Annotated in this window: 46 protein-coding genes and 2 pseudogenes (1 of these 48 running past the window's edge); 26 read left to right on the top strand and 22 right to left on the bottom strand. The window is 74.6% G+C overall.

Translation table 11 applies throughout. The annotated features are described in order from the left end of the window. The 5 genes and pseudogenes from AC067J_RS38445 to AC067J_RS38425 form a co-directional block, all read left to right on the top strand. A pseudogene (locus tag AC067J_RS38445) lies at positions 1-24 on the top strand (FHA domain-containing protein); its annotated part reaches 711 nt to the left of the window's first position; the annotation flags it as partial. A 221-nt stretch (positions 25-245) separates the two neighbouring features. After that, on the top strand, positions 246-1604 hold the full coding sequence (locus tag AC067J_RS38440; protein WP_478307396.1) for a serine/threonine-protein kinase: 1359 nt from the start codon (positions 246-248) through the stop codon (positions 1602-1604). Positions 1605-2098: 494 nt separating this feature from the next. Further along, entirely contained in the window at positions 2099-5710 is a 3612-nt protein-coding gene (locus AC067J_RS38435; protein WP_478307394.1) for a CHAT domain-containing protein, read from the top strand. Beyond that, entirely contained in the window at positions 5707-6474 is a 768-nt protein-coding gene (locus AC067J_RS38430) for a hypothetical protein (protein WP_478307392.1), read from the top strand. The genes AC067J_RS38435 and AC067J_RS38430 overlap by 4 nt, the downstream gene beginning before the upstream one ends. After that, entirely contained in the window at positions 6471-7169 is a 699-nt protein-coding gene (locus tag AC067J_RS38425; RefSeq protein WP_478307390.1) for an RES family NAD+ phosphorylase, read from the top strand. Before AC067J_RS38430 ends, AC067J_RS38425 begins: the two co-directional genes overlap by 4 nt. Before the next feature lie 81 nt (positions 7170-7250). Here the strand turns inward: AC067J_RS38425 and AC067J_RS38420 are convergent, their stop codons facing one another. Continuing rightward, positions 7251-8771 carry a DEAD/DEAH box helicase gene (locus tag AC067J_RS38420; RefSeq protein WP_478307388.1) on the bottom strand — a complete coding sequence of 507 codons (1521 nt, stop codon included), beginning with the start codon at positions 8769-8771 and terminating at the stop codon, positions 7251-7253. Between the two features lie 364 nt (positions 8772-9135). Further along, complete coding sequence (locus tag AC067J_RS38415) at positions 9136-9339, bottom strand: cold-shock protein (protein ID WP_030918248.1); 204 nt, start codon at positions 9337-9339, stop codon at positions 9136-9138. A gap of 536 nt (positions 9340-9875) precedes the next feature. Between AC067J_RS38415 and AC067J_RS38410 the strand changes: the two genes are divergently transcribed. Then, a complete protein-coding gene (locus AC067J_RS38410; RefSeq protein WP_478307386.1) occupies positions 9876-10103 on the top strand; it encodes a hypothetical protein in 228 nt (75 codons plus the stop codon). 354 nt (positions 10104-10457) lie between these two features. On the opposite strand, the gene AC067J_RS38405 is transcribed toward AC067J_RS38410, so the two are convergent. Continuing rightward, positions 10458-11594 (bottom strand): methyltransferase, encoded by a 1137-nt coding sequence (locus AC067J_RS38405; protein ID WP_478307384.1) that lies wholly within the window; start codon positions 11592-11594, stop codon positions 10458-10460. 192 nt (positions 11595-11786) lie between these two features. Here AC067J_RS38405 and AC067J_RS38400 point away from each other — a divergent pair, with 192 nt between their 5' ends. Together AC067J_RS38400 and AC067J_RS38395 are read left to right on the top strand one after the other, a co-directional pair. Continuing rightward, positions 11787-12203: a YciI family protein gene (locus AC067J_RS38400; RefSeq protein WP_478307382.1), complete on the top strand. Its 417-nt coding sequence runs from the start codon at positions 11787-11789 to the stop codon at positions 12201-12203. Further along, on the top strand, positions 12200-13465 hold the full coding sequence (locus AC067J_RS38395; RefSeq protein WP_478307380.1) for an RNA polymerase sigma factor: 1266 nt from the start codon (positions 12200-12202) through the stop codon (positions 13463-13465). The genes AC067J_RS38400 and AC067J_RS38395 overlap by 4 nt, the downstream gene beginning before the upstream one ends. A gap of 40 nt (positions 13466-13505) precedes the next feature. Here AC067J_RS38395 and AC067J_RS38390 read toward each other — a convergent pair whose 3' ends face one another. The 4 genes from AC067J_RS38390 to AC067J_RS38375 all read right to left on the bottom strand — a co-directional run bounded on the left by AC067J_RS38390 (position 13506) and on the right by AC067J_RS38375 (position 19710). After that, the gene (locus tag AC067J_RS38390; protein WP_478307378.1) at positions 13506-14390 is read right to left on the bottom strand and encodes a DUF6585 family protein; all 885 of its coding nucleotides are present in this window, start codon (positions 14388-14390) and stop codon (positions 13506-13508) included. A 169-nt stretch (positions 14391-14559) separates the two neighbouring features. After that, entirely contained in the window at positions 14560-15639 is a 1080-nt protein-coding gene (locus tag AC067J_RS38385; protein WP_478307376.1) for an alpha/beta hydrolase, read from the bottom strand. Positions 15640-15749: 110 nt separating this feature from the next. Continuing rightward, complete coding sequence (locus AC067J_RS38380; protein ID WP_478307374.1) at positions 15750-16892, bottom strand: serine hydrolase domain-containing protein; 1143 nt, start codon at positions 16890-16892, stop codon at positions 15750-15752. A 199-nt stretch (positions 16893-17091) separates the two neighbouring features. Continuing rightward, positions 17092-19710, bottom strand: coding sequence for a helix-turn-helix transcriptional regulator (locus tag AC067J_RS38375; protein ID WP_478307372.1), 2619 nt, complete (start codon positions 19708-19710; stop codon positions 17092-17094). Positions 19711-19870: 160 nt separating this feature from the next. Here AC067J_RS38375 and AC067J_RS38370 point away from each other — a divergent pair, with 160 nt between their 5' ends. Next, the gene (locus AC067J_RS38370; RefSeq protein WP_478307371.1) at positions 19871-20095 is read left to right on the top strand and encodes a hypothetical protein; all 225 of its coding nucleotides are present in this window, start codon (positions 19871-19873) and stop codon (positions 20093-20095) included. A gap of 71 nt (positions 20096-20166) precedes the next feature. Here AC067J_RS38370 and AC067J_RS38365 read toward each other — a convergent pair whose 3' ends face one another. The 6 genes from AC067J_RS38365 to AC067J_RS38340 all read right to left on the bottom strand — a co-directional run bounded on the left by AC067J_RS38365 (position 20167) and on the right by AC067J_RS38340 (position 28204). Beyond that, positions 20167-20955 (bottom strand): ricin-type beta-trefoil lectin domain protein, encoded by a 789-nt coding sequence (locus AC067J_RS38365; protein WP_478307369.1) that lies wholly within the window; start codon positions 20953-20955, stop codon positions 20167-20169. 277 nt (positions 20956-21232) lie between these two features. After that, positions 21233-22810: a phytoene desaturase family protein gene (locus AC067J_RS38360; protein ID WP_478307367.1), complete on the bottom strand. Its 1578-nt coding sequence runs from the start codon at positions 22808-22810 to the stop codon at positions 21233-21235. A gap of 45 nt (positions 22811-22855) precedes the next feature. After that, complete coding sequence (locus tag AC067J_RS38355) at positions 22856-23971, bottom strand: CorA family divalent cation transporter (protein WP_478307365.1); 1116 nt, start codon at positions 23969-23971, stop codon at positions 22856-22858. Positions 23972-24163: 192 nt separating this feature from the next. Next, a complete protein-coding gene (locus AC067J_RS38350; RefSeq protein ID WP_478307363.1) occupies positions 24164-25291 on the bottom strand; it encodes a hypothetical protein in 1128 nt (375 codons plus the stop codon). Positions 25292-25504: 213 nt separating this feature from the next. Further along, a complete protein-coding gene (locus AC067J_RS38345; protein WP_478307361.1) occupies positions 25505-26353 on the bottom strand; it encodes a glutaminyl-peptide cyclotransferase in 849 nt (282 codons plus the stop codon). Between the two features lie 123 nt (positions 26354-26476). Then, positions 26477-28204 carry a serine/threonine-protein kinase gene (locus AC067J_RS38340; RefSeq protein ID WP_478307359.1) on the bottom strand — a complete coding sequence of 576 codons (1728 nt, stop codon included), beginning with the start codon at positions 28202-28204 and terminating at the stop codon, positions 26477-26479. A gap of 193 nt (positions 28205-28397) precedes the next feature. Here AC067J_RS38340 and AC067J_RS38335 point away from each other — a divergent pair, with 193 nt between their 5' ends. The 3 genes from AC067J_RS38335 (at position 28398) to AC067J_RS38325 (ending at position 31816) form a co-directional block, all read left to right on the top strand. After that, complete coding sequence (locus AC067J_RS38335; protein WP_478307436.1) at positions 28398-28952, top strand: TetR/AcrR family transcriptional regulator; 555 nt, start codon at positions 28398-28400, stop codon at positions 28950-28952. Positions 28953-29280: 328 nt separating this feature from the next. Further along, a complete protein-coding gene (locus tag AC067J_RS38330) occupies positions 29281-30402 on the top strand; it encodes an agmatine deiminase family protein (RefSeq protein WP_478307357.1) in 1122 nt (373 codons plus the stop codon). A gap of 157 nt (positions 30403-30559) precedes the next feature. After that, positions 30560-31816 (top strand): agmatine deiminase family protein, encoded by a 1257-nt coding sequence (locus AC067J_RS38325; protein WP_478307355.1) that lies wholly within the window; start codon positions 30560-30562, stop codon positions 31814-31816. A gap of 111 nt (positions 31817-31927) precedes the next feature. On the opposite strand, the gene AC067J_RS38320 is transcribed toward AC067J_RS38325, so the two are convergent. After that, positions 31928-32527, bottom strand: a complete 600-nt coding sequence (locus AC067J_RS38320; protein ID WP_478307353.1) for a TetR/AcrR family transcriptional regulator — start codon at positions 32525-32527, stop codon at positions 31928-31930. Between the two features lie 267 nt (positions 32528-32794). On the opposite strand from AC067J_RS38320, the gene AC067J_RS38315 reads away from it, so the two are divergent. The 8 genes from AC067J_RS38315 to AC067J_RS38280 all read left to right on the top strand — a co-directional run bounded on the left by AC067J_RS38315 (position 32795) and on the right by AC067J_RS38280 (position 42047). Next, on the top strand, positions 32795-33982 hold the full coding sequence (locus tag AC067J_RS38315; RefSeq protein WP_478307351.1) for an agmatine deiminase family protein: 1188 nt from the start codon (positions 32795-32797) through the stop codon (positions 33980-33982). A 156-nt stretch (positions 33983-34138) separates the two neighbouring features. After that, positions 34139-35152: an agmatine deiminase family protein gene (locus AC067J_RS38310; RefSeq protein ID WP_478307349.1), complete on the top strand. Its 1014-nt coding sequence runs from the start codon at positions 34139-34141 to the stop codon at positions 35150-35152. A 203-nt stretch (positions 35153-35355) separates the two neighbouring features. Next, complete coding sequence (locus tag AC067J_RS38305) at positions 35356-37029, top strand: ABC transporter substrate-binding protein (protein ID WP_478307347.1); 1674 nt, start codon at positions 35356-35358, stop codon at positions 37027-37029. After that, a complete protein-coding gene (locus AC067J_RS38300) occupies positions 37026-37982 on the top strand; it encodes an ABC transporter permease (RefSeq protein WP_478307345.1) in 957 nt (318 codons plus the stop codon). The genes AC067J_RS38305 and AC067J_RS38300 overlap by 4 nt, the downstream gene beginning before the upstream one ends. Continuing rightward, a complete protein-coding gene (locus tag AC067J_RS38295; RefSeq protein WP_478307343.1) occupies positions 37982-38836 on the top strand; it encodes an ABC transporter permease in 855 nt (284 codons plus the stop codon). The genes AC067J_RS38300 and AC067J_RS38295 overlap by 1 nt, the downstream gene beginning before the upstream one ends. Beyond that, the gene (locus tag AC067J_RS38290; protein WP_478307341.1) at positions 38833-39810 is read left to right on the top strand and encodes an ABC transporter ATP-binding protein; all 978 of its coding nucleotides are present in this window, start codon (positions 38833-38835) and stop codon (positions 39808-39810) included. Before AC067J_RS38295 ends, AC067J_RS38290 begins: the two co-directional genes overlap by 4 nt. Before the next feature lie 43 nt (positions 39811-39853). After that, entirely contained in the window at positions 39854-40663 is an 810-nt protein-coding gene (locus AC067J_RS38285) for an ABC transporter ATP-binding protein (RefSeq protein WP_478307339.1), read from the top strand. A gap of 187 nt (positions 40664-40850) precedes the next feature. Then, the gene (locus AC067J_RS38280) at positions 40851-42047 is read left to right on the top strand and encodes an agmatine deiminase family protein (RefSeq protein WP_478307337.1); all 1197 of its coding nucleotides are present in this window, start codon (positions 40851-40853) and stop codon (positions 42045-42047) included. Positions 42048-42107: 60 nt separating this feature from the next. On the opposite strand, the gene AC067J_RS38275 is transcribed toward AC067J_RS38280, so the two are convergent. Beyond that, the gene (locus AC067J_RS38275; RefSeq protein WP_478307335.1) at positions 42108-42305 is read right to left on the bottom strand and encodes a hypothetical protein; all 198 of its coding nucleotides are present in this window, start codon (positions 42303-42305) and stop codon (positions 42108-42110) included. On the opposite strand from AC067J_RS38275, the gene AC067J_RS38270 reads away from it, so the two are divergent. Then, positions 42283-43083, top strand: a complete 801-nt coding sequence (locus AC067J_RS38270; protein WP_478307333.1) for an agmatine deiminase family protein — start codon at positions 42283-42285, stop codon at positions 43081-43083. The two genes, AC067J_RS38275 and AC067J_RS38270, sit on opposite strands and share 23 nt — an antisense overlap. Before the next feature lie 102 nt (positions 43084-43185). Here the strand turns inward: AC067J_RS38270 and AC067J_RS38265 are convergent, their stop codons facing one another. Together AC067J_RS38265 and AC067J_RS38260 are read right to left on the bottom strand one after the other, a co-directional pair. Then, complete coding sequence (locus AC067J_RS38265; protein ID WP_478307331.1) at positions 43186-44724, bottom strand: ricin-type beta-trefoil lectin domain protein; 1539 nt, start codon at positions 44722-44724, stop codon at positions 43186-43188. Positions 44725-44893: 169 nt separating this feature from the next. After that, positions 44894-45391, bottom strand: coding sequence for a gluconokinase (locus AC067J_RS38260; protein ID WP_478307434.1), 498 nt, complete (start codon positions 45389-45391; stop codon positions 44894-44896). A 219-nt stretch (positions 45392-45610) separates the two neighbouring features. On the opposite strand from AC067J_RS38260, the gene AC067J_RS38255 reads away from it, so the two are divergent. The 5 genes from AC067J_RS38255 to AC067J_RS38235 all read left to right on the top strand — a co-directional run bounded on the left by AC067J_RS38255 (position 45611) and on the right by AC067J_RS38235 (position 52087). Beyond that, positions 45611-46612: a 2-hydroxyacid dehydrogenase gene (locus AC067J_RS38255; RefSeq protein WP_478307329.1), complete on the top strand. Its 1002-nt coding sequence runs from the start codon at positions 45611-45613 to the stop codon at positions 46610-46612. Between the two features lie 158 nt (positions 46613-46770). Next, on the top strand, positions 46771-47610 hold the full coding sequence (locus tag AC067J_RS38250) for an SDR family oxidoreductase (protein ID WP_478307327.1): 840 nt from the start codon (positions 46771-46773) through the stop codon (positions 47608-47610). A 70-nt stretch (positions 47611-47680) separates the two neighbouring features. Beyond that, a complete protein-coding gene (locus tag AC067J_RS38245; protein WP_478307432.1) occupies positions 47681-49114 on the top strand; it encodes a cytochrome ubiquinol oxidase subunit I in 1434 nt (477 codons plus the stop codon). After that, entirely contained in the window at positions 49111-50130 is a 1020-nt protein-coding gene (locus AC067J_RS38240) for a cytochrome d ubiquinol oxidase subunit II (protein WP_478307325.1), read from the top strand. Before AC067J_RS38245 ends, AC067J_RS38240 begins: the two co-directional genes overlap by 4 nt. Positions 50131-50314: 184 nt before the next feature. Next, complete coding sequence (locus AC067J_RS38235) at positions 50315-52087, top strand: cation:proton antiporter domain-containing protein (RefSeq protein ID WP_478307323.1); 1773 nt, start codon at positions 50315-50317, stop codon at positions 52085-52087. Between the two features lie 92 nt (positions 52088-52179). On the opposite strand, the gene AC067J_RS38230 is transcribed toward AC067J_RS38235, so the two are convergent. From AC067J_RS38230 to AC067J_RS38210, 5 genes and pseudogenes are all read right to left on the bottom strand, one after another. Then, the gene (locus AC067J_RS38230) at positions 52180-53760 is read right to left on the bottom strand and encodes a GMC oxidoreductase (protein ID WP_478307321.1); all 1581 of its coding nucleotides are present in this window, start codon (positions 53758-53760) and stop codon (positions 52180-52182) included. A 28-nt stretch (positions 53761-53788) separates the two neighbouring features. Next, entirely contained in the window at positions 53789-54733 is a 945-nt protein-coding gene (locus AC067J_RS38225) for a cyclase family protein (protein ID WP_478307319.1), read from the bottom strand. Between the two features lie 21 nt (positions 54734-54754). Beyond that, positions 54755-56587, bottom strand: coding sequence for a glycoside hydrolase family 15 protein (locus AC067J_RS38220; protein WP_478307317.1), 1833 nt, complete (start codon positions 56585-56587; stop codon positions 54755-54757). Positions 56588-56668: 81 nt separating this feature from the next. Beyond that, complete coding sequence (locus AC067J_RS38215; RefSeq protein ID WP_478307315.1) at positions 56669-57085, bottom strand: SHOCT domain-containing protein; 417 nt, start codon at positions 57083-57085, stop codon at positions 56669-56671. A gap of 493 nt (positions 57086-57578) precedes the next feature. Then, positions 57579-57671 (bottom strand): annotated as a pseudogene (locus tag AC067J_RS38210) (transglycosylase family protein); the annotation flags it as partial.

The following is a 57671-nucleotide window of genomic DNA, read 5'->3' as shown; positions in this document are numbered from 1 at the left end:
CTGGACGCCGACCCGCCCGGACGGGCACCCGCGGGCACGGTGGCCGGCCTCGTCGGCGCGGTGCCCGTGCTCGGATCCGGTGCCGTCCCGGCCCCCAGGTCGGGCTCCGCACCCGTCCCCGCCGCCCCCGTGCCCGTCCCCGTCGTGCCCGTCCCCGTCGTGCCCGCACCCGTCCCCACCGTGCCCGGCGACCACCGGACCGGGTTCGCGCCCGTCGGCGGCACCGCCGTGCCGGACCGGGTACGGTGACCGCCCGCCGCGGCGACCCGCCGGACGGCCTCGCCGTCCCGCCCGGCTACCGGATCGGCCCCTGGACGGTCGACCGCCTGCTCGGCTCGGGCGCCTTCGGCCGCGTCTACGCCGCCCACCGGGCCGTCCCCGAGGCCGGGGTCCCCACCCGGGCCGCGCTCAAGGTCCTGCCGACCGGCACCCGCACCCCGCGCCAGCTGAACCACCTGCGCGAACTCGCCGACCGGGAGACGGCGCTGCTGCGCAGAGTGCGTGCTCCCCGACTGATCCGGCTGTACGAGGTGCGCACCGTCGACGACCCCGCCCGCCCGGAACTCGACGGCGCCACCGTCCTCGTGCTGGAGGCCGCCGAAGGCTCGCTGGACGACCTGCTCGCCGCCGACCGCGTCCCGCGCGGCGGACCCGCCCTCCTCGCCCACGTCTGCGAGGGCCTGGCCCAGTTGCACCGCGCGGGCTGGGTGCACGGTGACCTCAAGCCCGGCAACGTGCTGCTGATGCCCGACGGCACCGCCCGCCTCGCCGACTTCAACATGGCCGCCGAACTGGAGGGCACCCACGCGTACGCCCCCGCCTTCGGCACCGCCGACTACACCCCGCCGGACCTGCTCTGGTGCGAGATCGGCGAACGCGGGCGCAAGATCCGTCCGAGCGCCGACATCTGGGCCTTCGGCGTCCTGGCCCACCTGGTCCTCACGGGCACCCTCCCGCTGCCGGGTGGCACCCCGGCCGCCCGCCGAGACGCCGCGATGCGCTACGCCCGCGGCGAGGAGGAGCTCCGGCTGTCGCCCGACCTCCCCGAGGCCTGGCGGTCCGTGCTCACCGACTGCCTGGCCCGCCGGCACGAGGACCGCGCCCCGCACACCGCGGCCTCCCTGCAGCGCCGGGTGGAGGCGGCCGCCGCCGGCCGGCGCGCGTCCTGGCGGCCGGGCCCCTTCCTGCGCCGCCGCAGCCGCTCCCTGCTGGTCGCGGCGGCCCTCGCGGCCGGCATGCTCGTCGGCCTCCTGGCGGCGCTGCCGAGCACCGCGGAGGCGAGCGGCTACGACCGCTGCCGGCGCGGCACGGTGTGCTTCTTCACCGAGGCGGACGGCCAGGGCGACATCTGCGCCTGGGTCGACGCGGACGACGACTGGTCCGAGGGCGAGACCGGCTGCCCCTGGGCCGCGCAGCGGTCCCCCCGCTCGGTCTTCAACAACGGTCAGGACCTCTCCGAGGGCGCCACCCAGATCGACGTCCTGTACTTCGCCGATCGCGACCGCCGGACCGTGCTCGGCTGCGTCAAGAACGGCCGGCGCCGCGACCTCTCCGGCCAGGAGGTCCCGCGCTCCCACCTGTGGCTCAGGAACTGCACCCCGTAGGCCGGCCCGGGCCGACCGGGCCCGACGACCGTCCCCGACGACCGCCCCGGCAGTCACCCTCGGAGTTCCGAGGTACTGCCCGCGCGGGCCACGGGCCACCCTGGAGTCACTTCACCGACCACAGGGGTCTGGTCGCTGCAGAACTGCTGAGCCGCCGTTCGGGCGGTCCGGCCCCGGTACCCCACGACCGGGACCGGACCGCCCGGCGGTGACGGGCCGCCGGGACGGCCCGTCGCGGGCCGCCGTGCCACGGGGGAGCACGGCGGCCACCACGCCGTCACGGATCTGGGGTCGGGACGCGACCGGCGCCCCGCCGTCCGGGCGGCGCGTCCCGCCCTGCGAACGGGGGAGGGCGGGACGCACCGGTTGATTCCCGGGCGGATTCCGGGCGTCGACCGGCTGAAGCACGGGATTCCGCCGCCTTCGGGCCGACGGCTCGGCATAGTGGCCGTAGTCACGGGGCTGGCCCCGGAATCCGGAGAGGCGGGGTGCTGGTGGGCGACGCGGACGACGGCGGTGTGCGGGGGCTGCGTGCTTGGGCTGCGGATGCGCAGGAGCGGGCCGGGAGGCTGTTCCCCGCCCTCGGCGGCGGCGAGCCCACGCTGCCGGAGTGCGAAGCATCCGTCGGTGAACTCGAACAGCTGGCAAGGCTGTTGGACCACGACCCGGCGCTGCGCAGCCGGGTGAGCGTGTGGCTGGCCGCAGCGCTGGTCATGCGGTACCACGCCGGCGGCGGGGTGCCGGCCGACCGGGCGCGTGCGGAGTCGCTGCTGCGCGAGGTGCGGGACCCGGCGACGGAGCTGGGGGCGGCGGCCGGTGAGGAGGACCGGAAGTGGGCGGCGCTGGCCCTGGTGGCGGCCCTCTCGCCGCTGACGCCGCAGGCCGGGTTCGGGGCGGCGCCCGACTTCTCGTCCTTCGTCGAGCGGATCGCCCGGGAGGGGGCGGGCGCCTTCCTGGACGCCTCCAGGGAGATCCAGAGCCTGTACGGGGAGTTGGCGGACCTTCCGCTGGCACCGGAGTACCAGGAGATGATGCGCCGGGCGGGGGCGCTGGAGGCGGCTCCGTCGGGCACGGCGCTCGCCGACCTGATCGCGAGCGCGAGCCCGGACGGTGACCCCTTGGCGGCCCGGATGCGGCAGACGCTGGAGCAGCTGCTCGGCACGGCGGCCGGGGTCCCGGAGCCCGGACGACCGGACACCGCGCCTCCCGCCGGTCCCCCGACCCCGGCGCCGAACCCGGCCCCGCCGACGACTCCGCCCCCGACCGAGACCCCGCCGCCGCCCCCGCCGCCGATCCCCGACCCGCCCCTTGACCCGCCGCTCGACCCGCCGCTCGACCCGCCGCTCGACCCGAAGGACCTCTTCACCCCCGACGCCGTCCGCCGCCTCGCCGCCGCCCTGGACGCCGTGAACGCCGCCACCGACGGCCTGGAGTCGGCGCTGAACGGCCCGGACCCCCACCGGGCCCTCGACGGACTGCTCGGCCGGCTGCGTGCCGTCCAGGACGATCCGCCGCCCGGCCCCGACCAGACCGCCATGCTGGAGGGGCTCCGGGCGATGCTGCTCGGCATCAGCGCCGCGGCCGGCGGCACCCACCAGGACCAGGCGGCGGGCCGCCGCCACCGGGAGGCGACCTTCGGCCGGCTCGGAGAGCTCGCGGACCTGTTCCCGGGATTCGGGGACCCGGCCGTCCTGGACCGCGTGAGGGAGCTGTACGGCCGGATCATGGACGCCGGGCAGACGGGGGATGCCGAGGCCGACGCCCGGGTGGCGCTCGGCCTGGTGGCCGAGGCCGAGGCCCTGGAGCGGGAGGTCCGGGACGGCGCGGTCCGCGGGATGGTCCTGATGACGCTGGGCGCCGCCCACGGCAAGCTGGGCGTCGTCACGCGGGACACCGACCGGCTCCTGCGCTTCGCCTCGTACGCGGAGGAGGGGTTCGCCGCGCTCCTGGGGAGCGGACTGCCGTTCGGCGCCGGCATCCCGATGCCCCGCCTCCCGGACTTCGACCTCCTGCGCGCCGGCCTGGCCGGCGACCCGGAGGCCCCGCTGCCCGAGCACGTCACCCCGCCGCCGCGCGCCACGACGGAGCAGGTGTACACCTCCGCGCGCTCACTGGGCCTCAGGTACGGCCTGAAGCCGGACCGGGCGCTCCTCGACCGCGTGATCGGGGAGCTGGAGCGGGTCCGCGACGGCGTCCGGGAGGGCAGGGCCCCGCGCATCGCCGCCGAGGCCCTGTGGAGTCTGGCCGAGGCGTACCGGGAGCGGGGGGTCGTCGACGAGGACGTGTCGGACCTCAGGGCCCTGGAGGCCGCCGAGGAGGCGCTGACCGCCCTCGCCGCGGACGTCCTCCTGCAGGCCGGCGCGGAGCACGGACTGCTGACGGCCCGGGACGGCGCCAGCCGCGGCCTCCAGGCCGCCCTGTGGGCGGCCTCCCAGGGGCGGCTGCACGAGGCGGTGGCCGCGCTGGAGCTGGGCCGGGCCCTGGTCCTGCAGGCGGCGTCGACCTCCCTCGCCGTCCCCGAACTCCTCGACCGGCGCGGCCACCACGAGCTCGCCCGGGCCTGGCGGGCCGCCACCACCGCCGCCACCACGGCCGCGGACGGCGGGCCCGGCGGCGACGGCGGGGCCGGCGGCCCGGTGCCCGGCGAACTGCCCAGCACGCTGCGCCGCCGGGCCCTGGAAGCCCTCGGCTACCGGCACCGGCACCGGCAGGAGGGCGGCCTCCTCGGGACGCCCACCCTGGCCGAACTCGCCGACGGGCTGGCGGACAGCGGCGCGGACGCCCTGATCTACCTGGTCCCCGGTGACGCCATCAGCCCCGGGGTCGTGATCGCCGTGGGCCCGGAGCCGCTCGGGGCCGGGATGGCCGTCTGCGAGCCGCTGTCCCGGGCGGGGAGCGGCCCGCTCGAACGCTACCTCGACGCCACGGCCGCGCACGACGCCGCCGTGGGTGACGCCGTGCGCGGCGGCGCGGGGCCGGAGCCGGCCGTGCGACAGGCCTGGGAGGAGGCGCTCGCCGAGCTCTGCGACTGGGCAGCCGAGGTGCTCGGCCCGATCCTCGGCGGCATCGCCGAACGGCTGGCGGCGGGGGAGCGGCCGCTGCGGATCGTCCTCGTGCCGTGCGGGCGCCTGGGCATCGTCCCCTGGCACGCCGCCCGGTTCCCCGGCGAGCCGCCCCGCGAGTACCTCTGCCAGTCGGCGGTCGTCAGCTACGCGGCCTCGGGCGGCCAGTTCCTGCGCACCGCGCGACGCGCGCCCCGGCCCCCGGAGGCCGGACCGGTGCTGCTCGCCGACCCGGGGCAGACCCTGATGTTCGCCGAGATCGAGGTCCTGGCCCTGCGGGACTCCTTCTACCCGTCCGCCCGGATCTGCGGGGCGGTCTCGATGCCGGGCGGGGAGGAACCGGCGGCGTGCACGCCCGAGGCCGTCCTCTCGTACCTCGCCGACGGGGCCTCGCTGCTCCACGTGGCCTCGCACGGTTCGGCGGGGACGAGCCCCACGGCCTCGGCCCTCGACCTGACCGTCCCCGGTGGCCCGGGGTCCCACCCCGCCGGGGACCCGCGGTCCTCCGCTCCGGACCCCGGCGCCGCCCTGCTCACCGTCACCCGGCTCCTCGACCGTCCGGACACCGCCCGGCCGGCGGACACCGAGGGTCCGCTGGTCGTGCTGAGCGCCTGCCAGACCGACCTCTCGATGCGCGACCACGACGAGGCGCTCACCCTCACCACGGGCTTCGTCACGGCCGGCGCGCGGGACGTCGTCGGCTCGCGCTGGGCCGCGTCGGACGGCACGTCGGCGCTGCTCATGGCGGTGTTCCACCACTACCTGAACGTCGACCGGCTCAGTCCCGTCGACGCGCTCAGGGCCGCGCAGCTGTGGATGCTCGACCCGGACCGGCGGAACCCGGGCTCGCTCCACGACGAACTGCTCTGGGAGGCGGACCGCCCGGACCTCGACCGGATCGCGTACTGGGCGGCCTTCATCCACCAGGGCCACCCGGGTCCGGCCGGCGGCGGACCCCCCGCCGCCGGCGTCCCCCACAGCGGCGGACCTCGCGAGGACGACCGATCCACCGGAAGCACCGACCCGGAAGGGAGGGAGGCGTGAGCGACGACGGTACGGGTGCGAGCGGCGGCCGGTCGGCGGATCACCTCCTCGGCCTCATCCGCGAACACCTGGACACCATCCGGGAGCGGCTCGGGGAGGAGCGCTACGCCCTGCTGCTCACCCGCCTGCAGGCGCTCGCCGACGTGGCGGCGGACGACGAGCGGGGGCTGCGCGCGGCACTCGTCGGCGTCCGGCGGGCCCTGCTGCCACTGCCGTTCGACCATCCGGTCCGGGCCGTGGTGGACTCCCCGCGGCTGCTCGCCGCGCCGCCCGGGCCGGCGAGCGCCGCCGAGGCGCGCGAACTGCTGGCCTGGCTGTCGGCACCCACCCCGGAACCGGCACCGACCCCGGCCCCCGGGCCCGCACCGGCACCCGGGCCCGCACCGGAGCCGGAGCCCGAGCCCGCACCGGCGCACGCCGACGACGCCCGGCGGGACCACCCGCTGCGCGGCGCGCCGACGCTCTCCGCGGCGGAGGCACGGGACCGCTGCGGCGGGCCCCCGCCGCCCGAGCTGATCCGGGTGCCGGACCCCCGGGACGGCGACCGCTACCCGCGGTTCCAGTTCGGGGCGGACGGCGGCCTCCCGCACGGGGTCGTCCTGGCGGTCAACCGGCTGCTGCTCGCGGACGTCGACCCCTGGGGCGCCGGAGCGTGGTGGCTCGGCGAGAACACCTGGCTGGGCGGGGTGCCCGCATCGCTGCTCGGCCGACTGCCCGACCACCGGCTGGTCGGGGCGGCCACCGAACTCGTGGAGGGTGAATGACGGACGACGGCCCGCTCCCCGCGAAGGACAGCCTGTTCCCGCTGATCGACTTCGCCCTGTGCCCCAACTTCACCACCGTCCCGGCGGGCACCGAGCTGTGGCGGGTGCACAAGTCCCAGTACGCGCCGGGCGGGTTCAACCCGAGGCTCGCGGACATCCACTTCGACGGGGGGCGCTTCGAGGGCACCGTGCTCGACCCCTACCACTACCTGTACCTGGCGCACACGCCCGTCGCGGCCCTCGCCGAGAGCCTGCTGCGCTCCCTGCCGTACGGCTCCCCGCTCGGCACGCGGGAGGTCCCCTACGCCGCGGCCCACGGCCGCTCGCTGAGCTGCCTGCGCGCCCGGTCCGACCTCACGCTCGTGTCCCTGGTCACCGGAGCGGACCTGGCCGCCGTGCGGCAGGAGCCCACGCTCCTGGAGGACGAGCGGAACTACGCCGCGGCACGGCGCTGGTCGAGCGAGATCCGCGCCCAGGCACCGCACGCGCAGGGCCTGGTCTGGGACTCCCGGCGCAACCGGGGCGAACGCGCGCTGGTGCTCTACCGCGACCGCTTCGAGCACGGCGACGGGGGCCCGCTGGAGGCGGTGCCGGACCGGGGCATCCCGGACCTCGGCTCCCCGGAGGGCAGGGAACGGGCCAACGAACTGCTCAAGCCCCTGTGGGCGGAGGTCTCGAAACCCGTCGGTTGGTGAGGCCACCGCCGAAACCCGGCAGCCGTGCCGTCCCGGTTCGACGGGACGGCACGGCTGCCGGGTGTGTACGACGAGTGGGCCTCAGACGGCGACGGCGCCGCGCCGCGGACCCCTCCGGCGGGAGCCGTTGGCGGTCTGCGGGCTGCGCTCGGCGGGGGCGGGCCGGCTGCGGCGGTTGCGGTTCGCGGAGGCGCTGCGGCGGGGCCGCTCGACCACGGGGTCGGGGATCACCACGGGCACGCCGCTGGGCACGCGGGCGCCGGTGATCCGGGCGAGTTCCTCGTCGCCGGAGTGGACCCGGGTGGAGGTGGGGGTGATGCCGGCGGCGGCCATCATGCGGTCCGTCCCGCGGCGCTGGTTGGGCAGGACGAGGGTGACGACGGTGCCGGACTCGCCGGCCCGGGCGGTGCGTCCGCCGCGGTGCAGGTAGTCCTTGTGGTCGCCCGGCGGGTCCAGGTTGACGACCAGGTCGAGTCCGTCGACGTGGATGCCCCGGGCGGCGACGTTGGTGGCGATCAGCGCGGTGACGTGGCCGGTGCGGAACTGCTCCAGGGTGCGGGTGCGCTGCGGCTGGGACTTGCCCCCGTGCAGGGCGGCGGCCTTCACCCCGCTGGCGAGGAGGTCGTCGACCAGGCGGTCCGCGCTGTGCTTGGTGTCGGTGAACATGATCACCCCGCCGTCACGGGCGGCGATCCGGGCGATCGTGGCGTTCTTGTCGTGGCCCTGGACGTGGAGCACGTGGTGCTCCATGGTGCTGACCGCGGCGGCCGACGGGTCCACCGAGTGGGTGACCGGGTCGTCGAGGAAGCGGCGCACCAGGCGGTCCACGTTGCGGTCCAGGGTCGCGGAGAACAGCATCGTCTGGCAGCCCTCGGCGACCTGTTCGAGCAGTTCGGTGACCTGCGGCAGGAAGCCCATGTCGGCCATCTGGTCGGCCTCGTCCAGGACGGCGATGTCCACCCGGCCGAGCCGGCAGTCGCCGCGCTGGATCAGGTCCTTGAGCCGGCCGGGGGTGGCCACGACGACGTCCGCCCCGCGGTTCAGCGCCTGGGCCTGCCGGCCGATCGACACCCCGCCCACCACGGTCGCGATCCGCAGCCGCACCGAGTGCGCGTACGGGGTGAGTGCCTCGGTGACCTGCTGCGCGAGCTCGCGGGTGGGGACCAGCACCAGCGCCAGCGGCTCGCGCGGTTCGGCGCGCCGGCCGGCGGTGCGGGCCAGGACGGCGAGGCCGAAGGCGATGGTCTTGCCCGAACCCGTCCGGCCGCGCCCGAGGACGTCGCGTCCGGCGAGCGAGTTGGGCAGCGTCGCGGCCTGGATCGGGAACGGCGAGGTGACGCCGTGGCGGGTGAGCGTGGTCAGCAGTGCCTTCGGCATGTCCAGTTCGTCGAACGACTCGACGGCCGGCAGCGCCGGGGTGGTGCTGACCGGCATGGCGAACTCGCCCTGAGGGCCGGAGCCCTGACGCCCCTTGCCGCCGGAGGGGCGCCGACCGCCGGAGCGGGGCGCGGAGCCGGTGCCGCGCGCGGAGCGCAGCCCCGGCGCGCTGCCGCCGGAGCGGGAACCGGAGGTCTGGTACGAGGGGCGGCTGGATCGGTTCATGCGGGGACCTTCCTCAAGGGCGGCACGCTTCGAGGAGGGTTCCGCGGCGCGGGGCGCCGGCGGAGACCGCGAGGAACGGGCCGGTGGTGTGACGGGCGGGGCGTGGACGGCAGAACCGTGCGGCACGTCACCTGCGGTCGGCGCTCACCGCACGGGCGGGAGCGGGGAACCTCGAACCGTGAGCTGTCACGGCGGGGCGCCGGTCCGGACGCGGCGCTGGGCGTCTCGCGTGGGAACGGCTGCCGGTGGCGGAGCCGGGGGCCTGAGCGGCCGGGATCGTTCGTGGGGAAATGCCGAGGGGCCCGCACCGGGCATGTACGCGGTGCGGGCCCCTCGCTGCCGGGCGGGTGCCGTGGCGGAAGAACTACAGCGGGCGAATGTTCTCGGCCTGCGGGCCCTTCTGGCCCTGCGTGACGTCGAACTCGACCTTCTGGCCCTCGAGCAGCTCACGGAAGCCGTTGGCGTTGATGTTCGAGTAGTGGGCGAAGACGTCCGGGCCGCCACCCTCCTGCTCGATGAAGCCGAAGCCCTTTTCCGCGTTGAACCACTTCACGGTGCCATTAGCCATAAAAAAAATCTCCTTCAAGGGCTGTCCGAAGCCCGCACTGTGCGGGCGTTCGAGTCGCCGAGATGATGACCCGCCCGGGGAAGAGCCGGGAAACAAAAATGCGCCTGCGGAAACATCAGCAGGCGCACACAAAGTTCATGGGAACCACTACTGCAACTAAAACGACTGTAGCAGGCCCGGGCTTGTTTCGGCGGAACATTTCGCCCCCGGTTTCGCGGGGACGCCCCCCGAACCTCCTCCCGGGGCGTCGCCCGGGGCGGTCCGAAGTCGCCGACACGCCGCGTGGCGCGGCCGGTTGGAGTCACGGCCACCCGCCCGTCCGCGTCCGCGGTCCCGCCGGCGGCGCGGCGCGGACCGAGCCGGGGCGGACCGCGCGGACCCCGGTCGGAGGGCCCCGGTCCCGGGCGGACGGCCGCTCCGGCGGCCGTCGGGAGCCCGGGACCGGCGGGCGGCGCGCACCGAAATTCGACTCCGTTCGAAAACGGAGTCCGCCCAGGGGGCCCGCGCCCGCGGTTTCCGGCGCATACTGGTGGGAAATGACGAAACCACCTGCAGTCCGGCGGCCCCTGCCCACCAGCCCCTTCAAGGCTCGGGCTGAAGCACCGATCAAGCGGTTCGCCGTCGGCGACCGCGTCACCCACGACCGTTACGGTCTCGGCCGGGCCATCGAGGTCGAAGGAGACGGTGACATCGCCGTGCTCGTCGACTTCGGGTCGCGGCAGGAACGCATCCCCCATCCGTACACCGCGATGTTCAAACTCTGACTCCGGGCCCGGGCAACCGGGTTCCGCCGTCGGCCGGCCCGGTAGCGACCCGCCACCGGGCGGCCGGGGCGTGCCCGGCCCCGGCCGCCCGGTCCGTCGTGCCCACCGCGCGTTCGCGCCCACCGGTCGACGTCCGCCGCTGAGCACCGACCGCTGAGCACCGACCGCTGAGCACCGACCGCTGAGCACCGACCGCTGAGCACCGACCGCGGAGCACCGGCCGTTGAACGCCGGCCGTTGAACGCCGGCCTCCGACCAGCCCGCCGGTCGGCCGGCAGGTCGGTCGACGAGGCGTTGCGCGGAGGCTCTACTCCGGCGTGCCCACCCGCGGACGCGCCCCCGGGAGCGGGCCGGTCACGCCGGCACCGCCTCCACCACCGACAGGACCGTCGGCGTGGGGACGACACGGGACAGCCGCAGTCCGGCCCTCGCGAAGAGCTCCGTGAAGTCCTCCTCCGTGCGCTCGCGGCCCGTGAGGGACGCCATCATCATCAGGTCCAGGGTCTTGGACTGGTGGGGTTCGTTGCCCCGGGGGACCACCGCGTCCAGGACCAGGACCCGGCCTCCCGGGCGCAGCGACCGGCGGCAGTGGGTCAGCAGCGTCACGCAGGTCTCGTCGTCCCAGTCGTGCGTGATCCGCTTGAGCAGGTGGACGTCGCCGGGCGGCACGGCCGCGAAGAAGTCGCCCTCCGCCAGCGTCCAGCGGCCCTCGATCTCCTCGGCCGTGTCCAGCCGGTGGCCGTCGAGGACGTGGGCGCGGTCGTAGAGGACGCCCTCCAGTGCGGGGTTGCGGCGCAGGACCTCCAGCAGCAGGCCGCCGTGGCCGCCGCCGACGTCCACGACCGTGCCGGCGCCGGGGAAGTCGTAGGCCGCCGCGATGACCGCGTTCTCCGGGTCGGACATCGCCGCCATGCCGACGTGGAAGACGGCGGCGGTCCTCGCGTCCTGGGCGAACCAGTCGAAGAAGGGCATGCCGAAGATGCCCTCGAACGACGCGGTGCCCTCGGTGAGACAGTGCGTCAACTCCCCGGCCGGACGCCACATCGTGCGGTCGGTGAGCATCTGGATCGCCGTCCGCGCGGAGTACGGGACGTCGCCGCGCAGCGCCTGCCCGGCGTCGGTCAGCGCGAACCGGCCCTGCTCGTCCTCCACCACCACGCCCCGGGTGGCGAGCAGGCGCAGGACGCGGTGGAGGCCGCGGGCGTCCGTGCCGGTCGCGGCGGCGAGCTCGGCGGGTGTGCGGGGGCCGTCCGCGAGGTGGTCGGCCACGCCCACGTCGGCGGCGGCGCGCAGGGCGGCGGGGTGGAGGAATCCGAGGGCCTCGTCGATCAGGAAGGCGGCGGAATCGCGGAAGCGGTCATCGGGGCCGGTGTCCCCGGGCGTCCCCGCCCCCGCCTGCGCCCTCGCCCCGGCCCCCGCCTCCGCCCCTGTCCGTGTGCCCGCCGCTGCCTCCGGTCGGTCGCCGAAGCGCTTGCCCTCGTCCTGGACCACGTCGTCCTCCTCGAATCAGCGCCCCCGCGCCGGAAGGCTTCCCACGGGTGAACGGGCCGAAGCGCGGCGCTGACGGGGGTCCTCCGATCGTGGCTGGCGGCGCCGCTCCCGGCGTGTCGAGAATGGAGCGACGGCTACGACGTCCCGTGTGAGAGGCCCCCAAGGGGCCGCGACCACAAGGAGTGACAAGCCATGAAGTACATGCTGATGGTCCTCGGGAGCCAGGCCGACTACGACGCCATGGCCGGCAAGGCGAGCGAGGGCAACCCCGTCTGGTCCGCGGAGCAGATCAAGGCGATGTTCGAGCACATGGGATCGCTGAACGACGACCTCGCCGAGGCGGGGGAGCTCGTCGACGCCCAGGGGCTGACCGAACCCCGGCAGGCCCGGTCCGTCACCGCCGCCGCCGACGGCACCCCGGTGGTGTCCGACGGACCGTACGGCGAGGCCAAGGAAGTGCTCGCCGGCTACTGGATCGTCGACGTACCGAACTTCGAACGGGCCGCCGAGATCGCCGCGCGCGCCCACGCCTGCCCGGTTCCCGAGGGCGCCCCGAACTACCCGGTCGTCGTGCGCCCCGTCGGAGAGGGCCCGGAGACCGGGGTGTGACGGACGACCGGGCCGGGGCCCACGAGGGCGCCCAGGACACCGGGGACCTGCTGCGCCGACTGGCACCCCAGGTCCTCGGTGCCGTCGTGCGCCGTTACGGGCACTTCGACGCCGCCGAGGACGCCGTCCAGGACGCCATGCTCGCCGCCGCCGTGCAGTGGCCGGAGCAGGGCCGCCCGCGGAACCCGCGCGGCTGGCTGATCCGGGTCGCCTCCCGCCGGCTCGTCGACCGGCTGCGCAGCGAGGAGGCGCGCCGACGGCGCGAGGAGACGGCCGCGGCGATGACCCCGCGCGACGAGTTCGAGTCGCCGCCGCCCGGCGAGAGCCGCACCCCGTCCGAGGACGACACCCTCACCCTGCTCTTCCTGTGCTGTCACGCGGAGCTCTCGCCGGCCGCCCGGATCGCCCTCACCCTGCGGGCCGTCGGCGGGCTGACCACCGCGGAGATCGCCCGCGCCCACCTGGTCCCCGAGGCGACGATGGCCCAGCGGATCAGCCGGGCGAAGCAGCGCATCAAGGCGTCGGGGGTGCCGTTCGGCCCGCCGCCGCGGGAGGAACGGGCGCAGCGGCTGGCGGACGTCCTGCAGGTGCTCTACCTGATGTTCAACGAGGGCTACACCGCCACCTCGGGCCGGGAGCTGCTGCGCGACGACCTCGCGACCGAGGCGATCCGCCTCACCCGGGCCGTGCACGGACTGCTGCCCGCCGACGGCGAGGTGGCCGGGCTGCTCGCCCTGATGCTGCTCACCGACGCCCGCCGCGCGGCCCGCACCGGGCCCGACGGCAGTCTGGTCCCGCTCGCCGAGCAGGACCGCTCGCGCTGGGACCGCGACGCCATCGCGGAAGGGGTCGCCCTGGTCAGCGGCGCGCTCACCCGCTCCCGGCTCGGCCCGTACCAGCTGCGCGCCGCCATCGCGGCCGTCCACGACGAGTCGGCGCGCGCCGAGGACACCGACTGGGCGGAGATCCTCGCCCTGTACGAGCTCCTGATCCGCTTCGCCCCGGGCCCGATGGAGCACCTCAACCTCGCGGTCGCGAAGGCCATGGTGGACGGGCCGGAGGCCGGGCTCGCGCTGCTGGAGGAGCTGGACGAGGACGGCCGGCTGGCCGGCCACCACCGACTGGACGCCGTCCGGGCCCACCTGCTCGAAGGGGCGGGTGACCGGGCGGCGGCCCGCGCCGCCTACGCGCGGGCCGCCGCCCGGACGTTGAGCATCCCGGAGCGGCACTACCTCCAGGCCCGGGCGGCCCGGCTGGCCTGATCCCACCGGACACGCCCGGGTCCGCGTCAGTCCTCCGCCGTCAGTCCTCCGCCGTCCGCCCTCGGCGCGGGCCCCCGGACCCCTTCAGGCGATCGGCGAGGGCGAGGAGGAGGTGGACGTTCGGGGTCCTGCTGACGCCCGCGCTGATCGGTGCGCGCCGCCTTCCGGCGACGGCGAACCGGACGAGGCCGTCGGCCACCTTGATCTCCTGGACCGCGTGCCACGGGACCGACTCCCGCGCGGACCCGACCTCGTCCCGGGTCATCCAGAGCGTGCCGAAGTCGAGCCGGCCTCCCGCCTCCAGGGTGTCGACGGCCCCGGGGAACTGCGCGCGGGTGACCGCCTGCTGGATGGCGGGCGCCCACTCCCGGGGGTTGGCGAACCGGCCCTTCTCCGCGACCTCGCCCACCCCGTCCGCCCGCCCGCGCAGCACGACCTTCCCGCCCGCGGTGTCGGTGAGCGTGTACTCGTAGGCGGTGTAGCCGCCGACGCCGGTGTGCCGGACGGTGTACTGGCGGAGCGACGTGCTCTCGTAGCGGACGGTGTGGACCCGGCCCTTCACCAGGGCGGTGAGGCCGTGCTCGAAGAGGTCGAGCCTGAGGTCCCGGTTCTTCTTCGACGTGGACCGTTCGAGCCAGATGCCGAACGGGACCAGCACCAGCAGCCCGAGCGGGATGACGGCCATGGCCGCGGCCTGGGTGCGGGTCAGGGCGAACGCGATTCCTCCGAGGACCACGACCCCGGTCACGGCGCAGCCGAGGGAGCCGGACTGCGACTGCGCCCCCGGGTACACCGCGTGCCGGCCGCCCAGCCGGCCGCGCGCCGCGGCCTCCTCGACGGCCGCCGGGGCCGGGGCCCGGCTGTCCGCGCGGCCGTTCGCGTGGCCGTTCGCACGGCCGTCGGTCCGGCCGTTCTGTCCGGTCATTCTCTTCCTCTGCGATCCGGGACGGTGCACACCGGCGAGGAGCGGCAGCCGGGTGCCTGACTGGTTCTTCGCGCGTCCGGCGGCGCCGGCCGGGCGGCGGGGGCCGGCCGGGCCCGGTGTGTGGGTGCCCGGCCGGGGCGTCCGATCCGGGCGTCCGGCCGGCCGGGGCTCAGTCCGCGAGGGCGAACGCGGTTTGCAGCCGGGGGACGTAGTCGGCGAGCGCGGGAGCCCAGCAGCCGTAGTTGTGGCCGCCGTTGCAGGTGGGCGACAGGGCGGACCCGTTGCCGTAGTCGACGAAGCGGTGGGGGATCCCGAGCTGGTTCAGGCGGGTCCTGACGGTGCCGGCGGCCAGCGCGGTGAAGTGGTCGATCGGCCCCTGGTCGCCGGTGTAGAGGGTGACCCCGGTTCCGGCCAGCCTGGCCAGGTTGGCCGCGGCGGCCGGGTTGACCGCGTTCCAGACGCGGTCGGCGTCGAAGACCGGGTAGGGCGAGCCGAAGATCGCGTCGCTGTCGACGTAGGGCCCGTAGCCGACGCACCGGCCGGTGCCGGAGGTGCTCGCGGCGCACCACGCGCCCGGGAGGTCGAGTTCGGTGGCGAGGACGGTCCCGCGGATCTCCGCCATGCCGAAGTCGATGCCGCCGGACAGCGAGGCGACGTGGCCGAACAGGTCGGGCCGGGCCTCGGCGTAGCGCAGTGCGCCGTAGCCGCCCATGGACAGGCCGACGACGGCCCGGTGGGACCGGTCGGTCAGGGTGCGCAGGTTGGCGTCGATGAACGGCACGACCTGGCGGGTGTGGAAGGTCTGCCAGTTGGCCGCGCCGAGCACGGTGTTCTGCATGAGCCAGTCGGCGTACCAGCCCTTCAGGCCGCCGTCCGGGACGACGGTGATCATCGCGTTCGAGTGCAGGGCCGGGGCGGCCGCGGCGTCGTCCACGGTGCCGGCTCCGCCGTGCAGGAAGTACGTCACCGGCCAGCGCTTGCCGGGGTCCGCGGCGTAGCCCTCGGGGAGGAGGACGCGGATCCGGTGCGGTCCGGACAGCTGGGCGGTGGTCACGGTCAGCGTGAAGTCGGTGGCCGAGTGGATGACGGGCGCGCCGACCTGGGTCAGGCCGAACCCGTCGGTGAAGGGCGGCGGAGCGGTGTCGGCCGCGTGCGCGGGCGCGGCGACGAGCAACGCGGTCACGGCCGTCGCCGCGGCGACGACGGCGGCCTTCGCGCGCCGGCGCCAGGCGGGCAGGAGCGAGGTCATCAGTGGTCCTCTCGGGGTGGCGGACCCGGCGTTCGGGGCCCGGGGACTCGGGGAAGGGGACGGCCCGGGCCCCGGAGCGACTCAGGAGGGGAGCGGCTCAGGAGGGGGAGCTACAGCGCGCAGTAGGCGTCGACCGTCGCCTTGCCCGTGTCCTGCTGGCCCTTGGTCCCGGCCAGCATGTGGAACTCGTTGTTGGCGCGGGCGACCTGCTTGCTGCCGTCGTCGCTCGTGTACCAGTCGCTGAAGTAGCCCAGCACGGCGCCGTTGTGGCTCCAGGCCCACTGCCCGCACGGCAGCTGCACGTGGATGATCCCCAGGCCGTAGCCGACGGTGCCGTCGGCGGTCACCGGGACGGTGGTCTTGAGCTCGGCCTGCTGCGCGGGTGCCAGGAGCCGCCCGGTCACCAGCGCGCGGGCGAAGGCGGCCAGGTCGTCCAGCGTGGACACCATCGCCCCGGCGGGCCCGAAGGTCTGGACGTTGGACACGGTGACGTCCCGGATGCCGATGGCGATCACCGGGTACTCGTAGCCGCGCAGGTGGTTGCCGGGGATGGACGGGTCGGCGGTGGGGAAGCTGGTGTCGTGCAGGCCGAGCGGTTCGATGATCCGCTGCTGGACCTCGGTCGCCGTGTCGTTGCCGGTGACGGCCTTGATCACCATGCCGGCCAGGACGTAGTTGGTGTTGGAGTAGCCCCACTGCCCGCCCGGCGTCCCGCTGGGCTTGCGCTGCTTGAGGCCGAGGTCCACCAGGGTCTGCGGCGGCCAGGCCTGGTTGGGCTGGCCGTTCAGCGCGTAGGACAGCGAGAACACCGTGTCCTTGGCGTAGTCGGGCAGGCCGGAGGTGTGGTTGAGCAGCTGGCGGATCGTGATCTTCGTGCCGTCGTAGCCGTTGGCGGCGACGGCTCCGGGCAGCCACCTGGCGACGGTGTCGTCGAGCGACAGGCGCTGCTCGCCCTCCAGCTGGAGCAGCACGGCGGCGGTGAACGCCTTGGTGTTGCTGCCGATCCGGAACTTGGCGGCGGGATCGGCGGGCACCCTGGTGGACAGGTTGCCGACGCCCGCGTGCACGTACTGGGTGGTGTCTCCCTGGCGCACCAGGCCGATCACGCCGGGGTACCCGTCGGCGACCCCCAGCTGGGCACCGGCCTGGAGGATGCCGGCCGCGGTCGGGGTGTCGGCGCTCGCCGGTCCGGCACCGGCCAGGGCGGCCAGGGCCAGCGCCGCGCCGGCGGCGATCAGACGGAGGGGCTTCATGGGACTCCTTGGGCTGAGGGTGGGCCGTGGCGGCGGGCGGTGCTCGCGAGGCCGGGGACCTCCGGACAGCGGCGCCGCGCCGGCCGGGTACCTGCGATGCTGCGGTCGGCGCGGCCGGACGGACAGGCCACGGCACCGGCCACATGTGACCGGCCGTCCCCGGCCGGTCGCCACCGCCCACGGCGGGCGTGACCCGCGGTCAGGACGGCCCGGACGGCCCGGACGGCGTGGGCGAGGCGGGCGGCCCGGCCGGCGCGGGCGGAGCGGACGGCGGAGCAGGCGGCGGGAGGACGGCCGGCCCGGGCGGGAACGTGGCCGGCGCGTACCCGGCGTGCTGCTCGCGGAACAGCCGGCCGAGGTGGTGCTGCAGCCGCACGTGCCGGAACTGGTGGACCGCGCCGGTCTGCCGCAGCACCCCGCGCTGGTAGGCGTCGTCCAGGAAGGCCACCGTGCGCCAGGGCAGACGGCCGGTCAGCGGCAGCCACACCCGCGACAGCACGACCCACTGCCCCCACGCGGTGAACGCGAGGAGGTAGGCGACCGTACCGCCGACCCCGCCGATCGCCCCGATGACGAGGCCGTCCGACAGCTCCCAGCGCAACGGACCCAGCACACCCTGGAACAGCTCGACGACGAGGCGGCCGCAGAGCGCGATGGCGAGGGTGAGCGCCGGTGCCAGGACGAGGAACTGCCGGCCCACCGTCGCGCGGTTCGAGGACAGCAGGCTGACCGGGGTGGCCGCGGAGGTGACGTCCACGGGCGCTTCGAGCGCGGCCGCGAGCCCGAAGACCAGCCCGGCGGCCGAGCCGAAGGTCAGCCCGAAGCACACCATGTTGACGAGGGTGGCCTCGACCACGTCCGGGTCGGTGAGCGGGACCCCGGCGAACAGCGCGCGCTCCAGCGCGCGGGCGCCCGCGTACCCGGCGCCCATCACCAGTCCGCCGAGCAGGCCGTCCCCGAACCGGACCGCGAAGGTGCGGACGGGCCGGCGGCCGAGGCTGCCGTGGGTGCCGGGCAGCCGCAACCGCACGCGGGTCGGCTCGAAGGCCCTCCCGCGGCCGAAGGCGGTCAGCAGCGCGTACACGGAGCCGAACGCGAGACCGGCGACGGGCCCCACGAGAATCCCCTGAAGGAGGATCTCGCCGATCCCGAGCCGGGTACCGGGCAGCAGGCCGACGAGCAGACAGGCCAGCCAGTCGGACAGGGCGACGCTCAGCGAGGTGGCCACCACGACGGCCGTGATGCGGGTCGACCGCGGCAGCGAGTCGCCGATCCGCCACCAGGCGAGGTCCTGCCGGTCGTGGTCGAGCCGCACCAGGTGGTGCGCGAGGTGGCCGAGCCAGTGCTGGGCGCGTTCGGCGTCCCAGCCCGGCGACCGGGGCCGGTGGCCGGCGGCGTCCCGTTCGGGGGCACGGTGCCGGTACACCGCGGGGACGAAGCCCGAGAGCAGGTGCTCCTCCAGGGCCTTCGCGGTGGGGAACCGGTCGGTGTCGAGCAGTTCGGCGGGGTCGCGGTCCGGCGACTCGCTGTAGACGGTGCGCGCCAGGATGACCATGAGCGGGGTGGTCAGCACCGCGGCGAGGTTCGCGCCCGCCGCCGTCTCCCGGCTGCGCACCGCGTCGAGGACGGCGTCCCACGGCGCCGCGGCCCCGGCGGCGTCCACGTCCTCGGCGGCGCCCACGTCCTGGGCGCGGCCGCCGCCCCGGACGGTGGCGGGCCGGACGGTGACGGGCCGGACGGTCCGGGGCAGGTAGTCGACCAGGTCGTCGGGGGTGAGATCGGTGAGTTCGATGCCGGCCGCCCACAGCAGCGGTGCGTGCGCCTCCTCGACGGCTTCGGCGAACTCGCCGCGCCGGCTGGTGAGGACGAGCGGCAGCGAGGTGGTGTTGAGCGCGTCGAGGGCCTCCCGCCGCAGGCCCTCCGCGATCTCGTCGAACCCGTCGAGGACCGGGAGGACGAGGTCGGCGTCGACCAGCGCGGCGGCCAGCGGCGAACCGCCGGGGCCCCGGCGGGCCAGGTGCGGGTGGTCGCGCAGTAGCCGGCCGATCAGCCAGTCCCGCAGCGCGGTCGTCGTCGGGTCCCAGGAGCCGACGCTGAAGATGACCGGCACCCGGCCGGAGGAGGCCGGGGCCTCCAACTGGTCCAGCAGGAACCTGATCGTGAGGATCGACTTGCCCGAGCCGGCCTGGCCGAGGATCACCAGCCGGCCGGAGGAGATCCGGCGGTAGACCTCGGCCACGCTCCGCAGGTCACCGCTCAGGTCCACCTGGCGCGGCACCGCACCCGGTCCGAGCCGCTGGATGTTCTCCGAACGGTCCGTCAGGCCCGCGGGCGCCGGCTGCCACCGGACCGGGAGCGGGAACGGGTCGTGGACCCGGCGCTGCGCCTCCTCGCGCCGCCAGCGGCGCCGGACCTCGGTCGCCAGCTCCTGCGCGGCCTCCGCCAGCACGCCGTGCACCGGCTGCGGGACGGGCACCCCGGGCGCGGGCGGTCCGGGCGCGAGTGCCGCCGGTACGGGCGCCGCCGGTGCGGGCGCTTCGAGGGCGGGCGGTTCGGGGGCGGGCGGTTCGAGCGGCGCGGGGGCCACCGCGCTCCGCGACGCCGCGAGGGTGGTCGCCAGGCGCCGGCGGTCCTCCTCCCCGATGCCGAGGGCGTCGGCCAGCAGGTTCACCGTTCCCAGCCGGTGATCGGTGGACCTGCCGCTCTCCAGCCGGCGGATGGTGCGGACGCTCACTCCGGACCGTTCCGCCACCTGTTCCTGCGTCAGGCCCGCCTGGCTGCGCAGCCGGCGTAACAGCGTGCCGAGCTGATCTGTCACCGAGGCGCCTCTCTACTCGCCGGTAAGGTTCGGCGGCGAGCCTACCGGTGAGGACCGGTCAGCAATGTCCGGTGGGCTTGGCCTGTTCGGCGGGCCCGGCCGACGCCACAATCGCTGCCCCGATGGAGACCCGTGGCACGGCGAGACGCGAGGAGTCGACGTGGCGGTCCGCTACTGGTGCGGTGAGTGCGACTTCAGGACGACCTGGCTCGGCGGGCCCCAGGGGGAGCGGCAGCAGGTCGAGCACTACGCCCGGAGGCACCCCGGCATCCCGCCCGGGGGCCACGTCGAGGTCGGCCGGAACCCGGACGCCGGCTGCGGCTGCCTCGCGCTGGCGGCGGTCGCACTCCTGCTGCTGCTCGTCGCCGCAGCGTGCCACCGCTAGTACGGCAACGCTGCTCACCGTGGCGGCCGCCCGGCACCGGGAGGGCCCCGGTGCCGGGCGGCCGGGTCGCATCAGACGGGCAGGTGCCAGAGCTGGTTCGAGGTGCCGTTGCAGTCCCAGATCTGCACGACGTTGCCGTTGGTGCTGTCGTAGGCCCGGACGTCCAGGCAGCGGCCGGACTTCGTGTTGACGATCGCGCCGTCGCTCCGGACCCACCACTGCTGGGCGACGTTGCCGTTGCAGGGGCCGGTGTGCACCTGGGTGCCGTTGCCGGTGCGGCCGTCCCAGATGTCCAGGCACACGCCGACGGCGCGGATGGTGCCGTCGGCGCCGATCTTCCACCTCTGGTTGACGTTGCCGAGGCAGTCCCAGATCTGGGTGGGCGTCTTGTTGGCCATGCTGCCGCCGCGCACGTCCAGGCACTTGCCCGCGAGGCCGGTGACCTGCCCGACCGGGCCGGCCGGGACGGCGGGTCCGAACGAGACGCCGATCCACCACGGCGTGCCCATACCGAAGCAGCTCACGGAGATGGTGGTGTCGCCGGTGACCCAGGGGCTGTACGCCGGAGAGAAGACGTACGAGTTGGTGTTGAAGTCCCAGCTCGCACAGGAGCCCCCGAGGCTCCAGGCCTGCATCGGGTCGAGGCCGGTACAGGTGGCGGACCAGCCGGACTGGGTGCAGCTCCCGACGCCGCCGGGGCCCGGGACGGTCGTCGCGGACTGCGCGGCGGCCGGCTGCGCGGCGGCGGACCGCGTGGCGGCGGGGGCGGGGCTCTCGGCGGCGTCGGCGGCGGCGGGCGCGGTGAGCGCGGCGGCTCCCGCGAGCAGGGCGGTGGCGAACAGTGTGGCGGTACGGCGCATCGGAAGATCCTCACGGAGACGGGGAACCGGTCGACCCGCCTGCCAGGGAATCGTGGTGACGAAGCGACAGTTGTGCGGGTCAGGTGAGAGCTTCGGGTGCGACATGAACACGGTCAACAACGCGGGATGGAGATCACGCCAGCGGTCCGTCCACGGAGGGTGGTTGGGAGAGCGGGCGGCCGGCCGCAGCGCAGCAGGCGGGCCGCCCGACCGATCCGGCCGGAATGCGCACGGCCCGGGGCCGCCTCCGAGCCTCCGCCGTCAGCCCGGCGGGCGGTCACCGGGCCAGGTCCTCCAGGACGGCCCGCGCCGCGTTGTGCCCGGGGATGCCGCTGACGCCGCCGCCGCGGACCGCTCCCGCGCCGCACAGCAGCACGTTCGGGTGCGCCGTCGCCACGCCCCAGCGGGCCGCGGCGCCGTCGGGCTCCTCGGTCGCGAAGGGGAACGAGAGGTCCTGGTGGAAGATGTGCCCGCCCGGCAGGCCGATCTCCCGTTCCAGCTCCGGCGGCGTCCTGGCCTCCAGACAGGGCCGGCCTCCGGCGTCCCGTGCCAGGCAGTCGGCGATCGGCTCGGCCAGCACCGCGTCGAGCTGGGCCAGGCTCGACGCCAGCGCGCGCTCCTTGGCCGCCGGGTCGGCGAAGAGCCGGGCGGGCATGTGCAGGCCGAACAGGGTCAGGGTCTGGAGCCCCCGCCGGGCGGCCTCGGGCCCGAGGATCGACGGGTCGGTGAGGGTGTGGCAGTAGATCTCCGACGGCGGCGCCGAGGGGATCCGGCCCGCCGCGGCCTCGGCGTAGGCCGTCTCCAACTGCCGGTAGCCCTCGGCGATGTGGAAGGTGCCGGCGAAGGCCTCCCGGGGATCCGCGGCGGTGTCCCGGAGCCGGGGCAGCCGGCTCAGCACCATGTTGACCTTCAGCTGGGCGCCCTCCGGGGCGGGCCCGGGCCGCTCGCCCAGCAGCCGGGCGAGGACGGCCGGGGCGGCGTTCACGAGGACCCGCCTGCCCGCCGCCGTCGCCTCTCCGCCCCGGTGGCGGTACGACACCTCGGCGTCGCCGGTGCCGTCGGTGGCGACGGCGGTGACCTCGCAGCCGGTCCGGATCTCCGCGCCGGCCGCCAGTGCCGCCGCGGCCAGTGCGTCCGTCACCGCGCCCATCCCGCCGACCGGGACGTCCCAGTCACCCGTCCCGTTGCCGATCACGTGGTAGAGGAAGCAGCGGTTCTGCCGCAGCGAGGGGTCGTGGGCGTGGGTGAAGGTGCCGATCAGCGCGTCGGTCAGCACCACGCCGCGCACCAGGTCGTCGGTGAAGGTCCGTTCGACCGTCTCGCCCAGCGGCTGCTCGAAGAGGCTCTCCCACGCGGCGTCGTCCGCGATCCGCCGGCGGAGTCCGGCGCGCGAGGGCAGCGGCTCGGTGAGCGTCGGGAACACCCGCCGGGCGACCTGCTCGGTCGTCCCGTAGAAGCGCCGCCAGGCCTCCCACTCCCGCTCCGTGCCGGTCAGTGCCCGGAACGACTCCCGGGTCCGGCCGGGGTCGGCCGCGTCCACCAGCAGGCCGGTGGGCTTCCCGTCGCGGACGACGGGCGTGTACGAGGCGATCCGGCGCCGCCGGAGTTCCAGTCGCAGCCCGAGGTCCCGCACGACCTGGTGCGGCAGCAGGCTCACCAGGTACGAGTACCGGGACAGCCGCGCGTCCACCCCCGCGAACGCGCGGGTCGAGACCGCCGCCCCGCCCACCCGCGGCAGCCGCTCCAGCAGCAGGACCCGGAGTCCGGCCCGTGCGAGGTACGCCGCTGCCACCAGCCCGTTGTGTCCGCCACCGACGATCACGGCGTCGTGGCGGACGGACGCGTTCGCGTTCACACGGCCACGCTACGGCACCGCGGAGGGCCGGGGAACGGCCGTGCGTCAACGGGTCGCGTCCGGACCGCGGCGGGTGGCGGCCGCGCCCGCCGGGTCGTCGCGTCCCGGTCCCGGGGAGGAGCCGGGGGCGTGGCGGACGGCGTGGTTCACCTCCGGCACCGGGGTCGCCGGGCGGCCGCGCCGCCGGTGCAGCCAGAGGTAGAGCAGCAGGCACGGCAGCAGCACCCCGGCGACGCTGAGGACGACGAAGGCGGTGAGGCTCTCGATGTGCCGGACCAGCCAGGCGAAGTTCTGCCCGAAGAAGCCGACGACGAAGGACAGCGGGAGGAACACGGTCGCGATGACCGTGAGCCGCTCCATCGTGGCGCTCTGCCGGAGGTTGATCCTGTTCTGCTCGACGGAGATCACCGCGATGTTCGCCTCCAGGACGGTGGCCAGCAGGTCGCGCTGGGCGGCGACCTCCTCGTTGACCAGCAGCAGGTGGTCGTGCACGTCGTGGAAGTACGGCAACAGCCCGCCCGCGGTCCGGCCGGGCTGGAGGCGCCGGGCGAGTACGGCGAGCAGGGGGTGGACGGCGCGGTAGAAGTCGGTGGCCTCCCGGCGCAGGAAGTAGATCCGCTCGGTCGGGGCGACCGTCCCGGAGAACACGGTGGCCTCGATCTGCTCGATGTCGCGTTCGAGTTCGGCGACGACGGGCGCGTAGCTGTCCACGACCTGGTCGAAGATCGCCCACAGGGTCGAGGTGCTGCCGGTCCGCAGCAGTTCGGGACTGCGTTCGAGCCGGCTGCGCGCACCGGTCAGCTCGCTGGCGATGCCCTGGCGGACGGTGATCACGAAGTGTTCGGCGAGGAAGACGCTGATCTCGCCGGAGTCGATCTCCTCACGCTCGTCGTCGTAGCGTGCGGTGCGCAGGATGATCAGCTCGGTGCCGTCCTCGTACTGCTCGGCCTTCGGCCGCAGGTGGAAGGCCTGGGCGTCCTCGACGGCGAGTTCGTGCAGCCCGAAGCTCTCGCGCACCCGGGCCAGCTCCTCGGGGCCCGGTTCGAACAGGCCCAGCCAGACGAATCCGCCCTGCGTGCAGCGCGCGGCCGCCTCCTCCAGCGACATGGGGCCCTCGTGCTGCCGGCGTCCGTCGCGGTAGTGCGCGCAGTCGACGATCATGGCGGCCCTCCTCCTCGCACCCGGCCGGCCGCGCCGAGTGCCGCCCGCCGGCGGCGTGGCGCGCCGTGGCGGCCCCACAGCTGAGATGTTCCTCCTGTCCGCCCGGACCCGCCCGGCGGGCCCGGGGCTGTCCGGCCGGGCAGGGCGGTCCTCCGCGCTGCGGTCACCGGGCGGGCCGTGGTCGCCGGCCGGTCACCCGACGGCTGTGCCCGGAGGACCGCTGGGCGCCGGGGGCGCTGCGGACGGCGAAGGTGGCGGGGGTGGCGGGGCGTTCGATGCTCCGACGGCGCTGACCAGGGCCTGCGCCTGGGTGTCGACGAGCCTCGTGAACAACTGCTGGGAGTATCCGAAGACGATGGCCCAGGCGATGATCTGGGCCGATGAATCGAGGGCCGACAGGCCGGGGACGAATCCTCCGCGCATGAGGAGCAGGCCGAGTACGGCTGTGAGCGCACCCATGGGGAGCTTGAGGAGCGCGAGGACGACCGGAACGTTGTAGGGGGTCGCCGATCCCCTGATTCGACGCAAGGACGTGGCGGCGGCGATTCCGGCGGCCACCAGGCCGACGATTTCGATGAGGATGTAGTCCGACGGCGATGTCGCGGCGGCCAGATTCGCGTCGACGTCCGGATAGATGGGATCCGGGTCCATTCCACTGGGGCAGACGACCACGTAGCCGGCCTCGCCGAATCCCACGGGGGGAGTGAAGCACAACGGGAGGATGTCGTCCTTCGCCGCCCCGAGGAATCCGATCCAAACGGCTCCCCCGATCAGAATTGCGGCGACCCACCCGACGATATTGACGAAGCTGCGGAGTCTGAGGGTCTCACGAATTCCCGTCTGCCGGGCCACGCTGACCGCGTCCAGGATGGACTCCAGATTCGAGGCCGTGAGCATGCCGGTCTTGAGGAGGCCCTGGTTGATCTGCTCGACCTTGATCCGCCGGGGATCATTCGCGGGAAGCTGGTCCTGGACCAGCGCAAGCACGCCCGGCATCATCGGGATGACCTCGCCGGGCTCCGAAAGCCTCAGCAGCAGGTTGTGCGCGGCGTCCAGGTGAATCTGTCCGACGGTCAGGTGCGAGCCCGTCTTGAAGATCGCGTGCCGCTTGTGCGAAAGCGCTCTCCTGGCGTCTTCCAATTCATTGAAGGCCTGTGCCAGCAGGCCTTGGACGTCCCGCGCGCCGTTGTGCCTCTGCTCCCTTTCGCACAGAAGCGCCCACAGCTCGTTCACCCGCGCGAGGAGTACCTCTCGAAGCTCCCAGGGCCCTAATTCGAACCTCTGCACCTTGCTTCGGTTTGTGCGCGGGGTGTCAGCCATGCGAGGATTCTAGGCGTCCGCATATCGGGGCGCATCCCTGGTGTGCTCCGAATTGCGCCCGATGACGTAATTTCCGTCCGGCCGGTACCGCCGCTCAGGTGATGTGAACGGCCTCCGCCCGCCGCCCGGGCAGCCCCACCCGCCGGGTCCGCCCCCCAGGACGGCCGTCCCGAACGGGAATCGCGGGGAGCGGGGGTCCAGGGCAGCGGGAGTTCACGCGGGAACGAACCGGACCCGGAACAGGTGGGGCCAGAGTTTCCCGGTGACCAGGAACTCGTCGGTGCCGGGGACGGCGGCGATGCCGTTCAGGACGGCCCGGCGCCCCGGGCGCCCGCCGGCCGGGAACAGGCCGCTCGCGTCCACGCTCGCGGTGACGGCCCCGGTGGCCGGGTCCACGCGGATGATGGTGTCGGAGCCCAGGACGTTGGCCCAGACCGCGCCGTCGTCCGTGCACTCCAACTCGTTGAGCCGCCGCACGGCCCTCCCGCCGCGGGTCACTTCCACGCGGCCGGTGACCGCGAACGAGTCCGGGTCGCGGAAGGTGAGCCGGTGCGAACCGTCGCTCATCACCAGGCGGTCCCGCCCGTGGTGCCCCTGGTGCCCCTGGTGGCACAACCCCCACCCCTCGCCCGAGTAGGCGACCCGGCGGAGCTCCGCCAGGGTCGCGCGGTCGCGTTCGACCGCCACGCCGTCGCGCCAGGTCAGCTGCCACACCCGGTCCCCCAGTACGGTGATCCCCTCTCCGAAGAGCCCCTCGCCCAACGCCGCGCGCGCCAGGGGCGGTTGCCCGGGCGGGCCGGCCGTGAGCACCGACCGGCCGACCCTTCCCGTGCCCTCGTACAGCAGTGGGCCCCCGAACTCCAGCCCCTGGGTGAAGGCTTCCCCGTCGTGCGCCAGCGTCTCCAGGACCTGCACCCGCAGGAGCTCGACGCCGCCCGCGCCGCCCGGGGCCGGCGCGGTCGTGCGCCCGCCGGCCGCCGTGCCCAGGGCGAGGGCGACGGCCAGGGCGCACCCTCCGGCCAGGGCCGAGGCTCCGGTCACGCGCAGGACTCCGATCGCCATGGCCTGCCCAACGAGCGCACCCGTACCCGGGCCACGCGGCGAAGGGGCGACACCGGGACCGGGGCCGCCGCCGGGCGTGCGGATCCGAGGCCTCAGGGGCCCGCCGTCTCGGGGCCCGCCGTCTCAGGCCGAGCGGCGGTAGTAGGTGACGGCGATCCTGACCGGGCCGTCGTCCGGGGCGGTGGCGAGCGCGCGGACGACGACGATGTCGCGGCCGCCCGGGGCGCGGACGCAGAAGCTCCGGTCGGGGCCCACCGCGGTGAAGGGGAGCGCGGTGGCGGGCCGGGTCTCGACGCCCTTGACGCAGTCGGGGAGGGTGAGGCCGCCGCCCGGTGCGATGTAGGCGTCGCTGTCCTCCGGGATGTAGAACTCGCCGGCGTGGCGGCCCAGGTACCAGCCGGAGGTGTCCTGGGGCGCGACCTTCCCGGCCTTGAGGTCGAACTCGTAGGAGTGGTCGGGAGAGGTCAGTTCCAGGGCGGTGTAGACGGCGGTGAAGCCGGCCAGCGTGGTGGCCTGCGCGGACGGAGACGCGGTCGGAGGGGTGGCCGGGGAGGCGGACGGGGCCGGGGAGGGCGCGCCGCCGGGCGCGGCCCCGGCGGACGGGGCGAGGCTTCCGGTGGCGGCGACGTTCTGGTCGTCGAGGTCGTCGAAGTCGTAGGGGTCGAGCAGGAGGACCGCTCCGGCGGCGCCGACGAGCAGTGCCGCCGTCGTCAGGAGGGCGGTCCGGGCGCGCCGGCGCGCGGTGCCGGCCTTCCCGCGTCCGGCCTCCCTGTGTCCGGAGGCTCCGTGTCCGGGGGCCAGGTCGTCGACGGGCGCGGGCTGGAGGCGGGTGGCCGCCGCGGGCTCGGCGGGGACGAGCGCGGTCGGGGCCTCGGCCGAGAGCCGGGCCGTCGCGCCGTGCGGGTCGGTGGACGGGGGAGGCGTGGTCGGCGGGTCGCTGTGGCGGCGGATCTCGGTGCTGACCTGGCGGGGCAGCCAGTCCTCGGAGAAGCGCAGCTCGCCGCCGGTGGCGGGGTGGCTGCGGGCGGCCTCGATCAACCGGTCGGTGTCCGGGCGCTGTTCGGGGTCCTTGGCGAGGCAGAGCCGCACCAGCTCGTGCAGCCCGGCCGGCAGCAGGGAGAGGTCGGGCTCCTCGTGCACCGCCCGGTAGAGCGCGGCCGGTTCGGGCCCGTCGCCGAAGGGCGGTGTGCCGGAGCCCACGTGCGCGATCAGGGCGCCCAGGGCGAAGACGTCGGTGGCCGGGGTCGCGGCGAGTCCGAGGACCTGTTCGGGGGCCATGAAGCCCGGTGAGCCGATGCGCAGGCCGGTGCCGGTGAGCGGTACGGCGTCGGCGGCGCGGGCGATGCCGAAGTCGATGACGCGCGGGCCGTCGGCGGCCAGCAGGACGTTGCCGGGCTTGAGGTCGCGGTGGACGACGCCGGCGGCGTGGATCGCCTGCAGCGCCTCGGCGACGCCGGCCAGGAGCAGGAGGACGGTGCGCTCGGGCAGCGGGCCGTGGCGGTGGACGACCTGCTGGAGGGAGGGGCCGGGCACGAAGGTGGTGGCCAGCCAGGGGGTGGCGGCGTCGGTGCCCGCGTCGACCACCTGGGCGGTGTACAGGCCGTGGATGCGCCGGGCGCTGGCGACCTCCTGGGCGAAGCGGTGCCGGAAGTCGGGGTCCTCGGCGAGCTCGGGCCGGACGACCTTGAGCGCGACCGGGCGGCCGCCGGGGGTGTACGCGAGGTAGACGCGGCCCATGCCGCCCGCGCCCAGCCGTGCGCAGAGGCGGTAGCCGCCGACCTCGCGGGGATCGTCCGGGCACAGTGCCCGGAACGCCGTGGGCGACGGGGCACCGAAGGACTCTGCGGTCATGCTGGCTCCCAGCGGGTCGAGCGGGTGTGGCGGCGGGCCGTTCCGCCCCCGGGGGGCGGCCCGCGCGGTCGTCGGCGCGGTGAACCGCAGGGATCATACCCCGACTGGAGTTTCAGTCAGGATGGGGTCGAGGCCGGAAGCCGCCGGCTTCCCGGTAAGGTGATCGCTTGTGGCTGACCGTCGAACCCTGATCATGGAAGCGGCTGCGCGGGTCATCGCCCGGCGCGGCGTCCGCGGGCTGCGCGTGGAGGAGCTGGCAGCCGAGGCGGGCGTGTCCACCGCGCTGATCTACTACCACTTCAAGGACCGCGCGGGGATCCTCCGCGCGACGCTGGAGTTCATCAACGACCGCGCCGAGCGGTACACGACGGAGCGCGCCGCGGACGCGCCGCCCCTCGACGCCCGGGGCGAGCTGGAGCAGACCCTGCTGCTGGAACTCCAGGACACCCCCGAGGTGCGGGAGAACAGCACGGCGTGGGGCGAACTGCGGGCGAGCGCGGTGTTCGACCCGGATCTGCGGGAGGACCTCGCCCGGGCCACGCTGGTGTGGGTCCAGGAGGTCACCGACCTGCTCGGCCGGGTGCACCCGATGAACGGCGTCGCCTCGCTGGCCGCCTCCGCGGAGCGGCTGACCGCACTGCTGGAGGGCCTGAGCGTCCGCTGGCTCAGCGGGAGCCTGCCGGTGGCGCACGCGCGGGAGCTGATGCGCGGTGCGATCGACGCCGAACTGGAGCGGCTGCGCGCCTGACGGGCGCCGCGACCGGCCCCGGGTCCGAGAACGGGCCCGGGGCCGGTCCGCGTCCGCACGCAGGTCGTCCGGGGACGGGTCGTCCGGACGCAGGTCGTCCGGGGACGGGTGGTCAGGGGGCGGGGCGGTCCGTCGGCACGGCGCAGAGCTGTCTCGTGAATCTTGACTGAAAATTCAGTCAATGCGAGAGTGGAGGAGCGGCGCCGGACGAAACCCGCCCCGGGCGCCCTATGCAAGGCCACCGGCCGTGCCCGGCACGCGCCGCCGACGGACCGCCGTCGCCGCGCGGCAGGCCACCCGGTGGGCAACACTTGACTTGGAGATCCGAATGAGCGACACCCACGGTGACAGCCGCTCCCTGTTCGGTCGCCTCTTCGGGGCCCGGGCCCCGCGCGGGTCGGTCCCGGACGCCGGCCGCGCGGAGGACGGGACGGAGGCCGGCCTCCCGCAGTGGTGGGTGGACCGCGACGACGTCCCGCACACCCGCACCTGGATGTCGTGGCCCTCGCGCAAATCGGTCTGGGGCCGGCAACTGTCGGGCGTCCAGCAGGACATCGCCCTGATCGCCCGGACCGTCGCCCGCTTCGAGCCGGTCCTCCTGTGCGCGCCGGACGGCTACAGCGTCCGGGAGGCGCAGTTCCTGTGCGGCCCCTCCGTCACGGTGACCGACGCCGTCCCCACCGACGACCTGTGGATGCGCGACATCGCCCCCGTGTTCCGGCGTAACGGCTACGGGCGGCTCGACGCCGTCGGCCTCAACTTCAACGGCTGGGGCGGCAAGCAGACGCACCGCGACGACGCGGAGGCCGCGCGCGGCATCGCCGGGCTGCTCGGACTCCCCTTCTCCTACGCGGAGTTCGTCGGGGAGGGCGGCTCGGTCGAGTCCGACGGCGACGGCACCCTGATGGCCACCGAGAGCAGCCTGGTCAACAAGAACCGCAACCGGGGGATGAGCCGGGACGAGATCGAGGAAGCCGTCCTGGAGGTGTACGGGGCGGACCGGATGATCTGGGTCCCGGGCATCAAGGGCAAGGACATCACCGACGACCACATCGACGTCACCTCCCGGTTCGTCCGCCCCGGTGTCGTCATGGTGCAGCTGCCCCCGGCGGACCGCGACGACGTCTGGGCCCGGGGCGCCCGGGAGCAGTTCGACATCCTCTCCCGCGCCACGGACGCCCGCGGCCGCGGGCTCCGGGTGATCCGGGTGGACGGCCCGGACACCGTGCGCTCGCGCGACCCGAAGTTCGTCGACTCGTACCTCAACTTCCACGTGGTCAACGGCGGCGTCATCGCCACCCGGTTCGGCGACCCGGTCAAGGACGAGGCGGCCCGGCGCACCCTCGCGGAGGCCTTCCCGGGGCGCGAGGTCGTCCAGCTCGACGTCGACCGCCTGATGGCCGGCGGCGGCGGCATCCACTGCTCGACCATGCAGGAACCGGTGCCCTGAGACGGGCCGGCCCCCGGAGCGGCGCACCGCCGCGGCACACCGCCACGCCGCCACGCCGTCGCGACCGCGACCGCAGCTGTGACCGCGACCGCCCCCGGGGCCCGCCCGGCCGCACCACGCCCAGCCCTTCCGAACCCTCGTCCCGCCGGAGCCTCCCGTGTCAGACCTGTCCTCGTTCTTCTCCTCCGCCCGGTCCGCCCCCTCCCGCCGGACGGTCCTGCGCGCCGCGGCCGGCGCCGGCCTGCTGACGCTGGGGGCGGCGGCCTGCGCCGCACCGGACGACGCCGAGGAGGCGCTCCCCCCGGGCGCCTCGGAGTCGTCCGCGCCGTCCGCGCCGGGTGGGTCGCCCGCGCCGGACGGGGCGCAGCCGCCCGCACCCGGCGGCGGGGCCACCCCCGGGCGCCGGTTCGGCGCCGAGTGGGAGAGCCACACCCGGACCTTCATGTCCTGGCCGGCGTCCACCGGCATCTGGGAGGACCAGCTCCCCGCCGTCCGCGCGGACATCGCACGGCTCGCCCGCGCCGTGGCGGGCTACGAGGCGGTCGTGATGTTCGCCCGCCCCGGGCAGGTGGACGCGGCGCAGAACGCCTGCGGCAACGGTGTCGAGGTGGTCCCGCTGCCCGTCGACGACCTGTGGGCCCGGGACACCGTGCCGGTGTTCGTCGAGGACGGGTCGACCCTGAAGGGCGTCGACTTCAACTTCAACGGCTGGGGCAACAAGCAGAAGGAGCACGGGAACGACTCGGCGCTGGCCGCCGCCGCCCTCGGGAAGTACGGGCTCGAACGCGTCCGCACACCGCTGGTGGCGGAGGGCGGCTCCTTCGAGACCGACGGGCAGGGCACCCTGATGGTCACCGAGAGCTCGGTGGTCAACCAGCGCCGCAACCCGGGGAAGAGCCGGGACGAGATCGAGGCCGAGCTGAAGAAGGCGCTGGGCGTGACCAAGGTGATCTGGTTCGCCGGGGTGCGCGACCAGGACATCACCGACGCGCACGTGGACTGCCTGGTGCGGTTCGCGGCCCCGGGGGTCGTCCTGCTGGACCAGCCGTTCCCGGGTGCGCCCGCCGACGTCTGGTCGCGCTCGGCCGCGCAGGCGCGCGAGGTCCTGAAGACCGCCACCGACGCCCACGGGAAGCCGCTGCGGGTGATCGACCTGCCGCAGCCCGACCCCGACCGCATCACCGGCAAGGGCGACGCCTTCGTCTCCTCGTACATCAACTTCTACGTCGCCAACAAGTCCCTGTTCCTGCCGCGGTTCGGGGACGCCAAGGCGGACGACCGGGCCCAGCAGATCCTGCGCGACCACTTCCCCGGCCGCGACATCGTCCCGGTGAAGATCGACAGCATCGCCTCCGGCGGTGGCGGCATCCACTGCTCGACCCACGACCAGCCCGGCAAGCCGGACGCGGGCTAGAAAGCCTGCCTCTCGGATCCATGCCGGGCGCCGCTCGGTGGCCGTACGTGCGTCAGGCCCGGCCGGGGTGTTCCCCTCGGCCGGGCCTGATGCGATTTTCAGGACGGAGGATCAGTCGGTCGAAGGCCGGCGACCGGGCAGGGCGTCCGCGAGTTCCGCATCGATCGCCTCGCCGAGCAGCCGGCGGGCGTGGTCGAGCGGGAGTGACCCGCTGAGCCACCGGATGCTGAGTCCTTCCAGCAGGGCCGTGAGGCGCTCCGCGGACGCGGCGTGCGCCGGTGCGATCCCGGCGGGGCGGGCGCGGCCGAGCAGGTCGGCGATCTCGTGGACCCAGGTGTGGGTGGCCCGGGCGAGGTCGTCGCGCAGCCCGGCATCGAACACCGCGCTCGCCCGCAACTCGCCCCAGGCGGTGCTGTTCTCGCGGACCTCGGCGGTGTCCTGGAGCTCCGGGAGCAGTGCCTGCGCCAGCTCCGCCCCGGGGGTGTCCACGAGGGTCTCGCGGCCCGGTTCGGCGGCGTAGCGGTCGGCCCGTTCGCTGATGAACCCCAGGGTCTCGCGGAGGAGCCCGGCCCGGTCGGTGAAGTGGTAGTAGATCAGCGAGGTCGACACCCCGGCCTCGGCCGCGAGGTCCGCGACCCGCAGTCCGCGGACGCCGCGCTGCGCGATGGCCCGGGTGGCGGCTTTGACGATCTCTGTTCGACGGTCTGACACAGGCGCTCACTCTACTCGTAGGTAGAGGCTTTCGGGTCGAATTCCTGATTGGATCTTCAGGCTGTACGGCGCGGACGACGAGGCGAGCTCCCTGCCGATTGAGGCTTCTGTGCCGTTTTGACCGTCCCATGGGCGGGCTGCATCGAGGATCTCCCTGGGTCGCCGAGCAAGTGGGCGAGGGAGATTGGCCGGAAAATGTTGACTGAACTTTCAGTTCGGTCCAGGATGTGGGTCACCCCACACCTCCCGATCCCTCCAGGGAGCCTCATGAACCACCCCTTCTCCTCCCGCCGCAGCGTGCTCAAGGCCGGCGCGGCGGCCCTGCCGCTGGCCGCCCTCGGCGCCGCACTGCCGATGAGCGCCCGCGCCGCCTCGGCGGCCCCCACCCCCGCGGCCGCCGACCCGCGGGCCGGCTCGGCACTGCGGATGCCGGCCGAGACCGATCCGCACGCCCGCACCTTCATGGCCTGGCCCGCGCTCTCCTCGGTCTGGCAGGACCAGCTGTCCGGTGTGCGCCGGGACATCGCCGAACTCGCCCACACGATCTCGCGCTTCGAGCCGGTCGTGGTGCTGGCCCGACCCGGTCAGGCCGCCGCCGCGCGTTACGCCTGCGGATCGGGCGCGTACCACCCGATCGAGGTCCTGGACATCCCGGTCGACGACCTGTGGATCCGCGACTTCGGGCCGACCTTCGTCGCCGGGCCCGGGGCGGTCGCCGGCGTGGACACCAACTTCAACGGCTGGGGCAAGCGCGGCACGTCGTACTACCAGCCGTACGCCAACGACGCGGCGGCGGCCGCCACCCTCCTCGCCGAGTACGGCGTCAACCGGATCCGGGCCCCGTTCGTCGGCGAGGGCGGCTCCCTGGAGACGGACGGTGACGGCACCCTGCTCGTCACGGTCAGCTCCCTGGTCAACCCCAACCGGAACCCCGGCAAGTCGCAGGCCCAGGTGGAGCAGGGGCTGAAGTCGGCGCTGGGCATCGAGAAGGTCATCTGGGTCCCCGGCCTGGCCGGCCAGGACATCACCGACTGCCACATCGACTGCCTCGCCCGGTTCACCGCTCCCGGCAAGGTCATCCTCGACCAGCCCGGGCCGGGCGCCGACGACCGCTGGGTCGCGGTCTACAACGAGACCAGGCGGCTGCTGTACGCGGCCACCGACGCCCGGGGCCGCCGGCTGCAGATCACCGAACTGCCGGGCCCGGACCGCCGGGAGATCCGCGGCCGGGGCAAGGAGTTCCTCTCCAGCTACACCAACTACTACACGGTCAACGGCGCCGTCATCGCCCCGCAGTTCGGCGACGGCTACGCCGACGGTGTCGCCTACGCGATCCTCCAGGCCGCCTACCCGGACCGCCGGATCGTCCAGACCGCCATCGACGGCATCGCGAGCGGCGGCGGCGGGATCCACTGCTCCACGCAGTCCCAGCCCACCGTGCCCGAGGCCCGCTGAGGCCTCCCACCGCCCCCGCCGGGGCACGCTGCCCGTGCCCCGGCGGGACCGCACCGGCCGTGCGGGCCGCGCCGACCTGCCGCGCCGACCGACCTGCCGCACCGGCCGCACCGAACGACCGAACGACCGAACGACCGAACAGAGATGAGTCCCATCGTGAGTTTCCGTATGCCTGCCGAGTGGACCGAGCACGAGGGCTGCCTGATGGCCTGGCCGACCCGTGCCGAGCTGTGGGGCGGGACCTTCGAGGAGGTCAAGCGGGAGTACGCCGACGTCGCCCGGGCGATCGCCGGGTTCGAGCCGGTGACGATGGTCGCCCGGCCCGGCCAGGGCGAGGAGGCCCGCGCCCTGTGCGGGGACGGCGTCGAGGTGGTGGAACTGCCCATCGACGACTCCTGGTTCCGCGACTCCGGGCCGATCTTCGTGCTCGGGCCCGACGGCGAGCGCGCCGGCGTGGACTTCCGCTTCAACGCCTGGGGCGGCAAGCACCACCCGTGGGACACCGACGACAAGATCGCCGGGGTCCTGCTGGAGCGCCTCGGTGTCGAGCGCATCGACTCCCGGATGATCCTGGAGGGCGGCGCCGTCACCGTGGACGGCGAGGGCACCCTGATCACCACCGAGCAGTGCCTCCTCCACCCCAACCGCAACCCGGGCATGAGCAAGGAGGAGATCGAGGCCGAGCTGAAGGCGAAGCTCGGCGTCACCACGGTGATCTGGCTGCCCTGGGGCGGTCTGCTGGACACCGAGACCGACGGCCACGTGGACGGCGTGTGCGCCTTCGTGGCCCCCGGCAAGGTGGTGGTCCAGCTCCCGAGCGACCCGGAGCACCCCGACTACGCCCGGATGCGCGAGAACCGGGCCGTGCTGGAGGCGGCCGTGGACGCCCGGGGCCGCCGGCTGGAGATCCTCGACCTGCCGCAGGCCGCCTTCGTCGACGTCGACGGCAAGCGGACCGAGGTCGGCTACCTCAACTTCTACATCGCCAACGGCGGTGTCGTCGTCCCCGTCGCCGGGGTGCCCGAGCAGGACGAGGGCGCGCTCGCGGTGATCGCCGCGGCACTGCCCGGCCGCAAGGTCGTCGGCATCCGCTCCCGGGTGATCGCCTACGGCGGCGGCGGGGTCCACTGCATCACCCAGCAGGTCCCGGTGGCCCGCCCCACCGCCTGACCCCGCCGGGCACCCGCCCCGCCCAGCCCCACCGCCGGCGCCCGCACCGCCCGGCGCCCCCCACCACCCAGCCCCACCGCCCAGCGCCCCCCACCGCCCGGCGCCCCCCACCACCCGCCGCCCGGCGGGCCCGCGGCCCACCCGCGGACCCGCCGGGCCGCCACCCTCCCTCGCCCCGTCACGCACGGAAGAGAGCCACCCTCATGCCAGAGCCCCAGGACGGGTCCCGCACCCGCAGATCCCCGCGCCGCCGGCCCGCCCTCCCGGCCGCCGCCCTGGCCGCCGCGACCTTCGCCGCGTTCACGTTCGCCTCCGGCTGCGCCGGCCCGCCGAAGAACGGGGGCGCCGACGGCGAGTCGTACCAGCTGTCCGCCGGCACCCCCGCCGCCGTCGGCGAGCTGGACTCGTTCACCTGGGCCGTCTACGCCGAGCCGCCCACCCTCGACTACGTCTCGGCCTTCGACTACCCGCAGAACACCGTCCTGTCCAACGTCTGCGAGAGCCTGATGCGGTGGACCCCGCAGCTGACCCTCGCCCCCGGGCTGGCGGAGAAGGCGTCCAACCCCGACCCGACCACCTGGGTCTACGACCTGCGGCCCGACGTGCACTTCCACGACGGCCGCGTGATGACCGCCGACGACGTCGTCTACAGCCTCGGCCGCCAGACGGACCCCGACAACGCGGCCGCCTGGGCGCAGCAGTTCCAGAACGTCGGCAGCATCACCAGGACCGGCCCGCTCCAGGTCACCGTCAGACTCACCCAGCCGGACTCGCAGTTCAACCAGTACATGGCCACCGCCGCCGGCGTCGTCGCCTCGAAGGCCGGGATCGAGGCGGCCGGAAAGGACTACGGCACCAGCGGGGGCCTGGCCTGCACCGGGCCGTTCGAGCTAGGCGACTGGAACAAGGGCCAGTCGGTCGAGCTCAAGCGCTTCGACGGCTACTGGGGGAAGAAGGCGAAGTCGGCGAAGGCGGTCTTCCGCTTCCTCACCGACCCCTCGGCCCGGGTCAACGCGCTGCTCAGCGGCGAGGCCGACGGCGGCTACCTGATCCCCACCGAGAGCTACGGGCGGCTGCGGGACGGCGGCTCGGGCACGCTCTACTTCGGTGAGGGCCTGAGCACCGTCAACGTCAACGTCACCAACATGCAGGGCGTGCTCGGCGACCTGCGCGTCCGCCAGGCGCTGTCGCTCGCCCTCGACCGGACCGGCTTCGTGCGCGCCGGCCTCGGCGGGGCCGGGTACGTCACCGGTTCGCTGACCAGCCGCGCCGCCTGGGCGGGTGCGCCGGAGGAGGTGCGCAAGGACGCCTTCGAGGGCCTCACGCCCACCGCACCGGACATCGACCGGGCCAAGGCGCTGGTCAAGGAGGCCGGGGCCACCGGCAAGACCCTCACCGTCGCCACCAGCCCGATCGGCCAGGACGTGTCGGTCCTGGCCACCGCCGTGCAGTCCGCCGGCGCGAAGATCGGCCTCGACGTGCGGCTGAAGACGATCGCCCCCAACGCGTTCACCGCGCTGTTCACCGATCCGCAGGCGCGCGAGGGCATCGACCTGTTCCCGGAGACGTACTACGACTCCATCACCGACCCGCTCGACCTGCTGGCCAACTTCAGGACCGGCGCTTTCCAGAACTTCGCGTCCTTCAGCGACCCCGCCTACGACGACCTGGTCAAGAAGGCGGTCAACGCCTCCGACCCCGCCGAGCGGTTCGCCATCACCGCCCACCTCCAGCAGGTCGCCTCCGACCAGCTGCTCTGGATCCCGGTCGCCGAGTGGCCCACCGCGGTCTTCATCAACAAGCGGACCACCGGCGCCCCGACCACCATCTCGTACATGTACCACCCGTGGGCCGCCGACGTGGGGGCGGCCCGGTGAGCTTCCTCAGATTCGCCGCCCGCCGGCTGGCCGAGATGGCCGCCACCCTGGTCGGCGCCTCCTTCGTGATCTTCGGTGCGATGTACCTCGCGCCCGGCAGCCCGGCGAGCTTCCTGCTCGCGGGCCGCTCGGCCTCCCCGGAGGCCCTGAAGGCGGTCAACGCCCAGTACCACCTGGACGACCCCTTCCTCGTGCAGTACCTGCGGTGGGCCGGCCAGGTCCTGCACGGCGACTTCGGCCGCTCGATCACCTACCGCACGGACGTCTCCCGGCTCCTCGCCGACCGGCTCCCGGCGACCCTGCTGCTGGTCTTGATGGCGCTGGTGCTCGTCGTCGCCCTCGGCCTGCTGCTCGGCTGGATCGGTGCCGTCCGCGGCGGCGCCGCCGACTCCGCCGCCCTGGTCGGCACCACCGTCGCCGTCGGCACCCCCTCCTTCGTCGCGGCCGTCCTGCTGCAGGGCCTGTTCGCGGTGAACCTGGGCTGGTTCCCCACCGGCGGCACCGGGGACGGCCTCGGCCGGATGCTCTGGCACCTCGCCCTGCCCGCGCTCGCCCTCGCGCTCTACCTGATCGGCATGCTCGCCCGGGTCACCCGCGCCGCGATGCTCGACGTCCTCGGCCACGAGCACGTCACCGTCGCCCGCAGCCGGGGCGTCGCCGAGTACCGGGTGATCCGCCGGCACGTCTTCCGCAACGCGCTCGGCACCGTGCTGACCACCGGTGGGCTCATCGTGTCCACCCTGCTGGTCTGCACCGTCCTGGTGGAGACGGCGTTCAGCGTCGGCGGGATCGGCCAGCTCCTCGAACTGTCCACCACCACCAAGGACTTCCCCACCGTGCAGGCGATCTCCCTGATCATGGTCGGGCTGTTCATGGCGGTGAACCTGGTCGTCGACCTGCTCCACCCGCTGGTCGACCCCCGGGTCGCCCTCGGAGCGAGGAAGAGCGCCTGATGACTGCCACCGTGCTGCGCCGGCCCGGCCTCGGCCGCATCCGCACCGCCCGCGCACCGCTCCACCTGCTCTGCCTCGGCTTCGTCGCCCTCGTCGTCCTGGCCGCCGTCCTCGCCCCGTGGCTCGCCCCCGAGGACCCGAACGCCGTCGACCTGGGCAACGCGCTCGCCGGACCCTCCGCCGAGCACCTGCTCGGCGTCGACGCCGCCGGGCGGGACACCCTCTCCCGCCTGGTCACCGGCGCCCGCACCTCCCTGCTCGGACCGCTCGGCGTGGTCGCCTTCTCCACCGTGGCCGGCGTCGCCGTAGGCGTCACCGCGGCCTGGCGGGGCGGCTGGCTGGACTCGGTCCTCTCCCGCAGCACCGAACTGGTCTTCGCCTTCCCCGGCATGCTGCTGGCCATCCTGATCGTCTCGGTGTACGGCGAGGGCCTGCTCGCCCCCGTCATCGCCCTGGCGATCGCCTACCTGCCCTACGTCAGCCGCCTCACCCGCTCCCTCGTCCTCGCCGAACGCGCCCGCCCCTACGTCGAGGCCTACCGGGTCCAGGGCCACTCGGGGCTGCAGATCTGCCTGCGCCACGTCGTCCCCGGCATCGCCCCGGTCGTCCTCGCCCAGGCCACCGTCAACTTCGGCTACGCCCTGATCGACCTGGCCGGACTCTCCTTCCTCGGGCTCGGCGTCCCCGCGCTCACCCCCGACTGGGGCCGGATGGTCTTCGACGGCCAGTCCGCCGTCCAGCACGGCTACCCGCTGTCGGCGGTCCTGCCCTGCGCCGCGATCGTGCTGACGGTCGTCGCGTTCAACGTCGTCGGCGAACGCTGGGCCGACCAGGTCGCCAGGAGGGACCGATGACCGTCCTCGACATCCGCGACTACCGCCTGCGCCTGCCGGACACCGCCCGGCCCGTGCTCGCCGGAGTCGACCTCACCGTCGCCGCCCGCGAGACGGTCGCCCTGGTGGGGGAGTCCGGCTCCGGGAAGAGCCTCACCTCCCGCAGCGTCCTCGGGCTGCTCCCCGCCGGCGCCACCACCGGGGGCGCCGTGCGGGTCGGCGGCGACGACGTCCTCACCATGACGCCCGAGCAGTTGCGCCGCCTGCGCACCGGCACCGCCGCGATGATCTTCCAGGACCCCAGGGCCGCCATCAACCCGCTGCGCCGCCTCGGGGACTTCCTCACCGAGAGCGTGCGCCTCAACGGCGGCATGTCCGCCGGGGCCGCGACCGGGCGGGCCGCCGAGATGCTGGACGCGGTCGGCCTCCCCGCCCCGGTCCTGGACCGGTACCCGGGGCAGGTGTCCGGCGGGATGCTCCAGCGGGTCATGATCGCGGCCGCCCTGATGGGCGATCCCGTGCTGATCCTCGCCGACGAGCCCACCACCGCCCTGGACGTCACCTCCCAGGCCGAGGTGGTCGCACTCCTGGGCGACCTCCAGGAACGCTTCGGCACCGGCCTGCTCTTCGTCACCCACGACCTGGGCCTCGCCGCCGCCATCAGCGACCGGGTCTACGTGATGTACGCCGGCCGGATCGTCGAGACCGGCCCCGCCGAGGCCCTGTTCGAACGGCCGCGCCACCCCTACACGATCGCGCTGCTCGCCTCGACACCGCGTCTGGACGCCCCGCCGGGCCGGCTCACCGCGATCGAGGGGCGGCCGCCGGGCCTGCGCGACGAACTGCTCGGCTGCCCCTTCGCACCGCGCTGCCCGCTCGCGACCCCCGAGTGCACCCTGCAGGCACCCGAACTGCTGCCGGTCGAGGGCGCGCCGGACCGCCGCACCGCCTGCCACCACAGCGACCGGACGAGGGAGGGGAGCGCCGATGCGTAGCCCGGACCTCGGGGCCGCCGTCCGTTCGAAGGGAGCGCCGCCGATGCGCAGGACCGTGCTGGAGGCCGTCGGACTGCACCGCGCCTACGGAGGCGTGCAGGCCGTCGACGACGTCTCCTTCACCCTGGCCGAGGGCGGGTCGCTGGGCATCGTCGGCGAGTCCGGCTCCGGCAAGACCACCACCGCGCGGATCGTCGTCGGACTGGAACGGGCGGACTCCGGCCGGGTCCTGGTCCACCGGCGGGACCGGACCGGGCACCGGCGCGGCCGGGTCCACCGGCTCGCCCGGGCCCGCGAGGTCCAGATGGTCTTCCAGGACCCGTTCCTGTCCCTCGACCCGCGCATCGCGGTCGGCGCCGTGCTGCGCGAGACCCTCCGGCTGCACTTCCCCGACGCGGACCACCCCCGCCGGATCGCCGAACTCCTGGAGCAGGTCGGCCTCGGCGAACGGGAGGCCGAGGCGCTGCCCCGGCAGCTCTCCGGCGGCCAGCGCCAGCGCGTGGCGATCGCCCGGGCACTGGCGGTCGAGCCGGCGGTCCTCGTCCTCGACGAGGCGGTGGCGGCCCTCGACGTCTCCGTCCAGGCCCAGATCCTCAACCTGCTCGCCGACATCCGCGAACAGACCGGCATCGGCTACCTGTTCATCACCCACGACCTCGGTGTCGTGCGGTGCGTCACCGACGACGTCATCGTGATGAGGCACGGGCGGATCGTGGAGTCCGGCCCGACCGCCGAGGTGCTCGCCCGGCCCGGCCACCCGTACACCCGGCTGCTGCTGGACTCCGTGCCCGGCCCGGGCTGGGACCCGCGGTCCATCGCCGCCGCCCGCCGCGCGCTGTCGGAGGAGCCGTAGCGGCGGCCCCGTACCCGGGCCCGGACCGCCGACGCCCCCACGGCGGCGGTCCGGGCCCGTCTCCCGGTGGACCCGTGCCGATTCCCCCGATCGGCGGCGCGCGGGCTCACCGGCGCGCCCCCAGTGCGCCTCTACTGTCGGATATCGCCCGTTTCGGGGTGCATCCGGATGAACGAGGGGACCTGCCGTGAGCGAACCCGCCCTGTCCCGCCGGGCCGTGCTGCGCTCGGGAGCGGTCACCGCCGCGCTCGCGCTGCTGGAGGGCTGCAGCTCCGACACGGCGCCGTCGGCCGGTACGGAAGCATCCCCGACCGGCGGCGCCCCGAGCCCGGCGGCCGGGCCCGCCACCACGGCCCAGGCCGGGTACGCCATGCCGGCCGAGTGGCGCCCCCACACCCGGACCTTCATGGCCTGGCCGGCCCTCGAAGAGGTGTGGGGCGACCAACTGCCCGCCGTCCGCGGGGACATCGCGCACATCGCGCAGGCCGTCGCCCGCTTCGAGCCGGTGGTGCTGATGGCCCGCCCCGACCAGAGCGCCGGGGCCCGGCAGCTGTGCGGTTCCAGCGTGGAGGTGATCGACCTCCCGGTGGACGACCTGTGGGCCCGCGACACCGGCCCGACCTTCGTCACCGGCCCGGCCGGACTCGCCGGCGTCGACCTCGACTTCAACGGCTGGGGCGACAAGCAGACCCACGCCGAGGACAGCCAGGTCGCCCGCAGGCTCCTGGAGCGCTACGGGATCCGACGCGTCCAGGCACCGGTCACCGGGGAGGGCGGCGGGATCGAGGTCGACGGCGAGGGCACCCTGATGGCCACCGAGAGCTCCTGGGTCAACGAGAACCGCAACCCGGGGAAGAGCCGCGACCGGATCGAGGCCGCCTTCAAGGAGCTGTTCGGCGTCCGGAAGGTCATCTGGTTCGCCGGGGTGGCCGGGCAGGACATCACGGACTGCCACATCGACGCGCTGGCCCGGTTCGCCGAACCCGGCGTGGTGGTGATCCACCGCCCCGGGCCGGACACTCCGCCGGACATCTGGTCCCAGGCCTCCGACCAGGCGCTGGAGGTGCTCCGCGGCACCACCGACGCCATGGGCCGCCCGCTGCGGATCGTGGACCTCGTCGAACCCGACCTCAGCGGCGTACCGGACCCGGGGAAGGACTTCCTGGCCACCTACCTCAACTACTACGTCGTCAACGGAGCGGTCATCATGCCGCGGTTCGGGGACAGGGCGTCCGACGACCGGGCGGCCGGCATCCTGGCCGACCTCCACCCCGGGCGCGAGATCGTGCCGGTGGGCATCGACGCGGTCGCCGCCGGCGGCGGGGGCATCCACTGCTCCACCCAGCAGCAGCCCGAGGCCGCCGGGAGCCCCGCGAGCCCGTGACCTCGGGATGTCATGACGCCGTTGTGCGGGGCGGCGCGCGCGGCGGTCGGCGGTCGGCGGTCAGCGCCCGGCGGCTCCCGCCGCTCCGGCTGCTCCGGCCGCTCCGGCCGCGAGCCCGAGGACGAGCGCCCGCACCACCGATGCGGGGTCGACGGCCGCGCCGAGCGACTGGAACGCGGCGAGCCCGTCCGTCCCGGCCGCCGCCCGGCGGGCCTGTCCGGGCGCCAACGTCACGGTGATCACCACGATCCCGGTCAACGACTGCTGGATGCGCGACTCCGGGCCGGTCTTCCGCACCGACGGGCGGGGCGGCCTGGACGCGGTCGGCCTCAACTTCAACGGCTGGGGCGGCAACCAGGTCCACGGCAACGACGCGAAGGTCGCCGCGCGGGTCGCCGCGTACGTCGGGGTGCCGTTCACCGCCGCCGGCCTGGTTGGCGAGGGCGGCGCCGTCGAGACCGACGGCGCGGGCACGCTGATGGCCACCCGGAGCAGCATCCTGGTCTCCGACCGCAACCCGGGCATGACGCAGACGCAGGCCGAGAACGCGATGAAGGCCGCGTTCGGCGCCACCAAGGTCATCTGGTTCAACGGGGTCGCCGGGCAGGACATCACCGGCGACCACGTCGACGCGACCTCGCGCTTCCTCGCCCCGGGCAAGGGACTGGTCCAGCAGCCGAACGCCACCGACGACCCGTCGGACGTCTGGACCAAGGACGAGATCAACCAGTACAACGTGCTGTCCTCGGCGACCGACGCCCGCGGCGTCCGCATCCAGGCCACCAAGCTCGGCGGCCCCGACTACTACCGGATCCGGCAGAGCGACCCGGCGTTCGTCGGCTCCTACGCCAACTACTACGTCTGCAACGGCGCGGTGATCGCCGCCCAGTTCGGGGACTCCCGGGCCGACGCCGCGGCGAAGGCGAAGCTGCAGTCGCTCTTCCCGGGCCGCGTGGTCGAGCAGCTGAACATCGACTACCTCGGCCTCGGCGGGGGCGGCATCCACTGCGTCACCCAGCAGCAGCCGGTTCCCTGACCCGGCCGCGGCAGGCCGCAGGCCCGGGGGAGCGGGGGCTCCGTCCGGGCCTGCGGCGGCTTCCGGCCGGGTCCGGCCGGGGGCATGCGGGGGCAGCCGGGCTCAGGCCGCCGAGTACCAGACCTGGGCGCCGGTGCCGTTGCAGGTCCACAGGTTCAGCGGGACGCCCTGCACGGCGGTGGACCCCGGGTCGTCCAGGCACTTCCCGTACCCGGGGTTCAGCAGGTGGCCGGTCGGGGACAGCAGCCACTGCTGCGTCGCCGACCCCGAGCACGGGGCGAGCCGGACCAGGCTGCCGGCGGTGCCCTCGCTGCCCGCGTCCAGGCAGGCGCCGGTGGACAGGCGCAGCGTGCCGTCCTTGACGAGCTGCCAGTTCTGCGGCGGGGTGGAACCGGCGCTGCAGGTGTGCAGGCTGACCGATTCGGCGCCCTCGACACCGCCGCTCAGGCAGTAGTTGGTCGCCTTGTTGGTGAAGGCGCTCCAGAGCGGCTGCCCGCCGTAGGGGAGGCGCCAGTCCTGCCCGCTCGCGCCGCAGGTCCAGAGGATCAGCTGGGTGCCGTTGGTGGTGGAGGCGGCCGGGTCGGCCAGGCAGAGGCCGGACTGCGGGTTCAGCAGGCCCTTGGCGTTCTGCGTCCACACCTGGGCGCCGGTGCCGTTGCAGGGGTAGAGCTGGATCGGGGTCCCGTTGGTGGTGCCGCCGCCGGTGACGTCGAGGCACTTGCCGAGGGCCCTCACCGTGCCGTCGTTGCCGGCCGTCCAGGTCTGGTTCGGCGTCGTGGCGCAGTCCCAGATGTCCACGGGCATGCTGTAGGTCTCGGGACCGGTCGAGTTGCTCCCGGCGTCGAGGCACTTGCCGGGCAGGCCCGAGGTCACGTTGCCGACCGGGAGGCCGGTGGCGGGCTGGTAGGAGAAGGAGGTGGTGGCCAGTCCGGCGCCGCCCTCCCAGATCTCGAAGCCCGCCTGGACCGAGCAGAGCCGGCCGTCCGCGGGGACGAACCCGCGGACCACGGCGTCGTTGGTGACCGTGCGCAGGTTCAGGGCGTAGACGGAGTCGGTCGGGTTCGTCATCAGGTAGGTGATGACCTGCTTGCCGTTGCCCGGGTTCTGGTACTGGTGGACCTGGTAGGACCGGCCGCCGAGGGTGGCCGGCCGGGCGGCGGCACCCAGCGGGACCGGCCCGCCCTTCCGGTTGAGCCAGATCATCAGCTCGTGCGAGGTCGTCGGGCCGCACTCCTCGCCCGCGTTCGCGTACCAGAGGTCGTACGCCGTGTTGTACTGCCCCGCCACGCCGGAGGTGGTCCGCCAGCCGGTCAGGGTGTCGCCCATGGTGGCCACCGGGGTGGGCAGTTCGCCGGGGCGCGGCACGTACTCGATGCGCGTGTACGCGCCCGGTGCCCCGGGCTGGGTGTTGGTGCTCTTGGTGAGGTCGCTGCGGGTGACGGTGAAGTCGGCCCCGCCGTCACTCGTCATGCAGACCTCGGCCGACGAGTTCCACTCGTCCGGCATGATCCGGTACCGGCCGCCGCCGACGACCGCCGAGCCGAACTTCCCGTTGACGGAGGAGCACAGCGACACCGCCGGGTCGGCCTGCGCCGCCGCGGCCAGGCCGCCCTGCAGTCCGCCGACCAGTGCGAGGGTCACGAGGACGGCCCTTGCGCGCCGCCGGAGCGCGCGGCCGCCGGGCCGTTCGGCATGGTGATGAATCCTCAAGTCCTGTTCCCCCTGTGAGAGACGGGTGTGTCCCGACGGGATCAGACTGTAGTGCGGACCGTCCGGCCCGGGCCCCCGGGCGTCCGGCCCCGGCCCCCGGTCATCCGCCCGGGTGCCCCTCGAACCGTCCGAGGGCCGTCAGGGCGCGCTGCAGGCAGACCTCGGTACCGGCGGTCGCGTCGACGGCCAGGCCGGGCTCGTCCGGCTGCAGCGGCTGCAGCTCGGCGAACTGGGAGTCGAGGAGCGCGAGCGGCATGAAGTGCCCGGGGCGGTGCGAGATCCGGGCGGCGGCGGTGGCGCGGTCCAGGACGAGGTGGAGGAACCAGACCGGACCGGCCGCCCGAATGGTGTCCCGGTACTCCCGTTTGAGGGCGGAACAGGAGACGACGGCGCCCTGCCCCGTGCGGGAGGCCTCGCGGACGACGGCGGCGACGGCGCGCAGCCACGGGGCGCGGTCCGCGTCGTCCAGGGGGTGCCCGGCGGTCATCCGGGCGATGTTCTCCGGCGGGTGGAGGTCGTCGCCCTCCGTGAAGGGCACGCCCCGGCGGCGGGCGAGCAGCCGCCCGACGGTGCTCTTCCCGGACGCCGACACACCCATGACCACCACGGTCGCGGGTGCCTGTACGGAGGTCTCCACCGTGCTCCTCGGGTCGCTCCTCGCACCGGGTGGGATCGGCCGCCCCGGAGGGAATCCTGCGACCCGCCCCGGCCGCCGGGCGGCCCACGACGCCGTCCGGCCGGTCGCGCCCACCCGGATGGCCCTGGGGCAAGTCGTGCGGGGATTGCCGGACGGGCCCGGCACTGGTGGGATCCGTCCATGAGCCTTCCACGGTCCGACGCGTCGCCCGGTGGCCCTGCGGCCAGGGTCCTCCTCCCGTATCCCCCCGAGTCCTTCGGCGGTCTCCCGCCGGGACCGGGACCGGGACCGGGAGCGGGGCCGGCGCCGGTGCCGGTGGCGGTGTGGGACGGCGCGGGGGAGGCGCCGGCCGAGCAGGCGCTCCGGGAGGTCGAGTTCGTCGTCCTCCCCTACCTGCGGGCCTCGGCGGCCCTGCCGCTGCTGGACCGGATGCCGCGGCTGCGGGTGGTGCAGAGCCTGTCGGCGGGCGTCGACGACCTGCTGCCGCACCTGCCGGACGGGGTGACGCTCTGCAACGCGCGGGGCGTGCACGACGCGAGCACCGCCGAACTCGCGGTCACGCTCGCGCTGGCCGCCCTGCGCGGCATCCCGGGCTTCGTCCGCGCGCAGGACACCGGGACGTGGCGCGGCGGGGCGTTCGCCTCGCTCGCCGACCGCACCGTCCTGGTGGTCGGCCACGGCTCGATCGGGTCGGCCGTCGAGGAGCGCCTCGTCCCCTTCGAATGCCGGGTCCTGCGGGTGGCCCGCACCGCCCGGCAGGCCGCCCGGGGGCCCGTGCACGCCCTCGCGGACCTGCCGCGGCTGCTGCCGCAGGCCGACGTCGTGGTGCTGACCGTCCCCCTCACCGCGCGGACCCGGGGGCTGGTCGACGCGGGCTTCCTGGCGTCGATGAAGGACGGCGCCCTGCTGGTCAACGTGGCGCGCGGGCCGGTCGTCGACACCGGTGCCCTGCTGGCGGAGCTGCGCGGCGGCCGGCTGGCCGCGGCGCTCGACGTCACGGACCCCGAGCCGCTGCCCGCCGGGCACCCCCTGTGGAACGCCCCCAACACGCTGATCACCCCGCACGTCGGCGGCAACACCTCGGCGTTCCTCCCGCGCGCCCTGCGCCTGGTCCGCGCCCAGCTGGCGCGCTTCCTCGCGGGGGAGCCGCTGGAGAACGTGGTGGCCGGGCCCGGCAGCTGAGCCCGGTCCGACCCCGGCCGGGCCCGCCCCGGCCCGGCCGGAGCGCTGCTCCGCCGGAGGGACATCACCGGGGGCGCTGCGCGCCGCTCCCGCCCTCCCGGGCCCCCGCGGGGATCGTTGTCCCTCGGTAGCGCTGGTGGCGAGGACGGGAGACAGCAGTGACCTCACCTGTGGACGAGCGGCGGCCGGTGGTGCAGTCGCTCCTGCTGCGCGGTCAGAAGGCGCTGGTGACCGGCGCGAACTCCGGCATCGGCAAGGCCACCGCGATCGGCCTGGGCCGCGCGGGCGCCGACGTGGTCGTCAACTACGTCGCCGGCCGGGACGCGGCGGAGGCGGTGGCCGAGGAGATCAGGTCCTTCGGGGTGAAGGCCTACACGCACGAGGCGGACGTCTCCGACGAGGACCAGGTCGTCGCGATGGTCGGCCGGATGGTCGAGGAGTTCGGCACGATCGACGTCATGGTGGCCAACGCGGGCCTCCAGCGCGACGCCGCCAGCACGGAGATGACCCTCGCCGCCTGGAACAAGGTGCTGGAGGTCAACCTCACCGGCCAGTTCCTGTGCGCCCGGGAGGCGGCCAAGGAGTTCGTCCGCCGGGGCGTCGTCCCCGAGGTGTCCCGCTCCGCCGGGAAGATCGTCTGCATGAGCTCGGTCCACCAGATCATCCCCTGGGCGGGCCACGTGAACTACGCCGCCTCCAAGGGCGGGGTCCTGATGCTGATGCAGACCCTCGCCCAGGAACTCGCCCCGCAGCGCATCAGGGTGAACGCCGTCGCGCCGGGCGCCATCCGCACGCCCATCAACCGCAGCGCCTGGGAGACCCCCGACGCCGAGGCCGACCTGCTGCGGCTGATCCCCTACCGCCGCGTCGGCGACCCCGAGGACATCGCCAACGCGGTGACCGTCCTGGCCTCCGACCTGCTGGACTACGTCGTCGGCGCCACCCTGTACGTCGACGGCGGCATGACCCTCTTCCCCGGCTTCGCCACCGGAGGCTGACCCGACGGTGGACACCGCGCTGCACATCCTCGCGAGCACTCCGGCGCAACTGCTCCCCGCCCGGGAGCTGATGGCGTTCACGCTGGCCTCCCACATCCTGCTGGTGCCGATGGGAGTGGCGCTGCCGTTCATCACCCTGGTCATGCACCACCGGGGGCTGCGCAAGGGCGATCCGGACGCCCTGCTGCTGGCCCGCCGGTGGTCCGCCGTGATGGCGGTCCAGTTCGCCGTCGGAGTCGTCACCGGCACCGTGCTGTCGTTCGAGTTCGGCCTGCTGTGGCCGGGCATGATGGGCCGCTGGGGGGACGTGTTCGGCCTCGGGTTCGGGGTGGAGGCGTGGGCGTTCTTCCTGGAGGCGATCCTCATCGCGGTCTACCTCTACGGCTGGCGCCGGCTGAAGCCGTGGACCCACTTCTGGCTCGCCGTGCCGCTGCCGGCCGCGGCGCTGCTCGGCGCGTTCGGGATCATCGCCGCCAACTCGTGGATGAACACCCCGCAGGGCTTCACCCTCGACGCCTCCGGCGCACCGGTGGGCGTCTCCGTCCGGCAGGCGATCTTCACGCCGATGTTCGGCCCGCAGTACTGGCACTTCGTCGTGGCGATGTTCCTGACGGCCGGCTACGTGGTGGCCGGCGTCTACGCGGTGGGGTGGCTGCGCGGCCGGCGCGACCGCTACCACCGCCTCGGATTCACCGTGCCGTTCACCGTCGCCGCGATCCTGACCCCCCTGCAGTTCCTCCTCGGCGACAACATCGCGCGCCAGGTCTTCCAGAAGCAGCCCGTCAAGTTCGCCGCCACCGAACTGGTCTGGAACACCGGCACGCACGTGCCGGAGTACCTGTTCGGGCGCCTGCAGGCCGACGGCACCGTCAAGGGCGGCCTGAAGATCCCCCAACTCGACTCCATCCTGGCCGGGTTCAGCCCCGACACCGAGGTCGCCGGGCTCACCTCGGTGCCCGCCGCCGACCGGCCCACCCCCACCCAGGCCACCATCGCCCACTGGGCCTTCGACATCATGGCGACCATCGGCAGCCTGCTGATCCTGCTCGCGCTCTGGTACGCGTGGTGCTGGCTGCGCCGCCGCGACCTCCCCCGGTCGCGGTGGTTCTTCCGGTGCGCCGCGATCGCCGGCGCGGCCAGCCTGCTGACCGTCGAGTGCGGCTGGATCACCACCGAGGTGGGCCGGCAGCCCTGGATCGTCTACGACAACATGCGGGTCTCCGAAGCGGTCACCCCGACCGGCGCCGGCGCGCTCTGGGCCATGTTCGGCGTCGTCGTGACGGTCTACGTCCTCGTCTTCGGCTCCTTCCTCGCCGTGCTCCTGGCCATGCGCACCCGCTGGCGGAACGCCGACACCGGTGCCGCGGGCGCGCCCGCCGAGGGGCCGGAGACCGACACCCCGTACGGGCCGCGCCCGGAGCCCGCCACCACCGGACCGCGCCCGCCGGCCCCGCCGGGCGGGCCGCCGGCCGGACCGGGGCCCGCGCCGGGAGACACCGGATGACGGCCGACATCGTCGCCTGGGTCCTGCTGGTGGCGGTCGCCGCGTACACCTGCGGCGGCGGCGTCGACTACGGCGCCGGGTTCTGGGACCTGCTGGCCGGCGGCGCCGAGCGGGGGAAGCGGCCGCGGTGGCTGGTCGACCACGCGATGGCGCCGGTCTGGGAGGTCAACAACGTCTGGCTGATCTTCGTCCTGGTGCTCATGTGGACCGGGTTCCCGGTCTTCTTCCAGACGGTGTTCACCGCGCTGTGGCTCCCGCTGGCGCTCGCGGCCGTCGGCATGGTCCTGCGCGGAGCCGGGTTCGCCCTGCGCAAGCCCACCCGGCGGCTCGCCCGGCGCCGGGTCTACGGCGCTGTCTTCGCCGTCTCCTCGCTCCTCACGCCGTTCTTCCTGGGGGCCGCGGTCGGCGGCGTCGCCTCCGGGCGGGTCGCCCCCGGCACCACCGCGTCGGCCGACGTCTGGACCAGCACCACCTCCGTGCTCGGCGGCCTGTTCGGCGTCGTCACGGCCGCCTTCCTCGGCGCGGTGTTCCTCACCGCGGACGCCCGCCGGTTCGGCGCGGAGGACCTGGTCGGCTACTTCCGGCTGCGCTCGTGGGCGGCGGCCGGAGCCCTCGTCGCGCTCGGCGTGACCGGCCTGGCCCTCACCGCGGACGACGCCCCGTACGTCCACCACGGGCTCACCCACGGGGCGGGCCTGGCCCTCGTCGTGGCCGCCGCGGTGGCCGCGGTCGCTACCGGGCTGCTGGTCGGGACGGCGGTCACCGGGTACGCGCGGTACACCGGGGTGGCCGCCGTGGCCCTGGCGGTCGGCGCGTGGGGCCTCGCCCAGCGGCCGTACCTCGTCCCCACCTCGCTGACGGTCCAGCAGGGCGCCGGGGCCGAGGCGCCGCTCCGGTGGATGCTCCTGGTCGCCCTCGTCGCGCTCGTCCTGATCGGTCCGGCGCTGGTCGTGCTGTACCGCCTGGACACGCACGGGGTGCTGGAACCGCTGAGCGAGGAGGACGTCGAGAAGTGAGCACGCGCTCGGGGCGCTCGGGTCCCCGGGCGCGCTGGTCTCTCGGGGTGCTCGGGTCTCTCTCGGGTCGCTAGGGGTGCTCGGGTCGCTAGGGGCCTTCGGGGGCCGGGCCCGTACCGGCGGTCCGGGCGGGTCGGTGGAGCCGGAGCAGGGAACGCGACAGGACACCTTCAGGAGGCGGACAGTGACGGCCGATCAGGTGTTCCTCGGCGTCGGGCTGATCCTGGTGCTGGCGGTCGGCTGCCAGCTGCTGGCGGGCCTGCTGCGGGTGCCCGCGCTCCTGCTGCTGCTCCCGGCCGGATTCACCGCCGGCGCCCTCACGGACGACGTCGACCCCGAGCTGCTCCTCGGGCCCGCCTTCTCCCCGCTGGTCTCCCTGGCCGTGGCGGTGATCCTCTACGGCGCCGGCCTCGAACTCGACCTGGGCCGGCTGCGCGGGCACACCCGGCGCGTCGTGGTCAGGCTGATCTGCCTAGGCACCGTCCTCACCGGCGTCTCCGCGGCCCTGTTCGCCGTGCCGGTGCTGGACATGTCGGCCTCCGCGGCGATCATGCTCGGAGCCATCCTCGTGGTCTCGGGGCCGACGGTCGTCGGACCGCTGCTCAACTTCGTCCGCCCGACCGAGCGGCTGCAGCGGATCCTCGTCTGGGAGGGCTCCCTCATCGACCCGGTCGGCGGCATCCTCGGCGCGGTCGTCTTCCACGCCGTCATCGTGTCCGGCCGGACCGGCCTCGGAACCCAGCTCGCGGCGTTCCTGAGCAGCGTCGCGACCGGCCTCGCGGGCGGCGCGGCGGGCGCCGGACTGCTCTGGCTCCTGCTGCGCCGCGTACGACCGGGCGAGGTGCTCGGCACCACGTCCCAGCTCGCCGCCGTCGTCGGCGTGGCCGCCGCCTGCGACGCGTTCCGCGACGACACCGGGCTGATCGCCGCGGTGGTGATGGGGATGGCGCTCGCCAACCTGCCGGGCCTGGACATGCCGGCCCGCCGGCCCTTCTTCGTCACCCTGACCTCGCTGATCATCGGCGTGCTGTTCGTCTCCATCTCGGCCACCGTCACCCCGGAGTCCCTGCGGCACGTGGTGCTGCCGGCGCTCGCCCTGGTCGGCCTGCTCGTCCTCGTGGTCAGGCCGCTGGTCGCCCTGCTCGCGACGGCCCGCACCGACGTGCCGCGCGGAGAGCGGTGGTTCATCGGGTGGATGGCGCCGCGCGGCATCGTCGCCGCGGCGACGGCCTCGACGTTCTCCGCCACGCTGGTCCAGAAGGGGATCGGCGGCGCCGGCCGGATCCTGCCCGCCACCTTCTTGGTGATCGTCGCCACCGTGACCGTCTACGGCCTGACCGCCTTCCCGGTCGCCGGAAGGCTCGGGGTGCTGCGGCCCGCCCGGTCGCGGCCGCTCCTGGTCGGCGGGGACCCGTGGGCGGTCGACCTCGGGCGGGCGCTGCGCTCGGCCGGCCTCGACGTGCTGATGTGGGCGGGCGCCGAGGCCCAGCGCGCCCGCATCGAGGAGGCGGGCCTGACGCTGGCGCCCGGCGAACTGCTGGCCGCGGCCACCGGCGCCGGCGCGGAACTGGAGGGGATCACCGGGGTCCTGCTGCTCACCGAGGAGGACGACTTCAACGCCCTGGCGCTGATGACCCTCCAGGAGAACGTCGAGGGCGGCGTCCACCGCCTCGCGCCCTCGACCGGCAGCCAGGGCGTCGTCGCCCCCTACGTCGGCGACGAGGCGCTCTTCGGCGCCGGGCTGACCAGGCCGGAGCTGGCCCGCCGGTACGCGGAGGGCGCCCGGATCACCACCCGTCCGGTCACCGAGGGGCTTCCGACCGGCCACGAACTGCTGTTCCTGGTGCGGCCGGACGGGCAGCTCGCGGCGGTCACCGAGGCCGGGGCGCCGGAGCCGGGTGCCGGGGACCTCGCCGTGCTGCTGAGCCCCGCGCCACCGCACCGGCCGCCGGGGTAGTCCCGCCGGGGTAGTCCCGCCCGGGTGGTCCCGCGCGGTGGCGGGTGGCGGGGGTGGTCGGTGGCGGGTGGCCCGGGCGGGCCCCGTGGCGCTCAGGCCAGCCGCTCCGCGATGTGGTCGCCGACCCGCAGGGCGTTGGCGATCGCCGTCAGCGACGGGTTCACCGCACCGATGCTCGGGAAGAAGCTCGTGTCGACGACGTACAGGTTGTCCAGATCGTGCGCCTTGCAGTGCACGTCGAGGGCGGAGGCCGCCGGGTCGGTGCCGAAACGCACGGTGCCGGCCTGGTGGGCGGTGGCGCCGATCGGCATGCCCTTGTGCAGGTAGAGGCTGTGCGGGAGCAGGTGGTGCGGATGCATGCCCAGGTGCCCGAGCAGGCCCTGCAGCCTGTGCCGGAGGCGGGCGAGCCCCTCGGTGTTGTTCTTCTCGTCCAGCGCGAGGTGGATCGCCCCGTCACCGTCCAGCGTGACGCGGTTCCCCGGCTGCGGGAGGTCCTCGCCGCACAGCCAGAAGTCCACCGCGTGGTGGGCGAGCACCTCGAACGGCATGTCCGGCGAGGCGAGTCCGGCCCAGCGCGGGGCCTCCCCCCGGATCTGGTCGGCGTCGGACTTGCCCAGCATCTGGATGCCGCCGAGCGGGTAGTCCCAGTCGTCCGCTCCGAGGTACCAGTCGTTCAGGGCCAGGGTCTTCTGGAACCGGGTGTCGTTCGGCTCCTTCGAGACCGCCATCAGGGCCAGGTTGTTGTGCCGCATGTAGTGCCGGCCGACCGTGTCGGAGCTGTTGGCCAGACCGCGCGGATGCCGGTCGTTCGCCGAACGCAGCAGCAGCGCCGCCGAGTTCACCGCACCGCAGGCCACCACGACCACGTCGCCGCGGAAGGCCGCGGTCGAGCCGTCGTCCAGCTCGGCCACGACGCGCGTCACGCTGCGCCCGGTCGGGTCGGTCTCCAGCGTCCGGACGTCGGCGCCGGTGACCATCTCGACGTTGGGGTGCTCCAGCGCCGGGTCGACGCAGATCACCTGCGCGTCGGCCTTGCCGCCGACCAGGCAGGGGAAGCCGTCGACCCGGTCGCAGCGGATGCACACGCTCCCGTGGGCCGCCCCGCCGTTCCCGTCCTGGGTGAGGTTCACGCCGATGGGCAGGTGGAACGGGTGCAGGCCGCGCTTCTCCAGGTCGTCGCTGAGCTGCTGGATCCTCGGCTCGTGCCGCACCGGCGGGTACGCGTACTGGGCGCTGACCGGGCCCTCGCCCGGGTCCTCGCCGTGCCGGCCGTGCACCAGGTAGAGGTGCTCCGCCTGGGTGTAGTACGGCTCCAGGTCGGCGTAGTCGATCGGCCAGGCGGGTGAGACGCCCCCGTGGTGGCGCAGCTCGCCGAAGTCCTCCGGCCGCAGGCGGAACAGCGCCGCCCCGTAGAACTTGGTGTTACCCCCGACGTAGTAGTTGACCTCCGGCGGGAAGCTGTCGCCGTGTTTGTCGTACCAGAACTCGGGCGCGCGGTACTTGCCGCGGACGAAGACCGCCGTCGACTCCCAGTTGTCCCGTTCCCGGGGCAGGTAGCCGCCCCGTTCCAGGAGCAGGACGCGCCGGCCCGTGGGCGCGAGGCGGTGGGCGAGGGTCCCGCCGCCGGCTCCGGTGCCGATGACGATGACGTCGTAGTGCGCGGTGTCGGCCATGGGCCGTCCCCTTTCCGGGAGGGTCGGGTCAGAGGATCGCGAGGGGGTTGACGGGCGAGCCGGTGGCCGCGGGGAGCCTGAGCGGCGCGATCACGCAGAGGAAGGACCAGCGGTCCTCCTGTTCGCAGAGCGGCACCAGTTCCTCGAACCGGAGGTAGTCCAGGAGCCGGATCCCGAGGGCGCGGACGGCGAGCACGTGCACCGGGAAGCCGACGCCCTCCACCAGGCTCGGGGCGGTGTCCCCGTTGCTGTCGCAGCCGAACGCGGCCACCCGCCGCTCCGCCAGGAACTCCGCCGCGGCGGGGTGCAGGCCGGCCCGGCTGCCGGCGGTGTCCCACGGGCCCAGCTCCAGGCGCCGGCGGCGGTGGCCGACCCGCAGCATCAGGACGTCCCCGGGCCCGACCCGCACGTGCTGGGCGCCCTCGGCGGCGAGCAGGTCGTCGGTGCCGACGTGGTCGCCCGGTTCGAGCCACGGCACCCCGCGCAGCCGCGGGATGTCGAGCAGCACGCCCCGGCCGACGATCCCGTCGCCGTCGAGCCCGACCGAGAGCGCCGGGGCTCCGTCCGCGGTGACGGCGTCCGCCGGGATCCCGCCGTGCAGGGTGCCGTCGTAGACGACGTGGCACAGCGCGTCGAGGTGGCTGTCGGCGTCACCGTGCACGTTCATGGCGAACCGGTCGGTGGCGAAGCGCAGGCCGGTGCTGCCCGCGGCGGCCGCCGGCGGGGCGGTCAGCAGGTGCACGGCCGGGTGCGGGTTGTCCGGGCCCGGCCAGGTCTCCACCGGCGAGGCGAGCGAGACGGTCCGGCCGGAGCGGACCTCGGCCGCGGCGGCGCGGACCGCCTCCGGCGTGACGGCGGCCGCCGCGCCCCGTCCGCCCGGATCGACGGCCCTGGCGCACAGGCTCTCGTACAGGGCCCGGAACGCGTCCGGGTCCATCGCGGCGGAGCGCTCGGCCCCGGTCCGGCCGGTCATCGGGATCCCTGCCCGTCCGTGTCACCCACGCTGCCGGTCCAGCGCCTCGTCCAGGGTGGAGGCGGCCATGACGAGCGCGAGGTGGGTGAACGCCTGGGGGAAGTTGCCCAGTTGCTCGCCGCTGGGGCCCACCTCCTCGGCGAACAGGCCGACGTGGTTGGCGTAGGTGTGCATCTTCTCGAAGGTGTACCGGGCCTGGGCCAGGCGCCCGGCCCGGGCCAGCGCGTCGACGTAGAGGAAGGTGCACAGGCTGAACGTGCCCTCGGAGCCGCGCAGACCGTCGGGCGAGGCGGCCGGGTCGTAGCGGTAGACCAGGCTGTCCGACACCAGGGTCCGGTCCATCGCGTCCAGGGTGGACAGCCAGGTCGGGTCCCGGGGCGCCACGAAGCCCACCCGGGGCATCAGCAGCAGGGAGGCGTCGAGGACGGCGTCGCCGCCGTAGTGCTGGACGAACGCCCGGTCCTTCTCGCTCCAGCCCTGCTCCATGACCTGCTCGAAGACGCGGTCGCGGGCCTTCGTCCAGCGCTCGGTGTCGGCCGGCCGGCGGAAGTCGGAGGCCATCCGCAGGCCGCGGTCGAAGGCGGTCCAGCACATCACCCGGCTGTAGGTGAAGTCCTGGCGGCCCCCGCGGGTCTCCCAGATGCCCTCGTCGGGCCGGTCCCAGGAGTCGGCCAGCCAGTCCAGGGCGCGGGCGCAGGCCTGCCAGCCCCGGTAGTCCGCCTGCAGGGCGATCTGCCGGCTCTGGGACAGGCCGTAGAGCGCCTCGCCGTAGATGTCCAGCTGGAGCTGGTCGGCGGCCGCGTTGCCGACCCGCACCGGGGACGAGCCGCGGTACCCCTCGAAGTGTCCGAGGACCTCCTCCGTCAGGATGGGCTCCCCGTCGACCCGGTACATGATCCGCAGGGCCTCCCCGGCCCCGCGCTCCTGCTCGGCCAGCAGCCGGTTGCGGAGCCAGTGGGTGAACGCGGTCGCCTCCTCGACGAACCCGAGGTCGATCAGGGCGCGGACGGACAGCGAGCCGTCGCGTATCCAGGTGTAGCGGTAGTCCCAGTTGCGTTCGCCGCCGACCTGTTCGGGCAGGCCCATGGTGGCCGCGGCGACCGGCGCGCCGGTGGGCGCGTAGGTGAGCAGCTTCAGGGTGATGGCGGACCGGTTGACCATGTCGGGCCAGCGGCCCCGGTAGCGGGACCTGCGCAGCCAGCCCTGCCAGAAGTCGACGACCTCCCAGAGCTGCCCCATCACCGCGTCGGCGGTCGGCGGCGGGGGCGGGGGGCCGTCGGGTTCGCAGACGGTGAAGACGGCCACCGCGACCCCGCCCGCGTCCAGGGTCACGTCGCCGACGGCGTCCCGGCCGTCCCGGCCGTCGCGTTCCAGCGGGAAGCTGGTCTGCAGGTGCGCGGTGATCCCGGGGGCCCTGAACACCGCCCCGTCCGGTCCGAGGTCCAGTGCGTGGGTGGCGCGGCCGTAGTCGAACCGCGGCCGGCACTCCAGCGAGAACCGCACCGTGCCGCGCACCGTCCGGACGGCGCGGACCAGCACGTGCCGGTCGGTGGCCGTCCCGGAGAGCTGCGGGGGCATCCAGTCCAGCACCTCGCCGACGCCGTCCGGTGACATGAAGCGGGTGACCAGGACGGCCGTGTCCGGGTAGTACAGCTGCTTGCGGGAGACCTCCGGCTGGTCCGGGGCGAGGCGGAACCAGCCGCCGCGGTCGTGGTCGAGCAGGGCGGCGAAGACGCTCGGGGAGTCGAACCGCGGGGCGGCGAACCAGTCGACGACACCCTGTGAGGAGACGAGTGCGGCGGTCTGCAGATCGCCGACCAGGCCGTGTTCGGCGATCGGGGGATAGCGGTCCATGGGCGTCCAATCTCAGGAGTGCCCGATCCGAGGGGGCCCACCCGGGGGACGGGGTCACCCGGGGCGGGTCCCACCCGGCGGCTAGGCCAGGATCTTGGCCTTGGCCTGGGCGTACTCCTCGTCCGTGATGTGGCCCGAGGTGCGGAGCTCGGCGAGCTTTGCCAGCTGGTCGGTGGTGGAGCCCTGGTCGGAGGTGGACGCGGTCTCCCGCACGTACGCGCGGAACCGCTCCTCGTTCTCCTGCGCCCTGCTCAGCTCGCGCTCGCCCATGCCGCGTCCGCGGGCGATGAGGTACACGAAGATGCCGAGGAAGGGCACGAAGACGAGGAAGACGGCCCATCCGGCCTTGGCCCAGCCGCTCAGCGAGTCGTCGCGGAAGAGGTCGCCGATGATCCGGAAGAGCAGCATGAACCAGAGGATCCACAGGAAGAACCAGACCATGGTCCAGAACACGTCCAGCAGCGGGTAGTCGGCCGCCAGGTTCGCCGCGAGATTCATGGCGCTGATCTCCTGTCCCGGAGCGGCCTGGGCCGGCCCGATGCGAGGGTGGGGTTCGAGCCGGGAGCGGTGCCGGTGCCGGGGCGGTGCCGTTGCGGGAGTCCGGGGCCCGGCCCGACGGGCCGGTTCCGGTGGACTCCGCACCGGGCGTCGTCGCCGAGCGCGGCACGGACACGTGCTCGCTCATACCTTCATGCTGCGCGCGGCACCCGGCTCACGCATCCGATCGGCCGTGGCCGGCGCCCGGGTCACGGCCGGTGACGGCCGAAGGCCCCGGTGCGGCAGGGGTCTGCTGCACCGGGGCCTTCGGCCGTGGGGGCCGCCGGGGCGAGGGGCCGGAACGACGGGCCGCCGGAACGAGGGGCCGCCGGAAAAAGGGGCCGGGTGGGTCGGTCGGGCCGGTCGGTCGGGCCGGGAACGCACGACGCCGCTGGACCGGACCCGGTGTGAACCGGGCGGCGCAGCGGCGTAGTCGTGTGGTGCGGGAGGCCTACTTGGTGAGGCCGGCCTTGACGGAGCAGACGGGCCAGGCGCCGGGGCCCTGGGCGGCGAGGACCTTTTCGCCGATGGCGATCTGCTGGGCCTT

The organism is Kitasatospora sp. NPDC042419, assembly GCF_056437345.1.
The sequence above is the reverse complement of the archived record's forward strand: the minus strand, read 5'-3'. Positions and strand labels throughout refer to the sequence as shown.

Bases quoted from the DNA above. Each gene is read 5' to 3' on its own strand.
- AC067J_RS38350 (WP_478307363.1), bottom strand. From the start codon at position 25,291: ATGGCTGACACCCCGCGCACAAACCGAAGCAAGGTGCAGAGGTTCGAA.
- AC067J_RS38225 (WP_478307319.1), bottom strand. From the start codon at position 54,733: ATGACCGGCCGGACCGGGGCCGAGCGCTCCGCCGCGATGGACCCGGAC.
- AC067J_RS38410 (WP_478307386.1), top strand. From the start codon at position 9,876: ATGACGAAACCACCTGCAGTCCGGCGGCCCCTGCCCACCAGCCCCTTC.
- AC067J_RS38305 (WP_478307347.1), top strand. From the start codon at position 35,356: ATGCCAGAGCCCCAGGACGGGTCCCGCACCCGCAGATCCCCGCGCCGC.
- AC067J_RS38240 (WP_478307325.1), top strand. From the start codon at position 49,111: ATGACGGCCGACATCGTCGCCTGGGTCCTGCTGGTGGCGGTCGCCGCG.
- AC067J_RS38390 (WP_478307378.1), bottom strand. From the start codon at position 14,390: ATGACCGGACAGAACGGCCGGACCGACGGCCGTGCGAACGGCCACGCG.
- AC067J_RS38255 (WP_478307329.1), top strand. From the start codon at position 45,611: ATGAGCCTTCCACGGTCCGACGCGTCGCCCGGTGGCCCTGCGGCCAGG.
- AC067J_RS38415 (WP_030918248.1), bottom strand. From the start codon at position 9,339: ATGGCTAATGGCACCGTGAAGTGGTTCAACGCGGAAAAGGGCTTCGGC.
- AC067J_RS38220 (WP_478307317.1), bottom strand. From the start codon at position 56,587: ATGGACCGCTATCCCCCGATCGCCGAACACGGCCTGGTCGGCGATCTG.
- AC067J_RS38425 (WP_478307390.1), top strand. From the start codon at position 6,471: ATGACGGACGACGGCCCGCTCCCCGCGAAGGACAGCCTGTTCCCGCTG.
- AC067J_RS38230 (WP_478307321.1), bottom strand. From the start codon at position 53,760: ATGGCCGACACCGCGCACTACGACGTCATCGTCATCGGCACCGGAGCC.
- AC067J_RS38290 (WP_478307341.1), top strand. From the start codon at position 38,833: ATGACCGTCCTCGACATCCGCGACTACCGCCTGCGCCTGCCGGACACC.
- AC067J_RS38215 (WP_478307315.1), bottom strand. From the start codon at position 57,085: ATGAATCTCGCGGCGAACCTGGCGGCCGACTACCCGCTGCTGGACGTG.
- AC067J_RS38365 (WP_478307369.1), bottom strand. From the start codon at position 20,955: ATGCGCCGTACCGCCACACTGTTCGCCACCGCCCTGCTCGCGGGAGCC.
- AC067J_RS38260 (WP_478307434.1), bottom strand. From the start codon at position 45,391: ATGGGTGTGTCGGCGTCCGGGAAGAGCACCGTCGGGCGGCTGCTCGCC.
- AC067J_RS38380 (WP_478307374.1), bottom strand. From the start codon at position 16,892: ATGAAGCCCCTCCGTCTGATCGCCGCCGGCGCGGCGCTGGCCCTGGCC.
- AC067J_RS38315 (WP_478307351.1), top strand. From the start codon at position 32,795: ATGAACCACCCCTTCTCCTCCCGCCGCAGCGTGCTCAAGGCCGGCGCG.
- AC067J_RS38420 (WP_478307388.1), bottom strand. From the start codon at position 8,771: ATGAACCGATCCAGCCGCCCCTCGTACCAGACCTCCGGTTCCCGCTCC.
- AC067J_RS38295 (WP_478307343.1), top strand. From the start codon at position 37,982: ATGACTGCCACCGTGCTGCGCCGGCCCGGCCTCGGCCGCATCCGCACC.
- AC067J_RS38340 (WP_478307359.1), bottom strand. From the start codon at position 28,204: ATGACCGCAGAGTCCTTCGGTGCCCCGTCGCCCACGGCGTTCCGGGCA.
- AC067J_RS38385 (WP_478307376.1), bottom strand. From the start codon at position 15,639: ATGACCTCGCTCCTGCCCGCCTGGCGCCGGCGCGCGAAGGCCGCCGTC.
- AC067J_RS38400 (WP_478307382.1), top strand. From the start codon at position 11,787: ATGAAGTACATGCTGATGGTCCTCGGGAGCCAGGCCGACTACGACGCC.
- AC067J_RS38335 (WP_478307436.1), top strand. From the start codon at position 28,398: ATGGAAGCGGCTGCGCGGGTCATCGCCCGGCGCGGCGTCCGCGGGCTG.
- AC067J_RS38355 (WP_478307365.1), bottom strand. From the start codon at position 23,971: ATGATCGTCGACTGCGCGCACTACCGCGACGGACGCCGGCAGCACGAG.
- AC067J_RS38330 (WP_478307357.1), top strand. From the start codon at position 29,281: ATGAGCGACACCCACGGTGACAGCCGCTCCCTGTTCGGTCGCCTCTTC.
- AC067J_RS38245 (WP_478307432.1), top strand. From the start codon at position 47,681: ATGGCGTTCACGCTGGCCTCCCACATCCTGCTGGTGCCGATGGGAGTG.
- AC067J_RS38285 (WP_478307339.1), top strand. From the start codon at position 39,854: ATGCGCAGGACCGTGCTGGAGGCCGTCGGACTGCACCGCGCCTACGGA.
- AC067J_RS38345 (WP_478307361.1), bottom strand. From the start codon at position 26,353: ATGGCGATCGGAGTCCTGCGCGTGACCGGAGCCTCGGCCCTGGCCGGA.